General features: G+C 71.8%; 48 protein-coding genes (1 of these 48 cut by a window edge). 19 read left to right on the top strand and 29 right to left on the bottom strand.

Annotated elements, in window-relative coordinates; translation table 11 throughout:
- On the top strand, positions 1-59 hold the 3' portion of the coding sequence (locus tag AB0K02_RS08890) for a COX15/CtaA family protein (RefSeq protein WP_365991650.1). It extends 931 nt beyond the left edge of the window; the window shows 59 of its 990 coding nt (coding positions 932-990); the start codon falls outside the window, past its left edge; the stop codon is at positions 57-59.
- 22 nt (positions 60-81) lie between these two features.
- Here the strand turns inward: AB0K02_RS08890 and AB0K02_RS08885 are convergent, their stop codons facing one another.
- From AB0K02_RS08885 to AB0K02_RS08875, 3 genes are all read right to left on the bottom strand, one after another.
- The gene (locus AB0K02_RS08885) at positions 82-1,170 is read right to left on the bottom strand and encodes an amidohydrolase family protein (RefSeq protein ID WP_365991649.1); all 1,089 of its coding nucleotides are present in this window, start codon (positions 1,168-1,170) and stop codon (positions 82-84) included.
- A gap of 66 nt (positions 1,171-1,236) precedes the next feature.
- On the bottom strand, positions 1,237-1,593 hold the full coding sequence (locus AB0K02_RS08880) for a hypothetical protein (protein ID WP_365991648.1): 357 nt from the start codon (positions 1,591-1,593) through the stop codon (positions 1,237-1,239).
- A 74-nt stretch (positions 1,594-1,667) separates the two neighbouring features.
- Complete coding sequence (locus tag AB0K02_RS08875; protein WP_365991647.1) at positions 1,668-2,615, bottom strand: heme o synthase; 948 nt, start codon at positions 2,613-2,615, stop codon at positions 1,668-1,670.
- A gap of 351 nt (positions 2,616-2,966) precedes the next feature.
- On the opposite strand from AB0K02_RS08875, the gene tkt reads away from it, so the two are divergent.
- The 5 genes from tkt to pgl are packed head-to-tail and all read left to right on the top strand — an operon-like array spanning position 2,967 to position 9,565.
- Complete coding sequence (tkt, locus tag AB0K02_RS08870) at positions 2,967-5,054, top strand: transketolase (RefSeq protein ID WP_365991646.1); 2,088 nt, start codon at positions 2,967-2,969, stop codon at positions 5,052-5,054.
- Positions 5,055-5,088: 34 nt separating this feature from the next.
- On the top strand, positions 5,089-6,207 hold the full coding sequence (gene tal, locus AB0K02_RS08865) for a transaldolase (RefSeq protein ID WP_365991645.1): 1,119 nt from the start codon (positions 5,089-5,091) through the stop codon (positions 6,205-6,207).
- A 6-nt stretch (positions 6,208-6,213) separates the two neighbouring features.
- The gene (gene zwf, locus AB0K02_RS08860; protein WP_365991644.1) at positions 6,214-7,746 is read left to right on the top strand and encodes a glucose-6-phosphate dehydrogenase; all 1,533 of its coding nucleotides are present in this window, start codon (positions 6,214-6,216) and stop codon (positions 7,744-7,746) included.
- Positions 7,743-8,786, top strand: a complete 1,044-nt coding sequence (gene opcA / locus AB0K02_RS08855) for a glucose-6-phosphate dehydrogenase assembly protein OpcA (RefSeq protein ID WP_365991643.1) — start codon at positions 7,743-7,745, stop codon at positions 8,784-8,786. The genes zwf and opcA overlap by 4 nt, the downstream gene beginning before the upstream one ends.
- Positions 8,783-9,565, top strand: a complete 783-nt coding sequence (gene pgl, locus AB0K02_RS08850; protein ID WP_365991642.1) for a 6-phosphogluconolactonase — start codon at positions 8,783-8,785, stop codon at positions 9,563-9,565. The genes opcA and pgl overlap by 4 nt, the downstream gene beginning before the upstream one ends.
- 567 nt (positions 9,566-10,132) lie before the next feature.
- Here pgl and AB0K02_RS08845 read toward each other — a convergent pair.
- The 13 genes from AB0K02_RS08845 to uvrC all read right to left on the bottom strand — a co-directional run bounded on the left by AB0K02_RS08845 (position 10,133) and on the right by uvrC (position 26,494).
- Positions 10,133-11,653 carry a PH domain-containing protein gene (locus AB0K02_RS08845; RefSeq protein WP_365991641.1) on the bottom strand — a complete coding sequence of 507 codons (1,521 nt, stop codon included), beginning with the start codon at positions 11,651-11,653 and terminating at the stop codon, positions 10,133-10,135.
- Entirely contained in the window at positions 11,650-12,150 is a 501-nt protein-coding gene (locus AB0K02_RS08840; protein WP_365991640.1) for a PH domain-containing protein, read from the bottom strand. The genes AB0K02_RS08845 and AB0K02_RS08840 overlap by 4 nt, the downstream gene beginning before the upstream one ends.
- Positions 12,151-12,154: 4 nt before the next feature.
- Positions 12,155-13,807: a glucose-6-phosphate isomerase gene (gene pgi / locus AB0K02_RS08835; RefSeq protein WP_365991760.1), complete on the bottom strand. Its 1,653-nt coding sequence runs from the start codon at positions 13,805-13,807 to the stop codon at positions 12,155-12,157.
- 178 nt (positions 13,808-13,985) lie between these two features.
- Positions 13,986-14,321, bottom strand: coding sequence for an RNA polymerase-binding protein RbpA (locus AB0K02_RS08830; protein WP_003957010.1), 336 nt, complete (start codon positions 14,319-14,321; stop codon positions 13,986-13,988).
- 135 nt (positions 14,322-14,456) lie between these two features.
- Positions 14,457-14,687 (bottom strand): preprotein translocase subunit SecG, encoded by a 231-nt coding sequence (gene secG / locus AB0K02_RS08825; protein WP_177148920.1) that lies wholly within the window; start codon positions 14,685-14,687, stop codon positions 14,457-14,459.
- A gap of 166 nt (positions 14,688-14,853) precedes the next feature.
- Positions 14,854-15,630, bottom strand: a complete 777-nt coding sequence (tpiA, locus tag AB0K02_RS08820; protein ID WP_365991639.1) for a triose-phosphate isomerase — start codon at positions 15,628-15,630, stop codon at positions 14,854-14,856.
- 126 nt (positions 15,631-15,756) lie between these two features.
- Positions 15,757-16,968: a phosphoglycerate kinase gene (locus AB0K02_RS08815; protein ID WP_365991638.1), complete on the bottom strand. Its 1,212-nt coding sequence runs from the start codon at positions 16,966-16,968 to the stop codon at positions 15,757-15,759.
- Positions 16,969-17,092: 124 nt separating this feature from the next.
- Complete coding sequence (gap, locus tag AB0K02_RS08810; RefSeq protein ID WP_365991637.1) at positions 17,093-18,097, bottom strand: type I glyceraldehyde-3-phosphate dehydrogenase; 1,005 nt, start codon at positions 18,095-18,097, stop codon at positions 17,093-17,095.
- 316 nt (positions 18,098-18,413) lie between these two features.
- A complete protein-coding gene (locus AB0K02_RS08805) occupies positions 18,414-21,362 on the bottom strand; it encodes a M14 family zinc carboxypeptidase (RefSeq protein ID WP_365991636.1) in 2,949 nt (982 codons plus the stop codon).
- A 170-nt stretch (positions 21,363-21,532) separates the two neighbouring features.
- The gene (whiA, locus tag AB0K02_RS08800; RefSeq protein WP_365991635.1) at positions 21,533-22,522 is read right to left on the bottom strand and encodes a DNA-binding protein WhiA; all 990 of its coding nucleotides are present in this window, start codon (positions 22,520-22,522) and stop codon (positions 21,533-21,535) included.
- Positions 22,513-23,577 (bottom strand): uridine diphosphate-N-acetylglucosamine-binding protein YvcK, encoded by a 1,065-nt coding sequence (yvcK, locus tag AB0K02_RS08795; RefSeq protein ID WP_365991634.1) that lies wholly within the window; start codon positions 23,575-23,577, stop codon positions 22,513-22,515. Before yvcK ends, whiA begins: the two co-directional genes overlap by 10 nt.
- Positions 23,574-24,515 (bottom strand): RNase adapter RapZ, encoded by a 942-nt coding sequence (rapZ, locus tag AB0K02_RS08790; RefSeq protein ID WP_177148837.1) that lies wholly within the window; start codon positions 24,513-24,515, stop codon positions 23,574-23,576. The genes yvcK and rapZ overlap by 4 nt, the downstream gene beginning before the upstream one ends.
- Complete coding sequence (gene uvrC, locus AB0K02_RS08785; RefSeq protein ID WP_365991633.1) at positions 24,512-26,494, bottom strand: excinuclease ABC subunit UvrC; 1,983 nt, start codon at positions 26,492-26,494, stop codon at positions 24,512-24,514. The genes rapZ and uvrC overlap by 4 nt, the downstream gene beginning before the upstream one ends.
- Before the next feature lie 334 nt (positions 26,495-26,828).
- On the opposite strand from uvrC, the gene AB0K02_RS08780 reads away from it, so the two are divergent.
- Positions 26,829-27,761, top strand: coding sequence for a hypothetical protein (locus tag AB0K02_RS08780; RefSeq protein ID WP_365991632.1), 933 nt, complete (start codon positions 26,829-26,831; stop codon positions 27,759-27,761).
- A 108-nt stretch (positions 27,762-27,869) separates the two neighbouring features.
- Here AB0K02_RS08780 and AB0K02_RS08775 read toward each other — a convergent pair whose 3' ends face one another.
- Positions 27,870-28,298: a Rieske (2Fe-2S) protein gene (locus AB0K02_RS08775; RefSeq protein ID WP_365991631.1), complete on the bottom strand. Its 429-nt coding sequence runs from the start codon at positions 28,296-28,298 to the stop codon at positions 27,870-27,872.
- 136 nt (positions 28,299-28,434) lie between these two features.
- Here AB0K02_RS08775 and AB0K02_RS08770 point away from each other — a divergent pair, with 136 nt between their 5' ends.
- Entirely contained in the window at positions 28,435-29,379 is a 945-nt protein-coding gene (locus AB0K02_RS08770) for a carbohydrate kinase (RefSeq protein ID WP_365991630.1), read from the top strand.
- 213 nt (positions 29,380-29,592) lie between these two features.
- Here the strand turns inward: AB0K02_RS08770 and uvrA are convergent, their stop codons facing one another.
- Positions 29,593-32,535: an excinuclease ABC subunit UvrA gene (gene uvrA, locus AB0K02_RS08765; protein WP_365991629.1), complete on the bottom strand. Its 2,943-nt coding sequence runs from the start codon at positions 32,533-32,535 to the stop codon at positions 29,593-29,595.
- A gap of 196 nt (positions 32,536-32,731) precedes the next feature.
- Here uvrA and AB0K02_RS08760 point away from each other — a divergent pair, with 196 nt between their 5' ends.
- Together AB0K02_RS08760 and AB0K02_RS08755 are read left to right on the top strand one after the other, a co-directional pair.
- Positions 32,732-33,415, top strand: a complete 684-nt coding sequence (locus AB0K02_RS08760) for a maleylpyruvate isomerase family mycothiol-dependent enzyme (protein ID WP_365991628.1) — start codon at positions 32,732-32,734, stop codon at positions 33,413-33,415.
- A 10-nt stretch (positions 33,416-33,425) separates the two neighbouring features.
- Positions 33,426-34,082, top strand: coding sequence for an MBL fold metallo-hydrolase (locus AB0K02_RS08755; RefSeq protein ID WP_365991627.1), 657 nt, complete (start codon positions 33,426-33,428; stop codon positions 34,080-34,082).
- 132 nt (positions 34,083-34,214) lie between these two features.
- Here AB0K02_RS08755 and AB0K02_RS08750 read toward each other — a convergent pair whose 3' ends face one another.
- The 5 genes from AB0K02_RS08750 to AB0K02_RS08730 all read right to left on the bottom strand — a co-directional run bounded on the left by AB0K02_RS08750 (position 34,215) and on the right by AB0K02_RS08730 (position 41,464).
- Positions 34,215-35,228: a TerC family protein gene (locus AB0K02_RS08750; protein ID WP_365991626.1), complete on the bottom strand. Its 1,014-nt coding sequence runs from the start codon at positions 35,226-35,228 to the stop codon at positions 34,215-34,217.
- Between the two features lie 231 nt (positions 35,229-35,459).
- On the bottom strand, positions 35,460-37,433 hold the full coding sequence (locus AB0K02_RS08745; protein ID WP_365991625.1) for a TerD family protein: 1,974 nt from the start codon (positions 37,431-37,433) through the stop codon (positions 35,460-35,462).
- Between the two features lie 173 nt (positions 37,434-37,606).
- Positions 37,607-38,185, bottom strand: coding sequence for a TerD family protein (locus AB0K02_RS08740; RefSeq protein WP_124277026.1), 579 nt, complete (start codon positions 38,183-38,185; stop codon positions 37,607-37,609).
- Positions 38,186-38,317: 132 nt separating this feature from the next.
- Complete coding sequence (gene uvrB, locus AB0K02_RS08735) at positions 38,318-40,438, bottom strand: excinuclease ABC subunit UvrB (protein ID WP_365991624.1); 2,121 nt, start codon at positions 40,436-40,438, stop codon at positions 38,318-38,320.
- Positions 40,439-40,585: 147 nt separating this feature from the next.
- Positions 40,586-41,464 carry an MHYT domain-containing protein gene (locus AB0K02_RS08730; RefSeq protein WP_365991623.1) on the bottom strand — a complete coding sequence of 293 codons (879 nt, stop codon included), beginning with the start codon at positions 41,462-41,464 and terminating at the stop codon, positions 40,586-40,588.
- Positions 41,465-41,753: 289 nt separating this feature from the next.
- Between AB0K02_RS08730 and AB0K02_RS08725 the strand changes: the two genes are divergently transcribed.
- From AB0K02_RS08725 to AB0K02_RS08705, 5 genes are all read left to right on the top strand, one after another.
- The gene (locus AB0K02_RS08725) at positions 41,754-42,632 is read left to right on the top strand and encodes a glycerophosphodiester phosphodiesterase family protein (RefSeq protein WP_365991622.1); all 879 of its coding nucleotides are present in this window, start codon (positions 41,754-41,756) and stop codon (positions 42,630-42,632) included.
- Between the two features lie 47 nt (positions 42,633-42,679).
- Complete coding sequence (locus AB0K02_RS08720; protein WP_365991621.1) at positions 42,680-43,225, top strand: methylated-DNA--[protein]-cysteine S-methyltransferase; 546 nt, start codon at positions 42,680-42,682, stop codon at positions 43,223-43,225.
- A gap of 78 nt (positions 43,226-43,303) precedes the next feature.
- The gene (locus AB0K02_RS08715) at positions 43,304-44,551 is read left to right on the top strand and encodes an MFS transporter (protein ID WP_365991759.1); all 1,248 of its coding nucleotides are present in this window, start codon (positions 43,304-43,306) and stop codon (positions 44,549-44,551) included.
- Between the two features lie 350 nt (positions 44,552-44,901).
- On the top strand, positions 44,902-45,813 hold the full coding sequence (locus tag AB0K02_RS08710; RefSeq protein WP_365991620.1) for a pseudouridine-5'-phosphate glycosidase: 912 nt from the start codon (positions 44,902-44,904) through the stop codon (positions 45,811-45,813).
- On the top strand, positions 45,810-46,757 hold the full coding sequence (locus AB0K02_RS08705; protein WP_365991619.1) for a PfkB family carbohydrate kinase: 948 nt from the start codon (positions 45,810-45,812) through the stop codon (positions 46,755-46,757). Before AB0K02_RS08710 ends, AB0K02_RS08705 begins: the two co-directional genes overlap by 4 nt.
- 10 nt (positions 46,758-46,767) lie before the next feature.
- Here the strand turns inward: AB0K02_RS08705 and AB0K02_RS08700 are convergent, their stop codons facing one another.
- Positions 46,768-47,406, bottom strand: a complete 639-nt coding sequence (locus AB0K02_RS08700) for a uridine kinase (RefSeq protein WP_365991618.1) — start codon at positions 47,404-47,406, stop codon at positions 46,768-46,770.
- Between the two features lie 88 nt (positions 47,407-47,494).
- The gene (locus tag AB0K02_RS08695; protein WP_365991617.1) at positions 47,495-48,151 is read right to left on the bottom strand and encodes a winged helix-turn-helix transcriptional regulator; all 657 of its coding nucleotides are present in this window, start codon (positions 48,149-48,151) and stop codon (positions 47,495-47,497) included.
- 66 nt (positions 48,152-48,217) lie between these two features.
- Between AB0K02_RS08695 and AB0K02_RS08690 the strand changes: the two genes are divergently transcribed.
- Both AB0K02_RS08690 and AB0K02_RS08685 read left to right on the top strand, forming a co-directional pair.
- Positions 48,218-49,429, top strand: a complete 1,212-nt coding sequence (locus tag AB0K02_RS08690; protein WP_365991616.1) for a pyridoxal phosphate-dependent aminotransferase — start codon at positions 48,218-48,220, stop codon at positions 49,427-49,429.
- 149 nt (positions 49,430-49,578) lie between these two features.
- A complete protein-coding gene (locus tag AB0K02_RS08685) occupies positions 49,579-50,037 on the top strand; it encodes a hypothetical protein (protein ID WP_365991615.1) in 459 nt (152 codons plus the stop codon).
- Positions 50,038-50,089: 52 nt separating this feature from the next.
- Here AB0K02_RS08685 and AB0K02_RS08680 read toward each other — a convergent pair whose 3' ends face one another.
- Positions 50,090-51,067 (bottom strand): D-2-hydroxyacid dehydrogenase family protein, encoded by a 978-nt coding sequence (locus AB0K02_RS08680; protein ID WP_365991614.1) that lies wholly within the window; start codon positions 51,065-51,067, stop codon positions 50,090-50,092.
- Positions 51,068-51,102: 35 nt separating this feature from the next.
- On the opposite strand from AB0K02_RS08680, the gene AB0K02_RS08675 reads away from it, so the two are divergent.
- A complete protein-coding gene (locus tag AB0K02_RS08675) occupies positions 51,103-51,822 on the top strand; it encodes a DUF2293 domain-containing protein (protein ID WP_365991613.1) in 720 nt (239 codons plus the stop codon).
- Here the strand turns inward: AB0K02_RS08675 and AB0K02_RS08670 are convergent.
- Entirely contained in the window at positions 51,792-52,460 is a 669-nt protein-coding gene (locus tag AB0K02_RS08670) for a chaplin (protein ID WP_365991612.1), read from the bottom strand. The genes AB0K02_RS08675 and AB0K02_RS08670 overlap by 31 nt on opposite strands.
- A gap of 492 nt (positions 52,461-52,952) precedes the next feature.
- On the opposite strand from AB0K02_RS08670, the gene AB0K02_RS08665 reads away from it, so the two are divergent.
- Positions 52,953-53,423, top strand: coding sequence for a DUF3574 domain-containing protein (locus tag AB0K02_RS08665; protein WP_365991611.1), 471 nt, complete (start codon positions 52,953-52,955; stop codon positions 53,421-53,423).
- A gap of 30 nt (positions 53,424-53,453) precedes the next feature.
- Here the strand turns inward: AB0K02_RS08665 and AB0K02_RS08660 are convergent, their stop codons facing one another.
- The gene (locus tag AB0K02_RS08660) at positions 53,454-54,737 is read right to left on the bottom strand and encodes an SWIM zinc finger family protein (RefSeq protein ID WP_365991610.1); all 1,284 of its coding nucleotides are present in this window, start codon (positions 54,735-54,737) and stop codon (positions 53,454-53,456) included.
- Complete coding sequence (locus AB0K02_RS08655; RefSeq protein WP_365991609.1) at positions 54,734-57,634, bottom strand: DEAD/DEAH box helicase; 2,901 nt, start codon at positions 57,632-57,634, stop codon at positions 54,734-54,736. The genes AB0K02_RS08660 and AB0K02_RS08655 overlap by 4 nt, the downstream gene beginning before the upstream one ends.
- Positions 57,635-57,671: the final 37 nt, after the last annotated feature.

Raw genomic sequence — 57,671 nt, 5'->3', positions numbered from 1 at the left:
GCGAGGTCTCGGGCACGGCGGTCCCGTCCCGGCCGGACGGCGCGCTGTCCACCGTGTGACGGGCTGGGCCCCGCGGGAGCGTCACACGGCGGTGAGCCCGTAGACCCGCCGTGCGTTTCCCGCCGCGAGCATCCCCGCCACGCGCTCCGCGTCGGACCGCGCCCACGCGCCCTCCCGCACCCAGCCTCCGAGCACCCGGCTCATGGCGTCGTGGAAGATGCGGGCGCCCACCACGTGCAGTTCCGGCAGCCCCCGCGCCCCGCTCGAGAACAGCAGTTTCCCGAAGGGGGCGAGCTCCAGGATCTCCGCGAGCACCCCGGCGGCCCGCGCTCCGGTGCGGGTCAGGGCGGGCCCCAGGTCGGCGTACACGTGCGGGTACTCGCTCGCCAGGCGGGCGGCGCTGCGGTGGTGCGGGTAGCCGTGCAGCAGCACCAGATCGGTGCCGAGACCGGCAGTCGCCGCCGCGAACCCCGCGAGCCGCACCGGGTCGCCGACGCCCAGGTGCATCTGCACCGGCAGGCCGGACGCGATCGCGGTCCACAGGAGATGGCGCAGCAGCACCGGGTCGGTCAGCGGGCCGCCCGCCTGACGGGCGGCGATCCAGCGGTCCGCGGCCCCCCGCACCTCCCTCGGCCCCGGTGGCTCCGGATCGCCTGCGGCGCCGCCCGACGCGGCGGCGACGGTGGTGAAGGCGACGGCGGAACCGGCCGCCCCGTGCACCGCCTCGGCGAGGTTGGCGAGGAAGGACTCGACCGTGCCCGAGGTGTCGGCGACCTGCTCGGCGAGCAGTTCGAGGCGGACGATCTCACGGGCGTGCGCCGCGCCCGCCTCGGCGACCTCACCCGGCCCGGCGAGGTCCCCGGCAGGTCCGGTGTCGACCAGGTAGGTGTCGATGCCGGTGCCCCGGAGCAGCCGTCTGCCCGCCTCGGCCACCCCCAGCTCGCGTCGGCGGGCCAGGTAGTGGGCGGGCGGGCAGTGGGGTTCGAGGCCGAGCAGGGGCGGGCACCAGCGCCGTACGGCGAAGCCGGTCTGGGTGTCGAAGAACGTGGTGCCCGTGGCCGGCGCCCCGGCCCCGAGCAGTGCCTCGAAGGTGCCGAGGCCCAGTTCCGTACGGAGCACCCCGTGGCAGTACTGGTCGACCAGACGCACCGAGGACGCGACGTCGATCATCGGGAGCTCCCTGTCTAGGACCGCGCTTCCACAGTCCTAACGGGTGAGCCCCGTGCGAGGTGTTGCTCAGCGGTCGGACGGGCCGCCGACCTGGATGCCCGCCATGCGGGTCCACTCGTACGGGCCGGTGCGGACCTTCGCCGCGAAGTCGCCGTCGAAGGACTCGTGGAGCGTGATCCCGGACTTCTCGGCCGCGCTCACGGCGACGGCGTGACTCGGCGCGACGAGGTCGCCCCAGCCGCCGTCCTCGCCGACGAGCACGATGCGGGTGCCCATCTGACCGATGTACGCGAGCTGGCCCTCGGCGCCGCCGTGCGCCTGGGAGAACGACCGGATCTGCTTGGCGAGCTTCGCCGCCTTGCGCTCGGCCTTCGCGGCCTGCTTGGCGTCCTGCGCGCTCTCGTCAACCTGGGTGTCTGCCATGGCCAGGATGCTACCCGCGGGTAGATCGCTTGGCGACGGCTGGGCGACGTGGTCTGCCCCACGCCGTTCCTGCGCTAGCGCAGGAAGGGGTCCACCGCCACGGCCACGAACAGCAGCGACACATAGGTGATCGACCAGTGGAACAGCCGCATCTCCTTGAGCTTGCCGCCCGTCGCCCCGTTCTTCGCGCGGTTCTGCAGGGCGTGGGCCTCCCACAGCCACCAGCCGCCGGTCGCCAGCGCCACGGCGGTGTAGAACCAGCCGGTGTAGCCGAGCGGGGTCAGCAGCAGCGAGACGGCGACCATCACCCAGCTGTAGACGACGATCTGCCGGGCGACGGCCTTGTTCCCGGCGACGACCGGGAGCATCGGGACACCGACGCGGGCGTAGTCCTCCTTCACCTTCATCGACAGCGGCCAGTAGTGCGGCGGCGTCCAGAAGAAGATGACGAGGAAGAGGATGACGGCGGCCCACGACACCGAGCCGGTCACGGAGGACCAGCCGATCAGCACGGGCATGCAGCCGGCGATGCCGCCCCAGACGATGTTCTGCGCGGTGCGGCGCTTGAGGAGCATCGTGTAGACGACGACGTAGAAGAGCAGCGCACCGAGCGACAGCGCGGCGGACAGCCAGTTGACCAGGAGCCCGAACCAGAGCGTGGAGATCACGGCGAGGGCGAGGCCGAAGACCAGTCCCTCGCGCGGCGACACCATGCCGGTGACCAGCGGGCGCTGGGACGTGCGGTCCATCAGGGCGTCGATGTCGCGGTCGATGTACATGTTGAGCGCGTTGGCGCCACCGGCGGAGAGGTAACCGCCGAGGCAGGTCGCGAGCACCAGCCACAGGTCCGGCACACCCTGCTCGGCCAGGAACATCACCGGCACGGTGGTGATCAGCAGCAGCTCGATGATCCGCGGCTTGGTCAGCGCCACGAATGCCTTGACGCGGGCACCGAACGGCCGATGGCCCCCCGGGCTGGGAGTCAAGACGACCCCTGCGGGTCGGGACTCGACGGCCGTCACGCACACCCCTGACAGAGAAAAATCCCAGCAAGCCTCCGGGAGCGACTCCCATGTCCGAAGGGCGATGGGGGCGTGAAGACCCGTGAAGACTTGCGCGTACCACGCCACTCTAGACGTTGCCCATACGCCGATCTTCGCCGGGGTGGGCACGTGTTGAGACCGCCCCCGGCAGCTCGCGTATACATGCCCGACAGGCGAACGGCACGCCGGACCCGCACTCTGACAATGTCCGACCCATCTCGTGAGACGCGCACTCGCAGAAGGCCGCATTGCTGCGAAGGTAGGCTCGACAGCGCCCGGTGCACCCCTCGTCACCGGGATTCGACATGTGGAGAGGAGCCCTGACCCAGGGTGAGCACCAAGCCGACCACCACAGACCTCGAGTGGACCGCAGTGGACCAGCGGGCAGTCGACACCGTCCGCGTCCTGGCCATGGATTCCGTACAGAAGGTCGGCAACGGCCATCCGGGTACGGCCATGAGCCTGGCGCCGGCCGCGTACACCCTCTTCCAGAAGGTGATGCGGCACGACCCGGCGGATGCCGACTGGACCGGGCGCGACCGGTTCGTGCTGTCCGCGGGCCACTCGTCCCTGACCCTCTACATCCAGCTTTACCTGGCCGGTTTCGGCCTGGAGCTGGAGGACCTGAAGGCGTTCCGGACCTGGGGCAGCAAGACCCCGGGTCACCCGGAGTACGGGCACACCACGGGTGTGGAGACGACGACCGGCCCGCTCGGGCAGGGTGTCGCGAACGCCGTGGGCATGGCGATGGCCGCCCGTTACGAGCGTGGCCTGTTCGACCCGGAGGCCGCGCCGGGCACGTCGCCGTTCGACCACTTCGTGTACGTGATCGCCGGTGACGGCTGCCTGCAGGAGGGCATCTCCGCAGAGGCGTCCTCGCTCGCGGGCCACCAGAGGCTCGGCAACCTGATCATGCTGTGGGACGACAACCACATCTCGATCGAGGGCGACACCGAGACCGCGATCTCCGAAGACACGATGAAGCGGTACGAGGCCTACGGCTGGCACGTGCAGCGCGTGGAGCCGAAGGAGAACGGGGACCTGGACCCGGCCGCCCTGTACGCGGCGATCGAGGCGGCCAAGGCCGTCACGGACCGGCCGTCGTTCATCGCGATGCGCTCGATCATCGCCTGGCCCGCCCCCAACGCGCAGAACACCGAGGCCGCGCACGGCTCGGCGCTGGGCGAGGAGGAGATCGCGGCCACCAAGCGCGTCATGGGCTTCGACCCCGAGCAGCACTTCGAGGTCGCGGACGAGGTCATCGCGCACACCCGGGGCGCGCTGGACCGGGGCCGTGAGGCGCGCGGCGAGTGGGAGAAGGCGTTCGCCGCGTGGCGCACGGCCAACCCGCAGCGCGCAGCGGAGTTCGACCGGATCCGGGCCGGTGAGCTGCCCGAGGGCTGGGAGGACAGGCTGCCCGAGTTCGAGACGGGCAAGGGTGTCGCCACCCGCGCCGCCTCGGGCAAGATCCTCCAGGCGCTCGGTGCGGTCGTGCCGGAGCTGTGGGGCGGCTCGGCCGACCTGGCCGGCTCCAACAACACGACGATCGACAAGACGTCGTCGTTCCTGCCGGCGGACAACCCGCTGCCGGAGGCCGACCCGTACGGCCGCACCGTGCACTTCGGCATCCGCGAGCACGCCATGGCCGCGGTGATGAACGGCATCGCCCTGCACGGCAACACCCGCATCTACGGCGGCACCTTCCTGGTGTTCTCCGACTACATGCGCAACGCGGTGCGGCTGTCGGCGCTGATGCACCTGCCGGTCACCTACGTGTGGACGCACGACTCCATCGGCCTCGGCGAGGACGGCCCCACCCACCAGCCGGTCGAGCACCTGGCCTCGCTGCGCGCCATCCCGGGCCTGAACATCGTGCGCCCGGCCGACGCCAACGAGACCGCGATCGCCTGGCGCGAGATCCTCAAGCGCTGGACGAAGGAGTTCGGCGTGGGCGCCCCGCACGGCCTCGCGCTGACCCGCCAGGGCGTGCCCACCTACGAGCGCAACGAGGACGCCGCCAAGGGCGGGTACGTCCTGTTCGACGCCGAAGGGGGCGAACCGCAGGTCGTGCTGATCGGTACGGGCTCCGAGGTGCAGCTGGCCGTGGAGGCCCGCGAGCAGCTCCAGGCCGCCGGCGTGCCGACCCGGGTGGTCTCGATGCCGTCCGTCGAGTGGTTCGAGGAGCAGGACCAGGGGTACCGGGACGCGGTGCTTCCCCCGTCGGTCAAGGCGCGTGTCGCGGTCGAGGCCGGTATCGGCCTGACCTGGCACCGCTACGTCGGCGACGCAGGACGCATCGTCTCGCTGGAGCACTTCGGTGCCTCCGCGGACGGCAAGGTCCTCTTCCGCGAGTTCGGTTTCACCGCCGACGCGGTCGCCGCCGCCGCGCGGGAATCGATCGAAGCCGCCGCGCGCTGACGCCGGTATACGACAAGTAGGAGATGCAATTCTCATGACAGACGCACTCAAGCGCCTCTCCGACGAAGGCGTGGCGATCTGGCTGGACGACCTGTCCCGCACCCGGATCACCTCCGGCAACCTCGCCGAGCTGATCGACCAGCAGCACGTCGTCGGTGTCACCACCAACCCGTCGATCTTCCAGAAGGCGATCTCGGAGGGTCACGGCTACGACCAGCAGCTGGAGGACCTCGCCGCCCGCAAGGTGACGGTCGAGGAAGCCATCCGCATGATCACCACGGCGGACGTGCGTGACGCGGCGGACATCCTGCGCCCGGTCTACGACGCCACCGACGGCCAGGACGGCCGGGTCTCCATCGAGGTCGACCCGCGCCTGGCCCACGACACCAAGGCGACGGTGGCCGAGGCCAAGCAGCTGGCCTGGCTGGTGGACCGCCCCAACACCCTCATCAAGATCCCGGCCACCAGGGCGGGCCTGCCGGCGATCACCGAGGTCATCGGCCTCGGCATCAGCGTCAACGTCACGCTGATCTTCTCCCTGGAGCGCTACCGCGAGGTCATGGACGCCTACCTGGCCGGCCTGGAGAAGGCCAGGGAGCGCGGCCTGGACCTGTCCAAGATCCACTCGGTGGCGTCCTTCTTCGTGTCCCGCGTGGACACCGAGATCGACAAGCGCCTGGACGCCCTGGGCACCCCCGAGGCCAAGGAAGCCCGCGGCAAGGCCGCCCTGGCCAACGCCCGCCTCGCCTACCAGGCCTACGAGGAGGTCTTCGGCTCCGACCGCTGGGCCGCGCTCGACAAGGCGCAGGCCAACAAGCAGCGCCCGCTGTGGGCCTCCACCGGCGTCAAGGACAAGGCGTACAAGGACACGCTGTACGTCGACGAGCTGGTCGCCCCCGGCACCGTCAACACCATGCCCGAGGCCACGCTCGACGCGACGGCCGACCACGGCCAGATCACCGGCGACACCGTCCGCGGCACCTACGAGCAGGCCCGCGCCGACCTCGACGCGGTCGAGAAGCTGGGCATCAGCTACGACGACGTCGTCCAGCTCCTCGAGGACGAGGGCGTCGACAAGTTCGAGGCCTCCTGGAACGACCTGCTCAAGTCGACCGAGGCCGAGCTCAAGCGCCTCGCACCCTCGGAGGGCTGACCTACCTTGTCCGGTATTGGCGGAGCCAACCCGCTCCGTGATGCTGCAGACCGACGGCTCCCGCGTATCGCGGGGCCGTCGGGCCTGGTCATCTTCGGCGTCACCGGGGACCTGTCCCGCAAGAAGCTGATGCCCGCCGTCTACGACCTCGCCAACCGGGGGCTGCTGCCGCCGGGCTTCTCTCTCATCGGCTTCGCCCGTCGCGAGTGGGCCGACGAGGACTTCGCGCAGGAGGTCCACGACGCGGTCAAGCAGCACGCGCGCACGCCGTTCCGTGAGGAGGTCTGGCAGCAGCTGAGCCAGGGCATGCGCTTCGTGCAGGGCACCTTCGACGACGACGACGCCTTCGAGCAGCTGAGGTCGACCGTCGAGGACCTGGACAAGGTCCAGGGCACCGGCGGCAACTTCGCGTTCTACCTGTCCGTGCCGCCGAAGTTCTTCCCCATGGTCGTGCAGCAGCTGAAGAAGCACGGCCTCGCGGACCAGAAGGAAGGCTCCTGGCGCCGCGCGGTCATCGAGAAGCCGTTCGGTCACGACCTGGCCTCCGCCAAGGAGCTCAACCAGGTCGTCCACGAGGTCTTCCCGCCCAACGAGGTCTTCCGGATCGACCACTACCTGGGCAAGGAGACCGTCCAGAACATCCTGGCGCTGCGGTTCGCGAACACGCTGTTCGAGCCGATATGGAACCGGTCCTACGTGGACCACGTGCAGATCACGATGGCCGAGGACATCGGCATCGGCGGCCGCGCCGGCTACTACGACGGCATCGGCGCCGCCCGTGATGTCATTCAGAACCACCTCCTCCAGCTGCTCGCGCTGACCGCGATGGAGGAGCCCGCCTCCTTCGACGCGGACGCGCTCGCGGCCGAGAAGACCAAGGTGCTGGGCGCCGTGAAGCTGCCCAAGGACCTGGGCGCCGCCACGGTCCGGGCGCAGTACGCGGCCGGCTGGCAGGGCGGCGAGAAGGCCGTCGGCTACCTCCAGGAAGACGGCATCGACCCCGCGTCGAAGACCGACACCTACGCCGCGATCAAGCTGGAGATCGACAACCGCCGCTGGGCGGGCGTTCCGTTCTACCTGCGCACCGGAAAGCGGCTGGGCCGCCGGGTCACCGAGATCGCGGTCGTCTTCCAGCGCGCCCCGCACTCGCCGTTCGACTCCACGGCCACGGAGGAACTGGGCCAGAACGCCCTGGTCATCCGCGTGCAGCCGGACGAGGGCGTGACCCTGCGCTTCGGCTCCAAGGTCCCCGGCACGTCCATGGAGGTACGGGACGTCTCGATGGACTTCGCCTACGGCGAGTCGTTCACCGAGTCCAGCCCGGAGGCGTACGAGCGGCTGATCCTCGACGTCCTCCTCGGCGACTCCAACCTCTTCCCGAGGGTGGAGGAGGTCGAGCTGTCCTGGAAGATCCTCGACCCGATCGAGCGGTTCTGGGACACCAACGGCAAGCCCGCGCAGTACCCCGCGGGCACCTGGGGACCCACCGAGGCGGACGAGATGCTCGCACGAGACGGACGGAGCTGGCGCCGGCCATGAAGATCGACCTCACGGACACCACGGCCAGCAAGATCAACAAGGCGTTGGTGCAGGGTCGTCGCGCCATCGGCACCCCCGCCGTCGGCATGGTGCTCACCCTCGTCATCGTCACCGACGAGGAGAACGCCTACGACGCGCTCAAGGCCGCCAACGAGGCGTCGCGCGAGCACCCCTCGCGCACCCTCGTCGTGATCAAGCGCGTCTCGCGCTCCCCGCGCGACCGCGCCAAGGCACGGCTCGACGCGGAGGTCCGCGTCGGCGCCGACGCGGGCACCGGCGAGACGGTGATCCTCCGTCTGTACGGAGAGGTCACCGACCACGCGCAGTCCGTGGTGCTGCCGCTGCTGCTGCCCGACGCGCCCGTCGTCGTCTGGTGGCCGGTGAACGCGCCGACCGACCCCGCGTCCGACCCGCTGGGCGCGCTGGCGCAGCGTCGGGTGACCGACACCTACGCGGCCGAGCACCCGGTGCACGAACTCTCCGCCCGCGCCGCGGCGTACAGCCCCGGCGACACCGACCTGTCCTGGACCCGGATCACGCCGTGGCGCTCGATGCTCGCGGCCGCTCTGGACCAGGTCACCTGCAAGGTCACGTCGGTCGAGGTGGAGGGCGAGGAGTTCAACCCGAGCTGCGAACTGCTGGCCATGTGGCTCGCGGACCGGCTGGACGTCCCGGTGAAGCGGTCGCTGTCTGCGGGGCCCGGTCTCACCTCGGTCCGGATGGACTCCACGTGCGGGCCGATCGTGCTGGACCGGCCGGACGGATCGCTCGCGACCCTGTCCATCCAGGGCCAGCCCGACCGCGCGGTGGCGCTCAAGCGGCGTGAGACGGCCGAGCTGATCGCGGAGGAACTGCGGCGGCTCGACCCGGACGACACGTACGCGTCCGCGCTGCGGTACGGGGTTCACCGGCTGAGCGATCCGGTGGCGGAGGTGGCTCCTGCGGCCGAATCCGCGCCGGCCGAGCAGGCCGCTCCGGCGGAGAAGAAGGCGGCGCCCGCGAAGAAGGCCGCTCCGGCGAAGAAGGCGGCGTCGAAGTGATCGCGCCGCAGCTGGTCGTGCATCGCGACAAGGAGCTGATGGCGCAGGCCGCGGCGGCCCGGCTGATCACGAGGATCGTGGACGCCCAGGCCGCCCGCGGTTCCGCGTCGGTGGTCCTGACGGGCGGCCGTAACGGCAACGGGCTGCTGGCCGCGCTGAGTTCGGCCCCCGCGCGGGACGCGATCGACTGGTCGCGGCTCGACCTGTGGTGGGGCGACGAGCGCTTCCTGCCGGACGGCGACCCCGAGCGCAATGTCACGCAGGCCCGCGGGGCCCTGCTGGACCAGGTGCCGGTGGACCCGGCGCGGGTGCACGCCATGCCGGCGTCGGACGGGCCGTACGGCTCGGACGTGGACGCCGCGGCCGCGGCCTACGCGGCCGAACTGGCCGCGGCGGCCGGGCCGGAAGACCATGGACCGGTGCCGACGTTCGACGTGCTGATGCTGGGGGTGGGTCCCGACACGCACGTGGCGTCGCTGTTCCCGGAACTCCCGGCGGTCCGCGAGACGGAGCGCACGGTGGTCGGCGTCCACGGGGCGCCGAAGCCGCCGCCGACGCGTGTCTCGCTCACGCTGCCCGCGATCCGCGCGGCGCGCGAGGTGTGGCTGCTCGCGGCGGGCGAGGACAAGGCGAAGGCGGTCCAGATCGCGCTGTCGGGCGCGGGCGAGATCCAGGCGCCGGCGGCGGGAGCGTACGGGAGGGCCCGCACGCTGTGGCTGCTGGACGCGGCGGCGGCGTCGCAGCTCCCGCGCGGGCTGTACCCCCCGGCCTCGGCGTAGCCCCCGCCCCGCCCCTTCCCCGAAACCCGGTCAGGCCCCGGGCCCCGTACCGCGGTTCGCGCGGTGTCCTTACGGCCCGGCGGCCCGTGGGAGCTCCCCAGACGTGCTGGACTGCTGTTGACACGGCAGTCCAGCCGTCGGCACACCTGCTCCCCACCGAGCCCGCCGAACGCTCGATTCGGGGCCCCGCCGACCGTCCGCGCGACCGGGACCGCACCCAGGCCCGCCGGCGATTGAGGCGCGGGGCCCGGGCAAAGCCCAGCGAACGGGTCGCCATGCCCTCAACACCCCGCCCACAAGCGCCCACCGACGACGTTCGAGACACGTCCCCCGCACGCGAGGGCACGGAGCGCACCCACCTCGCCCGCGGCGACATCCAGCCCGTCGGTGATTGAGGCACGGGGCCCGGGCCAGAGCCCCGCAAGCGCGCCACGCCCTCAACGCCCCGCGCACAAGCAGCCCACCGACGTTCGAGGCACGCGGACCACCCCCAGCCCCGCCGGCGATTGAGGCGCGGGGCCCGGGGGCCGCGGCCCGGAACAAGCCCCCAGGGACACGGCTCTCCCGTCAGTCGGGCCCAGCGCGCAGGAACGGTTCCAGCACACCCGGCACCGCCTCCGCCGCGAACACCAGGCCCTCCGCCTCCTCCACGTCCCGGACGTCGTAAGCCCCCGAGCCCGCCGCCGTCGTCGCCGTCAGCGTGATCAGGCCTGCGCGGCGCTGGAAGACGGACTGCCGGACCGTCCAGCCGATGACGCCGGACCTCTGCAGCGCCACCGTGCTGCGCCGTACCGTGCCCGAGCGAGTCAGCAGGTACGCCCCCGCGATGCCGTGGCCCAGGCTCCGGTACGCGTCGAGGGCGAGCAGCAGCGACACCGGGACCGCCACAGCCGTCCAGCCCGCCGCGATCCACACCAGCACCTGCGTCAGCCACCACCCGAGCAGCGCCAGAGCGACGGCCGGAAGCAGCGCCCCGGCCAGAGCCCAGCGCAGCCGCCTGCCGCGGGCGGCGCGGGGATGCGGTGTCAGCGGCGACGCGGCGGTCGGGGCGACGGGCACGCGCAGCACGCGCGCCGCCACGTCGTCGGCGAGCGCCCGTGGCACCGCCGGCAGCAGGGTCCTGCGGTCGGCGTGCTCGTCCTCGCCGTCCTTGACGAGCCCGGTGGCCACCGCGTCGAGGCGGGCCGCTCCGACCAGCCGCACGCCCAGCGGCTCGACGAGGTCGACGCCGCGCAGGCGCCGTTCCTCGATCGACGTCGAGCGGGCGGTGAACAGGCCCCGCCGTACGCGCAGGGTCCCGCCGGGTTCGCGCTCCAGGCGGTAGTGCCACCACATCTCGGTCCACAGGCCGAGCGCGCCCATGACGCCCGTGGCGATCGCCGCACCGGCGAGCACCACGACCGTCCAGACCAGCGGGGTGTCCCTGAAGCGTCCCCATATCCAGTGGACGACCTCGGCCCGGGCGCCGAACCACTCGCTGACCTGCATCACGGCACCGACGGCCGCCCCGCCGAGCAGCGGCGCGACGAAGGAGAGCGGCGCGTACCGGATCCAGGCGGGGTCGAGGGCTGCGAGGACGCCGTCGGCCCCGGCTTCCGCTCCCGGCCGGGCGGTGCGGGCCGGCAGGTGCGTGCGCAGCCGTTCGGCCTCCGCCCGGGAGACGGCGTCGAGTTCCAGCGTGGACTCGCCGCCGCCGGCCTGTTCGCCCGTGCCGATCCGTACCCGGACGAGGCCGAGGACGCGCAGCAGGACGTTGGCGGTGAGGTCGACGCTGCGGATGCGCTCGCGGGCCAGGGAGCGTCGTTTGACGAGCAGCAGGCCGGTGTGGAGCTCGGCGCGTTCGGGTCCGATGCGGTAGCGGGTCCGGCGCCACCGGACGTAGTCGGCGCCGGTGGCGGCGGCGACGAGCAGGACGGCGCCGGCGAGCACCCAGGCCAGGGCCTGCCACAGCGGCATGCCGCCCAGCAGGCCGAACAGGGCGGGCAGTCCCGCTCCGCCGGCGACGCCCGCCATCATCACGGCGTTGACGAGGACCGTACGCCCGTCCAGTCGGCGCCACTCGCCGTCCGGCCCGCCGGACGCGCTCATGTCGCGTCCCCGGGCGTCGCCCGGGTGATCCGGGTCAGCCGCTCGGCGAGGTCCGCGGCGAGCTCGTGGTCGAGCCCCTCGATCCTGATCGCCCCTTTGGAGGAGGCGGTCGTGACGGTCACCGTGGCCAGCCGGAACGCCTGCTCCAGCGGCCCGCGGACCGTGTCCACGGTCTGGATGCGGGACATCGGGGCGATCCGCCATTCCTGCCACAGGGCGCCCGTGCGCACGTACACCGCCTCGTCGGTGACCTCCCAGCGATGCACCCGGTACCACCAGGCGGGGAGGAACGCGGTGCCGGTGAGGCCGACGACCGCCACCGCGGCGGCCGGCCCCCACAGCCAGGCTCGTGCCGGCTCGACGAGCGTGCCGAGGACGGCCAGGACCGCCACGGGCACGCCCGTCGTCAGCAGGCACTGCGTACGCCACCAGCCGACGACGCGTTCGTTCAGCCGGTTCCGCGGCGGCCGCAGCCGCACCGCGTTCTCCCCCCGCATCGGCTCAGCGGCCGCGCAGCGCCCGGTACCGGGCGGCCAGCGTGGCGGTCGAACTGTCGAGCTGCTCGCCGCCCCTGCCCTCGGTCAGGACGGGCTCGATCTTCTTGGCGAGGACCTTGCCGAGCTCGACGCCCCACTGGTCGAAGGAGTCGATGTTCCAGACGGCACCCTGGACGAAGACCTTGTGCTCGTACAGCGCGATGAGCTGGCCCAGCACGGAGGGGGTCAGCTCGTCCGCGAGGATCGTGGTGGTGGGATGGTTGCCGCGGAAGGTCTTGTGCGGCACCAGCTCCTCTGGGACGCCCTCGGCCCGCACCTCCTCGGGCGTCTTGCCGAAGGCCAGGGCCTGGGTCTGCGCGAAGAAGTTGGCCATGAGCAGGTCGTGCTGCGCGACCAGACCGGGCCGCAGGTCGCCGACGGGCCGGGCGAAGCCGATGAAGTCCGCCGGGATGACCTTCGTGCCCTGGTGGATCAACTGGTAGTAGGCGTGCTGGCCGTTGGTGCCGGGCGTGCCCCACACGACGGGGCCGGTCTGCCAGTCGACGGGGTTGCCGTCGCGGTCGACGGACTTGCCGTTGGACTCCATGTCCAGCTGCTGGAGGTACGCGGTGAACTTGGACAGGTAGTGCGAGTACGGCAGGACGGCGTGCGACTGGGCGTCGAAGAACGCCCCGTACCAGACGCCCAACAGGCCGAGCAGCAACGGCGCGTTGGTCTCGGCGGGGGCGGTGCGGAAGTGCTCGTCGACGAGGCGGAAGCCGTCCAGCATCTCCCGGAAGCGGTCCGGGCCGATGGCGATCATGAGCGAGAGGCCGATGGCGGAGTCGTACGAGTAGCGGCCGCCGACCCAGTCCCAGAACTCGAACATGTTCGCCGTGTCGATGCCGAAGTCGGCCACCTTCTCCGCGTTCGTCGAAAGGGCGACGAAGTGCTTGGCGACGGCCTCCTGGCCGGCTCCCAGCCCGGTGAGCAGCCAGTCGCGCGCCGAGGTGGCGTTGGTGATGGTCTCGATCGTGGTGAAGGTCTTGGACGCGATGACGAACAGCGTCTCGGCCGGGTCGAGGTCGCGCACGGCCTCGTGCAGATCCGCCCCGTCGACGTTGGAGACGAAACGGAACGTCAGGTCGCGTGCCGTGTAGGAGCGGAGCGCCTCGTACGCCATCGCGGGACCGAGGTCGGAGCCGCCGATGCCGACGTTGACCACGTTCCGGATGGGCCTTCCGGTGTGGCCGGTCCACTCACCGGAGCGGATCCGGTCGGAGAAGGCGGCCATCTTGTCGAGCACGGCGTGCACGGCGGGGACCACGTTCTCGCCGTCGACCTCGACGACGGCGTCGCGCGGGGCGCGCAGCGCGGTGTGCAGGACCGCGCGGTCCTCAGTGGTGTTGATCTTCTCGCCGCGGAACATGGCGTCGCGCAGCTCGAACACTCCGGTCGCCCCGGCCAGCTCGCGCAGCAGCGCGAGCGTCTCGTCGGTCACGAGGTGCTTGGAGTAGTCGAGGTACAGATCACCGACCTGGAGGGTGTACCCGCTGCCGCGCCCGGCGTCGGCGGCGAAGAGCTCCCGCAGGTGGGTGTCGCCCAGCTGCTCGCGGTGCTTGCCGAGAGCGACCCATGGCGACATCTGGTTGAGCCTCGTAGGACGTTCTGCGTTCATCTCGGACATCAGCCCACTTCTTCTCGTACCTGCCTGCATGCCCCGCTGCGTCTCCAACCTAATTGATCAGGCGGGCGGATGACGCGTCAGCGGCCGCGGGACGGCGAGAAGCAACCGGGCCGGACTGCGAACGACGAAGTCCGGCCGGCACCCCTTGGGTGCCGGCCGGACTCAACGTCTAGATCTCGCCCCGCAGTTTGGCGAGCGCCTCCGCGAGGATCGCCTCGCCGTCCGCGTCGCTGCGCCGCTCGCGCACATAGGCGAGGTGCGTCTTGTACGGCTCGGTGCGCGGCGGGTCCGGCGGGTTGTCCCGGTCCTGGCCTGCCGGGAACCCGCACCGCGGGCAGTCCCAGGTGTCGGGGACCTGTGCGTCACTGGCGAAGCTCGGCTGCGTCTCGTGCCCGTTGGAGCACCAGAAGGAGATGCGGAGGCGCGGTGCGGACTCGCCCCGCTCTGCCTCGCCCATCGGCCCCGCTCCGACCCGGCTTCCCCGGATCGCGTTGCCACTTGCCACGGTCGTAACTCCCTGCGTGATGGTGCTGCACAGCGTCTCACAGCGGCTGCGCCGCGAGTGCCCCAGTCTACGTAAGGCCCAACGCTCGTCCAGTGTTTGGAGTTACACCCCAGGCCGGGACGGGAAAGAGACGGGTCAGCTGTCCAGCTTCACCAGCAGACCAAGTACGACAATGCACGCGAACCACAGCAGACCGACCACGACGGTGATGCGGTCGAGGTTGCGCTCGGCGACCGACGAGCCGCCGACGGACGACTGCATGCCGCCACCGAACATGTCGGAGAGGCCGCCGCCCTTCCCCTTGTGCATCAGCACCAGCAGCATCAGCAGCAGGCTGAAGACGATCAGGGCGATCGAGAACCCCATAACCACGGCTGGACCAACTTCCTCGGACTGAACTGACACCGATATGTACTGCGGGGGCCGGGGCTCGCCACGCGGCGGAGCCGCGTATCGGCACTGTGAGCCTCGGCCCCCGCAAGGGTACGCCGGATCCGCGCTAGCGCATACTCACCGGTCACTCACCCGTGGCTCACTGGTCGCGGAAGCGGACGATCTTGACGAACTCCTCCGCGTCCAGCGCCGCGCCGCCCACCAGGGCGCCGTCGACGTCGGGCTGAGCCATGATCGCCGCGACGTTCCCGGCCTTGACCGAGCCGCCGTACTGGATGCGGACCTTGTCGGCCAGCTCCTGGCTGTACAGCTCCGCGAGACGGCCGCGAATGGCTCCGCAGACCTCCTGCGCGTCCTCGGGCGTGGCGACCTCGCCGGTGCCGATCGCCCACACCGGCTCGTACGCGATCACGATGGTCTCGGCCTGCTCGGCCGGGATGTCCTTCAGACCGCCGTCGAGCTGGTTCAGGGTGTACTGGACCTGCTGACCGGCCTTGCGGATGTCCAGGCCCTCGCCGACGCACAGGATCGGGGTCAGCCCGTGCCTGTACGCGGCCTTCGCCTTGGCGTTGCAGATCTCGTCGGTCTCGGCGTGGTACTGGCGGCGCTCGGAGTGGCCCACGGCGACGTAGGAGCACTTCAGCTTGGCCAGCATGGGGCCCGAGATCTCGCCCGTGTAGGCGCCGGAGTCGTGCGCGGAGATGTCCTGGGCGCCGTACTTGATCTTGAGCTTGTCGCCGTCGACCAGCGTCTGCACGGACCGCAGGTCGGTGAAGGGCGCCAGGACGGCGACCTCCACGGCGTCGTAGTCCTTGTCGTTGAGCGCGAAGGCGAGCTTCTGGACGTGGGCGATGGCCTCGAGGTGGTTGAGGTTCATCTTCCAGTTGCCCGCCATCAGCGGGGTGCGGGTGCTCATGCCCCTCCTTCGTTCGCTTCTCCGCCCGCGCGGCGCAGAAGTGTGTGGTTCGTGGTTGTCCGCGGCCCGGCGGCCGCGCGTGCTCCCCCAGCTACCGCTGGGAGGTGCCTCCAGCTCACGGAGGTTTCAGTCCTCCAGTGCGGCGAGGCCCGGAAGCGTCTTGCCCTCGAGGTATTCGAGGCTTGCGCCGCCGCCCGTCGAAATGTGGCCGAATGCGTTCTCGTCGAAGCCGAGCGTGCGCACGGCGGCGGCCGAGTCGCCGCCGCCGACGACGGTGAAGGCGGAGCTGTCGACGAGGGCCTGGGCGACCGCGCGGGTGCCGCCCGCGTAGTCGGGGTGCTCGAAGACGCCCACCGGACCGTTCCAGAAGACGGTCTCGGCGTCGGCGATCTTGGCGGCGTAGAGCTCGCGGGTCTTCGGGCCGATGTCGAGGCCCTCCTGGTCGGAGGGGATCTTGTCCGCGTCGACCGTGGTGAAGTCGGCCGGGGCCTTGGTCTTCAGGTCGGGGAACTCCGAGGCGGCGAGGACGTCGACCGGGAGCACGAGCTCGACGCCGTTCTTCTCGGCCCGCTCCATGTACTCGGTGACGGTCGGGATCTGGTCCTCCTGGAGGAGGGAGATGCCGACCTCGTAGCCCTTGGCCTTGAGGAAGGTGTAGGCCATGCCGCCGCCGATGAGCAGGCGGTCGGCCTTGCCGAGGAGCTCGTCGATGACGGCGAGCTTGTCGGAGACCTTGGCGCCGCCGAGGACGACCACGTACGGCCGCTTCACCTCGTCGGTGAGCTTCTTCAGGACGCCGACCTCGGTGGCGATGAGGTAGCCGGCGGCGTGCGGCAGCCGGGCCGGGAGGTCGTAGACGGAGGCGTGCTTGCGGTGCACGGCGCCGAAGCCGTCACCGACGTAGACGTCCGCGAGGGCCGCGAGCCGGTCGGCGAAGGCGCCGCGCTCGGCGTCGTCCTTGGCGGTCTCGCCGGCGTTGAAGCGGAGGTTCTCGAGGACCGCGACCTGGCCGTCGGCCAGGCCGGCCACGACCGCCTGGGCGGATTCGCCGACCGTGTCGGTCGCGAAGGCGACGTCCGTCCCGAGCAGTTCCCCGAGCCGCGCCGCGGCGGGCGCGAGCGAGAAGGCGGGGTCCGGGGCGCCCTTGGGGCGGCCGAGGTGGGAGGCCACGACGACACGCGCGCCGGCCTCGGCGAGTTTGGCGATCGTCGGCTGGACGGCGCGGATGCGGCCGTCGTCGGTGATGGTGGTGCCGTCGAGCGGGACATTGAGGTCGGCGCGGACGAATACCCGCTTGCCCGTGACCCCCTCGGCCAGCAGCTGGTCGATGGTCTTCATGTTCTGCGACTCCTCGAAGGGCTCTGCACGCGCGGCAGGGCTCGAACGGCGCCGCGTCGCGCTGCCCGAGCCCTGCCACTCACATCTTGGTGCTCTCGTTGCAGTTCGGATCAGAGAGTACTGATCAGAGCTGGTTGCCGACGAAGACCGTCAGGTCGACGAGGCGGTTGGAGTAGCCCCACTCGTTGTCGTACCAGCCGACGACCTTGACCTGCTTGCCCTGGACCATGGTCAGGGAGGAGTCGAAGGTGCAGGAGGCCGGCCAGTTCACGATGTCCGAGGAGACGATCGGGTCCTCGGTGTACTCCAGGACGCCCTGCAGCTGGCCCTCGGCGGCCTTCTGGAAGGCGGTGTTGATCTCGTCCTTGGTGACCTCGCGGTCCAGCTCGAGGACGAGGTCGGTGACGGAGCCCGTGGGGACCGGCACGCGCATGGCGATGCCGTCCAGCTTGCCCTTGAGCTGCGGGAGGACCAGGGCGGTGGCCTTGGCGGCACCCGTCGAGGTCGGGATGATGTTCTCCGCGGCGGCACGGGCGCGGCGCAGGTCCTTGTGCGGGAAGTCCAGGATGCGCTGGTCGTTCGTGTACGCGTGGACCGTCGTCATCATGCCCTTGACGATGCCGAAGTTCTCGTCCAGAACCTTGGCCATCGGCGCCACACAGTTGGTGGTGCAGGAGGCGTTGGAGATGACGTGGTGGTTGGCCGCGTCGTACTTGTCCTGGTTGACGCCCATCACGATGGTGATGTCCTCGCCGCTGGCGGGCGCCGAGATCAGGACCTTCTTGGCGCCACCGGCGATGTGCTTCTCGGCGTCGGCCTTCTTGGTGAAGATGCCGGTCGACTCGATGACGATGTCGACGCCCAGCTCACCCCACGGGATGTCGGCGGGGTTGCGCTCGGAGAGCACCTTGATGGTGTGGCCGTCGACGGTGATCGTGTCGGCGGTGTGGGACACGTCGGCCTTGAGGCGGCCCAGGATGGTGTCGTACTTCAGCAGGTGGGCCGTGGTCGCAGTGTCACCCAGGTCGTTGACAGCCACGATCTCGATGTCTGCACCCTGCTCCAGCAGCGCGCGGAAGTAGTTACGACCGATGCGGCCGAAGCCGTTGATGCCTACGCGGATCGTCACGAAACCGATCTCCTCGTTGGTACGCCGGGTTTCGACGCCGGCGAGCTTTGTTTGGGATGTCCCCGACCGCCTACGACCCTACCCCTCTGGAGTGCCGCTGGTGACATCGAGAGCGGTCGGTTTGCGGCATGGCGGCTCGTACCCGCCGGTACGGGTACGGACCGCCATCACATGGGCGGACAGCCGCACATTTGTCGCCGTTTTGTCGTCGCGTTCGAGGCGAAATGTCCGGCCACCACGGCCGGGCCGCTCCCCTCCCTCAGTGCCCGGCGCCGGGCGGACGATCCTCCCGGCGCCGGCTCGTTCCTGCCCCCGGTCAGCGCCGCAGCGCGGCCAGTGCCCGGCTCACGATGCGTGCCCGGTCGGCCGCGGAGGGCACGTGCTCCAGGCCGAAGCCGATCAGCACGCTGTCACGCGTGGTGACCGCGGCGGCGGACGGGTGCAGGTCCTGGCTGCGTGTCCAGTTCCCACGCAGGGCGGGGCTGCCCTGCGGGGGTCCCGCGACGGTCCAGGGTCCGAGCGACGTCTCGAAGCCCTCGGCGTCCCGCTCGCCGCCCGCCGTCACCAGCCGGGTGTCGTCGACGAAGACGCCCCTGCCGCCGTCGCCGGGGTCGGTGATGTACGAGACGGCGACCTCGATCCGCTTGCCCGCGTAGGCGCTCAGATCGAACGAGGCGGCCCGCCAGCCGTCGGACGCACCGGTGAAGGAGTTCCAGCCGCCGGTGGTGCCACGCGCCGTGCATCCACCGGAACCCACGGTGAGGTAGTGGCGCAGGAAGGGGTGCATGGCGACGTAGAAGCCGCCGTCGCACTGGGTGGGGACGGCGGTGGAGGTGGCGCCGTTCGCGTCGGGCAGCGTCGTCCAGTCGTCCTGTCCGACGGTGTGGACCTCGAAGACGGCGTTGTCGTAGCCGGGCTCGGTGTTGTAGCTCAGGCGCAGGTTCAGCGCGGGCGCCTCGGCCGCGCTGGTGCCGCTCAGGTCGAGCGTGCGCGTGAGCCGCATCCAGGAGGCGTTGCGGTGGCTCGCCGCCGCGTACCAGTCGCCCTCGTACGGCGAGAAGGGCATCTTCACACCCGGGTAGTCGCCCGCGGCCGCGCTGCTGAACTGCGGGAACCGGTCGGGCGGCAGGGTGTCCGAGGTGACCGTGTACGCACCGGCCGCGTCCAGCGGGTTGCCGGGCGCCGCGGCGAGCGCTCCCGAGGCACCCCCGAGGCGGCCCGCGCCGAGGAAACTGCCTGCCCCGGCGAGCGAGGCACGGCCCGAGGCGCCGAGGTAGTACTGGGAGAAGTCGTCGCTCAGCGCGCCGCCGAGGTCGGCGGCGCCGCCGGCCCGCTCGCCGGTGGTGACGAGCTTGCCGCCCTCGTTGAGGTAGGCCCGCACGGCCTGCGTGGTGGCCCAGGAGGGCGCCTTCGCCCCGGTGTACCAGACGACCGTGTCGAAGTGGCCGAGCACCGCGAGCGGGTGCGGGGTGCCCTGCGTGGCGACGTCCCAGACCGCGCTGCCCCGCTTGTTGTCGGCGAGCGCACCGGTGTAGACGGCGGTGTGCTGCGCGGGTGCGCTGCCGCCCTCCTCGGCGACCACGAGGGTCGAGGCGCGCGGCCGATCGGCGATCCGGTAGGTGAAGTGCTCGCTGGAGGTGTGCTTGCCCTCCCTCGTACGGCCGGTGAACCAGACTTCGACGGTGTCGCCGACGTCGCCGTCCCGCACGCGGGCGCGGTACTCGTCGAAGCGGATGTTGTCCTCGCCGCCGAAGGTCTCGCCGCCCTTCCAGGGCAGCAGCGCCTGGCCGTGCGCACGGCCGCCGTTGACGCGGTAGTTGAGCTTCTTGTCCCGCAGCGACTTGCGGGCGACGACGGACACCTCCTGGTCCCCGCCGCGGGCGTAGGAGGTGGTGAAGGTGTCGGGGGTGAAGTCCGCCGCCTCGAGCCCGAGCGAGGAGGACGGCCGGTCGGGGTGGGCGGCGGTCTCGGCGACGGAGAGTGCGAACGGGATGTTCTTGGCGAACTCCTGCTGGATCAGCTTCTCGTCGTCGGGGAAGGTGAAGACGGAGGCGCAGTCGGCCGCGTTCCAGGGATCGTTCGGGTCGATGCGGGACGCGGTGGCGCAGGTCGACATCTCCGGGGTGTACATCATCATCCCGTTGACGTTGGCCGCGTGGCCGTCGGCCTCGCCGTTGGTGGTGTACAGCTCCGAGGAGACCTGGGGGCGGTAGCCGGGAACGGCCGGGTTCTCCGGGGTGCCGGCGAGCGACTTGTAGAGCACGTCGTCGGGTGTGGGTGTGGCGACCTGCCAGCCGACTCCGTAGAGGATGAGCTCCGCGGCGGAGTGGTAGTTGATGCCGTACTCGAAGCCGATGCGCTTTTGGAAGGCGTCGATGGCCCGGGTCTCGGGCTCGGACGCCGGACCGGTGCCGCGGTAGGTCTCGTCGAACGGGTCGGGGGACGAACCCTCGTTGTCGTAGCCCCACTTGTAGGCGAAGTTCCGGTTGAGGTCGACGCCGTCGCCGGGCGCGATCTTCCCGTCGCCGTTGTTGTCGCGCATGTTCTTGCGCCACTGGCGCTCGGCGGTGCCGGTGAAGGTGTAGTCGTAGCCGTCCGGGTTGGCGGAGAGCACGAACCACAGCTCGGTGGAGTCCACGATCTTCGTGATCCGCGGGTCCTTGCCGTAGTTCTCGAGGTAGTGGTGCATCAGCCGCCGGGTCATCTCCGGCGTGATCCATTCCCGGGCGTGCTGGTTCGACATGTAGAGCGTGGCCGGCTTGCTGCCGTCCCGGTGCTTCGCGGCACCTTTGGAGATCTTGAGCGCGAGGATGTCCTGGCCCTTGACCGTCTTGCCGATGCTGACGGCCTTGGTGAGACCGGGATGGGCGGCGGCGGTCGCCAGGATCTCGCTCTTGAGGCCGCCCTCGCCGCTGTAGGGCCGGTACACGCCGTCGCCCGCCTTGGCGGCGCGCCGCTCGGCCCCGGCGGGGACGGTGTGCTCGGTGATGCCGACGCCCTGCGCGCGCAGTTCGTCCGCCTGCCGCCCGGTGAGGTACAGCTCGACGGTGGCGGATCCCTTCGTGGGCACCTGCTCGGTCAGTTCGTGTCCGTCGGCGCCCGCCGCGAGGATCAGCGGCACCTGCGCCCGGGTGACCTCCGCGTGCCACACGCGGAGTTCGTCACCGTCGCCTCCCCCCGGTTCGGCCTGCGCGATCGGCGCCGCCGACAGTCCCGCGACGAGCAGTGAAGCCGCTGCGAGGATCGATCTCGCCCTGCGTCTCATACGCCCCCCTTGCTGTTGTCTGCCCGATGAGTGAACACGCGCCAGGCTCATGACTCTCCATGATCATGTCAATAGGGCAACGGGGTGCCCAGGACGGTTCCGGAAACGCCGCTGCCGACGCCCGAACGGGCGTCGGCAGCAAAGCTCTTGAGCTGCATGCCGGGGAGGGCTCAGCCGACGAGCCCGTCGGCCATCTCCTCGGTCAGATTGGACTCCGTACCCGGAATGCCGAGGTCCTGAGCCCGCTTGTCGGCCATCGCCAGCAGCCGCCGGATGCGGCCGGCGACCGCGTCCTTCGTCAGCGGCGGGTCGGCGAGGGCGCCCAACTCCTCCAGGGACGCCTGCTTGTGCTCCATGCGCAGCCGGCCGGCGGCGGCGAGGTGCTCGGGCACCTCCTCGCCGAGGATCTCCAGCGCGCGCTGCACCCGGGCCCCGGCCGCGACGGCGGCGCGTGCCGACCGGCGCAGGTTGGCGTCGTCGAAGTTCGCCAGGCGGTTGGCGGTGGCCCGCACCTCACGGCGCATCCGCCGCTCCTCCCAGGCCAGCACCGATTCGTGCGCCCCGAGGCGAGTCAACAGCGCGCCGATCGCGTCACCGTCCCGGACGACCACCCGGTCCACGCCCCGCACCTCGCGGGCCTTGGCGGCGATCGAGAGCCGGCGGGCGGCGCCGACCAGTGCCAGGGCGGCCTCCGGGCCGGGGCAGGTGACCTCCAGCGAGGAGGACCGGCCGGGCTCCGTCAGGGAGCCGTGCGCGAGGAAAGCGCCACGCCAGGCGGCCTCGGCGTCGCATGTGGCACCGGAGACGACCTGGGGCGGCAGGCCGCGGATCGGGCGGCCGCGGCCGTCGACCAGGCCGGTCTGGCGTGCGAGCTGGTCGCCGCCCGCCACCACCCGTACGACGAAACGGGAGCCGCGGCGCAGCCCGCCGGGGGCCATCACCATCAGCTCCGAGCTGTGCCCGAAGATCTCCAGGATGTCGCGCTTGAGGCGGCGCGCCGCGATTCCGGTGTCGAGCTCCGCCTCGATCACGATGCGGCCACTGACCAGGTGCAGACCGCCCGCGAACCGCAGGATCGACGAGACCTCCGCCTTTCTGCAGCAGGTCCGGGTGACGGGAAGCCGGGAGATCTCGTCCTTCACCGCTGCCGTCATCGCCATGGGCCGATCCTTCCATGCATCCGAAAAATACGGTCGTACGCGGCGGCCAACAGCTCCGGGTCGTGCTTCGAAGCGCCTCCCCCAGAGGCTTCGCCCTGGGAGGGGCCCCCGACCGAGGCCACGGGCGCCAGCTCGACCGCGGCGCCGAGCCGCCTGGCGGCGTCGGCGAGGGACTCGCGGTCGGGCACGGCGGCCTCGTCGGCCAGCACCACGTCCAGGGCGAGTTTAGGCGCGTGTCGTCCCAAAACCTCCAAATGACGCTGCGGGGAGAAGCCTTCTGTTTCGCCCGGCTGCGGCGCGAGATTGAGGGAGAGGACCCGCCGCGCCTTGGTCTCGACCAGGGCGTCGAGCAGCTCGGGCACGAGCAGGTGCGGTATGACCGAGGAGAACCAGGAGCCGGGCCCGAGAACCACCCAGTCGGCGTCCAGGACGGCCTCGACGGCCTCCGGGACCGCGGGCGGGTCGTTCGGCACGAGATGCACCGACTGCACCTCGCCCGGTGTGAGCGCGACGGTCGCCTGGCCGCGGACCGTGGACAACTCGTCGGGGCGCGCGGGGTCGTGCCCGCGCACGAGCGCCTGGAGCTCCAGCGGGACGGCCGACATGGGCAGTACCCGGCCGTGGGCGCCCAGCAGCTTGCCCACCAGGTCGAGGGCCTGCACATGGTCGCCGAACTGCTCCCACAGCGCCACGATCAGCAGATTGCCCACCGCGTGCTCGTGCAGGTCGCCCTTGGACTGGAAGCGGTGCTGGATGACGCGGGCCCAGGTCTGGCCCCAGTCGTCGTCGCCGCACAGGGCCGCGAGCGCCTTGCGGAGGTCGCCCGGCGGCAGCACGCCGAGCTCCTCGCGGAGCCGGCCGCTGGAGCCGCCGTCGTCGGCGACGGTGACGACCGCCGTCAGGTCCCCGGTGATGCGGCGCAGGGCCGCGAGCGACGCGGACAGGCCCATGCCGCCGCCGAGGGCGACGACCTTGGGCTGCGCGCCGCGCTTCCGTGTCGACGGGGTGCGCGTGGACCTGCGCAGCCGCCGCAGACGGAGGTTCCGTCCGGTCACTCGCGCCCCATGTCCCGGTGCACGACGACCGTCTCGACCCCGGCGGAGGACAGCCGGGCCGCGAGCTTCTCGGAGGTGGCGACCGAGCGGTGCTTGCCCCCCGTGCAGCCCACCGCGATGGTCACGTACCGCTTGCCCTCGCGGCGGTAGCCGGAGGCGATCAGCTGGAGCAGCTCGGTGTAGCGGTCCAGGAACTCCTTGGCCCCGGGCTGGTTGAAGACGTAGTTCGACACCTCTTCGTTCAGGCCGGTGAAGGGGCGCAGCTCGGGGACCCAGTGCGGGTTGGGCAGGAAGCGCATGTCGACGACGAGGTCGGCGTCGACGGGCAGCCCGTACTTGAACCCGAACGACATCACCGTCGCCCGCAGCTCAGGCTCCTCCTCGCCCGCGAACTGGGCGTCCATCTTGGCGCGCAGTTCGTGCACGTTGAGGCTGGAGGTGTCGATCACCAGGTCGGCGTCACCGCGCAGCTCGCGCAGCAGGTCGCGCTCGGCCGCGATGCCGTCGACGATCCGGCCGTCGCCCTGGAGCGGGTGCGGACGTCGCACCGACTCGAAGCGGCGCACGAGGGCGTCGTCGGAGGACTCCAGGAAGACCGTCCGGCGGGTGACCTGCTTGGCGTCGAGGTCGGCGAGGGACTCACGGAGATTGTCGAAGAAGCGCCGGCCGCGCACGTCCACGACGACGGCGATGCGGGCGACGTTGCCCTGCGAGCGGGCGCCGAGCTCCACCATCGTGGGGATCAGCGCGGGCGGCAGGTTGTCCACGACGAACCAGCCCAGGTCCTCCAGACACTTCGCCGCAGTGCTGCGACCGGCTCCGGACATGCCGGAGATGATCACCAGCTCCGGGATGGCCACGTCCGCCGCGGCGTCGGCGGGCTCGGCCGTATTGCCCGTACTCACGTCTGCTGCTCCGTCTCCGTCGTGCTCGGTCATGTCGTTGTGCCCCCGTCGTTCTCTTCCATGATCTCTCCTGTCGCCGTGTTCACGGCGGGTGCGGCCGGAGCCGCCTGCGCAAGGGCCACGACGACCGACTCGGCCGTCTTGCGGCCCATGCCGGGGACCTCGCAGATCTGCTCGATTGTCGCCTGCCGCAGGCGCTTCACCGAGCCGAAATGCTTGATCAGAGCCTGTTTCCGGGTGTCCCCGAGGCCGGGCACGGCGTCCAGCGGGCTGGTCCTGATCCGCTTCGTCCGCTTGGAGCGCTGATAGCGGATGGCGAAATCGTGAGCCGTGTCACGGACGCGCTGGAGGAGGTAGAGGCCCTCGCTGGACCGGGGCAGCACGACCGGGTCGTCGTCGTGCGGCAGCCACACCTCTTCGAGGCGCTTGGCGAGGCCGCAGACGGCGACGTCGTCGATGCCCAGCTCGTCCAGGGCGCGCTGAGCGGCCGCCACCTGCGGCTTGCCGCCGTCGACGACGACGAGCTGGGGCGGGTAGGCGAACTTCCTGGGGCGGCCGTCGTCCTCGGGAGCCCGCTCGGGGTCGTCGCCGCCGATCCACTCCCCCGTCCTGTCCTTCTCGGCGAGATACCGCCGGAACCGCCGGGTGATCACCTCGTGCATGGACCGGACGTCGTCCTGGCCCTCGAAACCCTTGATCTGGAAGCGGCGGTACTCGCTCTTGCGCGCGAGGCCGTCCTCGAAGACCACCATCGACGCCACCACGTCCTCGCCCTGGAGGTGGGAGACGTCGAAGCACTCGATGCGCAGGGGGGCCGAGTCGAGACCGAGGGCCTCCGCGATCTCCTCCAGGGCCCGCGAGCGCGTGGTCAGATCGCTGGCGCGCTTGGTCTTGTGGAGGCCGAGGGCCTGCAGGGCGTTGCGCTGCACGGTCTCCATGAGGGCCTTCTTGTCGCCGCGCTGCGGGACGCGCAGCGACACCTGCGACCCGCGGCGGCCGCTCAGCCACTGCGTGACGGCGCTGTCGTCCTCGGGCAGCGCGGGGACGAGGACCTCCTTGGGCACGGCGTCGCCGCTCTCCTCGCCGTACAGCTGCTGGAGGGCGTGCTCGACCAGGCCCGCGGTGTCGACGTTCTCCACCTTGTCGGTGACCCAGCCGCGCTGACCGCGCACCCGGCCGCCGCGGACGTGGAAGATCTGCACGGCGGCTTCCAGCTCGTCCTCGGCGAGGGCGATCAGGTCGGCGTCGGTCGCGTCGGCGAGCACGACGGCGTTCTTCTCCAGGGCGCGCCTGAGCGCCTCTATGTCGTCGCGCAGCCGGGCCGCCTTCTCGTACTCCATCTCCTCGGCGGCCGCCGTCATCTGCTTCTCCAGGCGGCGGATGTACGTGCCGGTCCGCCCGGCCATGAAGTCGCAGAACTCCTCGGCCAGTTCGCGGTGCTCCTCGGGGGTGACCCGGCCGACGCACGGCGCGGAGCACTTGCCGATGTAGCCGAGCAGGCAGGGGCGGCCCTTCTGCACGTGGTTCCTGAACACGCCCGCGGAGCAGGTGCGCACGGGAAAGACGCGGAGCATCAGGTCGACGGTCTCGCGGATCGCCCACGCATGCCCGTACGGACCGAAGTAGCGCACGCCTTTCCGCTTGGCGCCGCGCATGACCTGGACCCGCGGGAAGTCCTCGTTCAGCGTGACCGCGAGATACGGGTAGCTCTTGTCGTCGCGGTACTTGACGTTGAACCGGGGGTCGAACTCCTTGATCCAGGAGTATTCCAGCTGGAGCGCCTCGACCTCGGTGGAGACCACCGTCCACTCGACGGAGGCGGCGGTGGTGACCATGGTGCGGGTGCGCGGATGCAGATTGGCCAGGTCCTGGAAGTAGCTGGCAAGGCGCTGGCGCAGGCTTTTCGCCTTGCCGACGTAGATCACGCGGCGGTGCTCGTCGCGGAACCTGTAGACCCCCGGCGAGTCGGGGATCTGTCCCGGCTTGGGGCGGTAGCTGGAGGGGTCTGCCATGCCGACCACCCTACTGGCGGGCGGTGACAGCGTGGTCATCTCCCGGCAGGGACATGACCAGCCCTTCCCGGGCGCGCGGACGGGATCAGCGCGGGCGCGGAGGCCGGCCGCGACGGCAGCCGGGGCCTCGGTTCCGGCCACGAGCCCTGTATCCATCCTTGTCGCGGGAAGATCGACACGCTTCAATGCGGAGTGACGCGGCGCTGTGATCGGTACGGCCCGGATGTGAAGACCTCCGTCCCTCCCCGCCCGGAAGGCCCGCCGCCCACCCCCAGCGGCAGCCACCGCTCCGTGATCGTTCACCCCCGAACGCCATGAGCCCCCGGAGGAGTCCATGGGCCACACCGAGGCAGACCTGGCACAGGTGCTGACCACCGGCCCGTTCCACCTGGCCCTGCGCGCCGCTCTCGCGACGCGCGGTCTGCCGCTCCAGCGCGTCCAGCACCACCTCGCCCATCGGGGGATCAAGGTCGGGGTGACCAGCCTCAGTTACTGGCAGCAGGGCGCGCGCCGCCCCCAGCGCCCCGAGTCGCTGCGGGCCGTGCGCGCGCTGGAGGAGGTGCTGGAGCTGCCCGCGCAGTCGCTCGTCCGGCTGCTCGGGCCGGGGACGGACAGCGCCCCCGCGGGGGCGGACCGTCCCCGGACGCGCTCCTACCGCTCGCTCGCGGAGGCAGCCGGCACGGCGGAACGGCTGTTCGCCGGTCTGACGCCGCCTGGGGACGGCGGACTGCACACGGTCGGGCACCAGGACCGGGTGCGCATCGACGCCGACCGCCGCCTCGCGGGACGCGACTCCCACCACGTCGTCCGCGCGCAGCGCGACGGCGTCGACCGCTATCTCGCCGTCCACCACGGCGATCCCGGCTGCGACCCGGCACGCGTGCGGGTGAGCGCGCTGGAGAACTGCCGCACGGGCCGGGTGCGGTGGGACACCGACAACCGCGTGGTGGTCGCCGAGCTCCTCTTCGACACCCGGCTGCGCGCCGGAGAGACGTACGTCTTCGGTTACGGCTTCGAGGACGGCACCGGCGGCCCGAGCGGCGAGTACGTGCGCGGCTTCGGCCTCGCGGGCGGGCAGTACCTGCTCCAGGTGCGGTTCGACGAAGGCGCGCAGCCGGCGCACTGCCACCGGTTCGCCCACGCGACGACGGGTGCGCCGCGGGGAGCGCGGACACGTCTCGCGCTCAGCGGGCGGCACCGCACGGTGCACCTGGTGGAGCAGGGGATACGGCCCGGAATCCTCGGGATCGACTGGGACTGGGACTGACGGCGCCGGGCCCGTCCGGGGCGGGAGCCAGGGCCGCTCCTCCGGCCGACCGCGCGTCGGGCCGGGCGGGCGATGCGTACGGTTCGGGTTCGGCAGTCGGGGCCGGCGTCAGGCGTCGGGGCCGGCGACGAGCCTGCCGCCCTCCGCCTTGACCGGGACCTCCGGCAGCGGCACGGTGGCCGGGCCCACGAGTGCCTTGCCGGTCGTCACGTCGAAGCGGCTGCCGTGGCAGGGACAGTTGCCCTCCGTGCCCTCCAGCTTGTCGAGTACGCAGCCCGCGTGCGTGCACTGGGCGCTGAACGCCTTGTACTGCCCCTTCGCCGGGCAGTGCACGACCAGTCGCTGCTCCCGGTAGAGCTTGGCCCCGCCGACGGGGACGGCATCGGCGTCGCCGAGGTCGACGGGCGCGGTGGGGGTCGGGATCTCCGCGTGGCCGACCTTGGACTCGGTGGAGCAGGCGGTGACGCCCAGCCCGGCGGCCCCGGCGAGGGCCGCGCCCTTCAGGACGGTACGGCGGGCGGTCGGCTGGCCGGGCATGGGAACTCCACTGGTCAAGGCGTCGGTGCGTCCGAGGGCGCGTGTCGGTGACAGAAACGACGATACCGGCGGAGATCGGCGGCCCCCGGGGCGGGATCCCTGGTCGGCCGCGCGGGCATCGGCTACGTTCTGGCCCGTGATCGTCGTCGCCGGTGAGTCCCTGATCGACCTGGTCCCGCAGGGGGCCGCCACTCCCCTGCCCGCGCTGCTGCCCCGCCTCGGCGGCGGGCCCTACAACACAGCGGTGGCGCTCGGCCGGCTGGGCTCCCCGGTGGCGTTCTGCTCCCGGGTGTCGACGGACGCCTTCGGCGAGGCACTGCTGGGCGGGCTGCGCGCGGCAGGCGTCGACGTCTCCCTGGTCCAGCGGGGCCCGGAGCCGACGACGCTGGCGGTGGCCGCGATCGGCTCGGACGGTTCGGCCGGGTACGGCTTCTACGCGCAGGGCAGCGCGGACCGCCTCTTCGAGCTGCCCGGCCCTCTGCCCGAGGCCGTGCGGGCGCTGGCGCTGGGCACGTGCTCGCTGGTGCTGGAGCCGGGCGCGACCGCGTACGAGGCGCTGCTGCGGCGGGAAGCGGGGCGCGGCGTCTTCACACTGCTCGACCCGAACATCCGGGCCGGTCTGATCCCTGACGCGGACGCCTACCGGGCCCGGTTCACGGGGTGGCTGCCGTTCGTGTCGCTGCTGAAGCTCTCCGAGGACGACGCCGAGTGGCTGGGCGGCGTGCCCGAAGGGCCGGAAGCGGTGGTGCTGACCCGGGGCGGCTCGGGGCTGACGGTGCGGACCCGGGCCGGTACCGAGGTCTCGGTCCCGGCCGCTCCGGTGACCGTCGCGGACACCATCGGGGCGGGCGACACGGTGAACGCGGCGCTGCTTCACGGGCTCGCGGCCCGGGACGCGCTGTCCCCCGCCGCGCTGTCCGCGCTGGACGCGGCTGCCTGGACCGAGGTGCTGACGTTCGCGGCGCGCGCGGCGGCGGTGACGTGCTCCCGGACGGGTGCGGAGCCCCCGTACGCCTGGGAGCTGGCCCGAGGAGCAGCCGCAGATCCCGAGCCGGACCACTCGAGCCCCGCCGGCGCCTGAGGCGCCGGCCGAGATCGGACAGACCGGGCGCACCGGGGTCGAGGCCGTCGGTGAGGCCGCCGACCTCGACCAGGCGCCGACGTCGACCAGGCGTCCGAGCCCGCCGGGTGCCTGGGACGCGCCCAGCCTCGCCCGGCGCACCGCCGGCATCTGAGGCGTGGTCCTCCGGGGCCAGAACCCCGGAAGACCGCACCCGACGGCGGGGCCGTCCCGTCAGGCGCGACGCGCTCGCGCCGCCGTCGTCGCCTTCTTGGCCGTCGCCTTCCGCACGGGCTTGCGTGCCGCCGGCACCGACACCGCGTCGCTGATGCGCTCCGCGTCCAGGATGTCCCGCAGGAACTTGCCGGTGTGGCTCGCCGGGACGCCCGCGACCTGCTCCGGGGTGCCCTCGGCGATGACGAGTCCGCCGCCGCTGCCGCCCTCGGGGCCCATGTCGACGACCCAGTCGGCCGTCTTGATGACGTCCAGGTTGTGCTCGATGACGATCACCGAGTTGCCCTTGTCGACGAGGTTGGACAGCACGTTGATCAGCTTGCTGATGTCCTCGAAGTGCAGACCGGTCGTCGGCTCGTCCAGCACGTAGACCGTGCGCCCGGTGGAACGCTTCTGGAGCTCGGAGGCCAGCTTCACGCGCTGCGCCTCACCGCCGGAGAGCGTCGGAGCGGACTGGCCGAGCCGGACGTACCCGAGGCCGACCTCGTTGAGCGTGCGCAGGTGGCGGGAGATCGTCGGGACGGCCTCGAAGAAGTGCAGCGCCTCCTCGATCGGCATGTCCAGCACCTCGGCGATGGACTTGCCCTTGTAGTGGACCTCCAGCGTCTCGCGGTTGTACCGCGCCCCGTGGCAGACCTCGCACGGGACGTAGACGTCCGGCAGGAAGTTCATCTCGATCTTGATGGTGCCGTCACCGGAGCAGTTCTCGCAGCGGCCGCCCTTGACGTTGAAGGAGAAGCGGCCGGGCAGGTAGCCCCGGACCTTCGCCTCCATCGTCTCGGCGAAGAGCTTGCGGACATGGTCGAAGACGCCGGTGTACGTCGCCGGGTTGGACCTCGGGGTGCGGCCGATCGGCGACTGGTCCACGTGCACCACCTTGTCGACGAGGTCGTCGCCGTCGACCCGGGTGTGCCGTCCCGGCACCGACTTGGCGCCGTTCAGCTCGCGGGCCAGGTGGGTGTAGAGGATGTCGTTGACCAGGGTCGACTTTCCGGAGCCGGAGACACCGGTGACCGCGGTGAGGACGCCGAGCGGGAAGGACACGTCGATGTCCCGCAGGTTGTTCTCCCGGGCGCCGTGCACCGTGAGCCGGCGCGTCGGGTCCACCGGGCGGCGCAGCTCGGGCGTCGGGATGGACCGCTTGCCGGAGAGGTACTGCCCGGTCATGGACTCCTTGTTGACCAGGAGCTCCTTCAACGGGCCGGAGTGGACGACCTTGCCGCCGTGCTCACCCGCGCCGGGGCCGATGTCGACGACCCAGTCCGCGACCTTGATCGTGTCCTCGTCGTGCTCGACGACGATCAGGGTGTTGCCCATGTCGCGCAGGCGCACCAGCGTCTCGATGAGCCGGTGGTTGTCCCGCTGGTGCAGGCCGATGGACGGCTCGTCCAGCACGTACAGCACGCCGACCAGCCCGGAGCCGATCTGGGTGGCGAGCCGGATGCGCTGCGCCTCGCCGCCGGAGAGGGTGCCCGCCGCACGGTTGAGGGAGAGGTAGTCGAGGCCGACGTCGACGAGGAAGCGGAGCCGCTCGTTGACCTCCTTGAGGACGCGCTCGGCGATCTTCTTGTCGCGGGCGCCCAGCTTGAGGCGGCCGAGGAAGTCGGCGCACTCGCTGATCGACATCGCGGAGACCTCGGCGATGGACTTCTCCATCACGGTGACCGCGAGGACGATCGGCTTGAGGCGGGTGCCCTCGCAGGTGGGGCACGGGACCTCGCGCATGTAGCCCTCGAAGCGCTCCCTGCTGGAGTCGCTCTCGGCCTCGGAGTGCCGCCTCTTCACGAACTGGACGGCGCCCTCGAAGGCGGGGGTCGTGTACGCGCGCTCCCGGCCGTACCGGTTGCGGTAGCGGACCTCGACCTGGGTCTTGTGGCCGAACAGCAGGGCCTTCTTGGCGCGCTGCGGCAGCCCGGCCCAGGGCATGTCGGTGGAGAACCCGAGCGCCTGGGCGAGCCCGCCGATCAGGCGCCCGAAGTACTCCTTGGTGTGGCCGTGCGACCAGGGGTGGATCGCGCCGTCGTCGAGGGACCTCTCCTCGTCGGGGACGATCAGCTCGGGGTCGACCTCCATGCGCGTGCCGATGCCGGTGCAGTCGGGGCAGGCGCCGAACGGCGAGTTGAACGAGAAGGAGCGGGGCTCGAGCTCCTCGAAGGACAGGTCGTCGTAGGGGCAGTACAGGTGCTCCGAGTACATCCGTTCCCGGTCGGGGTCGTCCTCGGGGAGGTCGACGAAGTCGAGCACGACCATGCCGCCGGAGAGGCCGAGCGCGGTCTCGACGGAGTCGGTCAGCCGGCGCTTGGCGCTGTCCTTGACGGTGAGGCGGTCCACGACCACCTCGATGGTGTGCTTCTCCTGCTTCTTCAGCGTGGGCGGCTCGGCGAGCTGGATCGTCGTGCCGTCGACCCTGGCGCGGCTGTAGCCCTTGGTCTGCAGGTCGGAGAAGAGGTCGACGAACTCACCCTTGCGCTCGCGCACCAGCGGCGAGAGCACCTGGAAGCGGCTGCCCTCGGGCAGCTCCAGGACCTTGTCGACGATCGCCTGTGGCGACTGGCGCGAGATGGGGCGGCCGCACTCGGGGCAGTGCGGCTTGCCGATGCGGGCGAACAGCAGACGGAGGTAGTCGTAGACCTCGGTGATCGTGCCGACCGTGGAGCGCGGGTTGCGCGAGGTCGACTTCTGGTCGATCGAGACGGCCGGCGACAGGCCCTCGATGAAGTCGACGTCCGGCTTGTCCATCTGACCGAGGAACTGCCGGGCGTACGAGGAGAGGGACTCGACGTAGCGGCGCTGGCCCTCGGCGAAGATCGTGTCGAACGCGAGGGACGACTTGCCCGACCCCGAGAGCCCGGTGAAGACGATGAGGGAGTCACGCGGGAGGTCGAGCGAGACGTTCTTCAGATTGTGCTCGCGCGCGCCACGGACGATGAGACGGTCGGCCACGCCGGTCCGCACCTTTCTTGAGAGAAGCGGGGGCACGGCCCCCGTCCCAGACTGTTCCAAGCCTAGGGGGGCCGCCAGATGGATGAATGCCTGACTTTCAAGGATGCCTCCACCGAGCGTATAGCACGCGCATTCGATTTACGGACGCCTGTGGATTCCTTCACCCGAACGAGTGCCGAGGGCTAGGGTCTGCCTCGTGATCGATCCTCTGAGCGACCTGCGCCTCGTACGTGAAGCGACCGACCGGCTCCTCACCGCCGTCGCCGCACTGGACAACGCCGCCGTGACACGGTCGTCACGGCTGCCGGGCTGGACCCGCGGCCACGTGCTGGCCCACCTCTCCCGTAACGCCGACGCACTCGTGAATGTTCTCCGGGGACGCCCGATGTACGTCAGCGCCGATGCGCGTGCCGCCGACATCGAGCGCGACGCTCCCCGACCCCTCGCAGGGCAGCTCGATGACCTGCGGGAGAGTGCCGCACGCTTCCAGGACGCCGGCTCCGTGCCCGCCGACTGGGACCGCACGGTCGAGCTGCGCAACGGCATCACCGACCGGGCGGCGCGGGTGCCGTTCCGGCGTCTGATCGAGGTGGAGCTGCACCACGTCGACCTGGGCATCGGCTACGAGCTGGAGGACCTGTCGAAGGAGTTCACCCAGCGGGAGACCGACTTCCTCGCCCAGCGCTTCCGCGGTGCCTCGAACGTCCCGCCGACCCGGGTCCTCACCCCCGCGGGCGAGTGGCGCACGGGCGGCGACGAAGGACCCGAGGTGACGGTGTCCGGGCCGCCTGCGGAGGTGCTGGGCTGGCTCACGGGGCGGCGGGAGGGCGCCGCGCTGGAGGTCGCGGGAGGACCGCTGCCCGTACTGCCCCCGCTATAGGCTGAGACCTATGACGTACAGCGGAGTGGTGAAGGTCGGCGGGCCCGCGGACGTGCACGAACTGACGGACCTGATGATCTCCAAGGTCGCGGTCGGCCCGATGGACAACAACGCCTATCTGCTGCGCTGCCGGGCCACCGGCGAGCAGCTGCTGATCGACGCCGCCGCCGAGCCCGACACCCTGATCCGGCTCATCGGCGACGACTCGATCGCGTCGGTCGTCACCACGCACCGCCACGGTGACCACTGGCAGGCGCTCGCCGAGGTGGTCGCGGCGACGGGCGCCCGGACGTACGCGGGCCGCCACGACGCCGAGGGGATCCCGGTGCCCACCGATGTACTGGTGGACGACGGGGACACGATCCGGGTGGGCCGCGTCGAGCTGACCGCCCGTCACCTTGTGGGCCACACCCCTGGATCGATCGTGCTCGTCTACGACGATCCGCACGGCCATCCCCACGTGTTCACCGGTGACTGCCTCTTCCCGGGGGGTGTGGGCAACACCCATGACGATCCGAAGGCGTTCGCCGATCTGCTGAACGGTGTCGAGGAGAAGCTCTTCGGCCGGCTCCCCGACGAGACATGGGTCTACCCGGGCCACGGCAAGGACACGACGCTGGGCGACGAGCGCCCGAAGCTCCCGGAGTGGCGCGAACGCGGCTGGTAGTCCCCGGCCTTCAGGATCGGACCGCCGACTCGGATGCGGCGGTTCCGGGGGCCGGACACGCCGTCGGCCGGGGCGAGGGCTTTCGCCCACGCCCCGGCCGGGCTGTCGTCTCGGATCACCGGACCCGGTGGGTCAGGCGTCGACGCTGTCCTTCTCGGCACGGTCCTCGCCGGCGGCCGGCCCGGCCTCGGCCGCTTCCCGCTCGGCCTGCTTCCTGGAGGCGATCAGGCTGGTGATCGTCGTGACGACCAGCACGCCGCAGATGACGGCCAGGGAGAACGGGATCGAGATCTCGGGCACGTGCACCCCGCTCTCGTGCAGCGCGTGCAGCACCAGCTTGACGCCGATGAAGCCGAGGATCACCGACAGGCCGTAGCTGAGGTGGACCAGCTTCTTCAGCAGTCCGCCGATGAGGAAGTACAGCTGGCGCAGACCCATCAGCGCGAACGCGTTGGCCGTGAACACGATGTACGGGTCCTGGGTCAGACCGAAGATCGCGGGGATGGAGTCCAGCGCGAAGAGCACATCGGTGGTGCCGATGGCGAGCATGACCACCATCAGCGGGGTCAGGACGCGCTTGCCGTTGTTCCGGATGAACAGCTTCGTGCCGTGGTACTTGTCGGCGACGCCGAACTTCTTCTCGATGGACTTGAGGAGCCTGTTCTCCTCGAACTCCTCCTCTTCCTCGTCCGAGCGCGCCTCCTGGATGAGCTTCCAGGCGGTGTAGATGAGGAAGGCGCCGAAGAGGTAGAACACCCACGAGAAGCTGGCGATGATGGCGGCGCCGGCGGCGATGAAGATCGCCCGCAGCACCAGGGCTATCAGCACACCGATCAGCAGCACCCGCTGCTGGAGGTGGGAGGGCACCGAGAACTTCGCCATGATCAGGACGAAGACGAAGAGGTTGTCGACGCTCAGCGACTTCTCGGTGATGAAGCCCGCGAAGAACTCGCCGGACGCCTGGCTCTCGCCGAACACGAGCAGGCCGACGCCGAAGAGCGCCGCCAGCACGATCCAGACGACGGTCCAGATACCGGCTTCCTTGATCGACACGTCATGGGGCTTCCGCCCGATGAAGAAGTCGACCGCGATCAGGGCGCTGAGACCGAGAATGGTCAGCACCCAAAGGGTCATGGAAACGTCCACTGTGCCTCCGGCTTCGTACGGCTAACTGATCAGCGTCGTCGCTGCCGGAGGTCTCCTCCACCCCAGGGCGGTGTCGTGCCGCACCACGGGCCGGCGCCCCGGGACCTTCTCTGTCGGTCCGTACTGACGGGCACGCCGCGAGTCGGGAGTACTCCCCTCCGCCCAAGGAACAGTACAGGAAAGACCAAGGAAAGGTAAAGCGAAGGGTAAAGTCGGTCCCAAATACCCAGGTCAGCGGCCCCAGGAGCGGCGGGCGTCGGTCACCTGGTCCAGCACCTGGCGCAGTACGGCACTGCCCGGCGGCACGGTCAGCGGCTCGTACGTCCACGCGTGCCGCACCCAGGGGTCGGCGAGGTGGTCGTCGGGCACGGGCGTGATCCGCAGGAGCGAGCGCCACAGGGGATCGAGCACCGGGCCGTAGGCGGAGGCGTCCTCGCGGTCGGCGACCATCAGCAGGTGGACCCCGACGGCCGGTCCCTCGTCGGCGAGGTACCGGAGTTGGGTGACCGCCCGGTCGTCGAAACCGTGCGGGAAGTCGTTGACGATCAGAAGCTGCTCGGCCCGGTCGAGATCCGGCGGCAGGGAGTCGGCCGCGTCACCGCGCAGCGCCATCGTCACCAGGTCGACCCGCTGCGTCAGCCCGGCGAGGACGGAACGCACACCCTCGGCTCCTGACGCCGGCGGCCCGGCGAGCACGCCCGAGGCCACCAGCGGGGCGAGGGACCCGGCCGCCGCCCCCGCGGGGTCGATGACATGCACCGAGAACTCGCCGGGCGGGTACACCGCGACGAGCCGGGCCGCGAGCGCGACCGCCGTGTCGGCGGCCTGCCGTCGCAGCACCCCTTCGTCCAGCGCCATGGCCGCGTCCGAGCTCGACCTTCCGCTGTCCACCCACAACCCGCGCTCCAGCGGCAGCCGTACGAGCAGCGGGAGGCGCAGTTCGGGACTCTCGGGCAGATGGATGTCCCCGATGCGCAGCGCCATGGGGATCTCCATCGGAACGCGGTAGGCGTGCCAGACCGGGTTGTCCCAGCGTGCGAAGGCCGGGGGCAGCGCGGGCTCGACGACCTCCGCCTCGGCGGTGAGCTGGGCCAGATCGCGGTCGAGGACCTGCCGGGCCTGGTCGGTCAGCTGCTCGTACTTGGCGCGGGCCGCGGCCCGCGCCGCGTCCCCGCCGCTGCCGATGCGGCTGCGCGGGTCGGACAGGACCTGGTCGAGCTCCCTCTCCATGCGGTTCTCGGCGAATTCGACCGCACTGCGGTAGGCGGCGACGGTCCGGGCCAGGTCCTCGAACATGCCCCAGATCTGGTTGTAGAGGCGCTCCTCCATCGACCAGCCGGTGGCGTCGCCCGCGACGGGCGCGGAGGGGCGGCCGGGCTCCGCCGGCGGTACGGCCGGAGGCGGCGGCGGGGCCGCCGACTGACGCCGCGGGTGCGTGTAGTTGATGGGGCCGCTCGGGACCTGCGGCGCGTCCGGCCCCGGGGTGTGCTGCGGGACCGCGGAGGCCGCTGCGGCCTGGGCCGCGGGCACGGACAGCCCGTCGGAGAGCGAACGGCCGCCGGATGGCGTCGCGTCGGGGGCGGAGGACTGGTCGGGTGCGGCGGGCCCGGCCGGCCCCGCGTCGGCACTCGTGCCCAGCCGCGCCGGTTCGGAGCGGGGGGCCAGGGGGGCGACGGTCGCCTGTATGCCGGCGGCGATCTCCCGGGCACGGGTGAGGCCCTGGTCGGCCAGGAGATCCGCGAGGCCGCCCTCGTAGCCCTGGCCCACCGCGCGGATCTTCCAGGCACCCTGACGCCGGTAGACCTCGACGGCGACGAGCGCGGTCTCGGTGTCGAGGCCGGTGACGGTGAAACTGGCGATCTCCTCGCCGCCGTCGCCGACGACGGCGACGAAGGGCGCCGCGGTGGCGCCGAAGCGGTCGGGACCGCCCCCGTCCGCGAGCGCGAGGAGCAGGTTGATCTGCTGCGCCGCCTCGGGCACGGCGTCCAGTTGGAGCGTGAAGCGGGGCGTACGGTCGGCCTGTCCGGGCACCTCGACGCCGGGCACCGCGGGGACGCCCGGATGGGCGAGCCACTCCTCGCGCCCTGCGCCGTGGTCGTCCACATAGCTGGAGCAGGCCACGACCGGATGACCGGCCGACACCCGTACCTCCACGCGGGTGTGCGGCAGGGGGTGGTTCTGCCCCCGGACCAGCTCGGCCGTCATCGCTCTGTCCCCTCGGTGCTCTGCGGTACGCGTGTGTGTGCGTCGGATGTCGTGCGGCGCCGCCGTGCGCGGGCGGGCGGCGGTCGCCTCGTGCGGTGCAAGCGGTGCAGCTCCCGGCGGCGATGCCTCCGGGAGCTGCGTCCGTCGATACGGTCCTGGCCTGCGGTGAACGCCTACAGGTGCGGCAGGATCGCCGGCATCAGGTCCTGGAACGTACGGCCGTTGGCCGGGTTGCCCAGGGCGGTCATCTGCCAGCCGCCGCCGGCGCGGTGCACCTTGGCCATGATCTGCGCCGTGTACTGGCCGCCGCCGTCGAGCGTGTAGCGGGCGAGCTCCTGGCCGTTGGTCTCGTCGACGATGCGGCAGAAGGCGTTCTGCACCTCCTGGAACGTCTGGCCGGTGAAGGAGTTCACCGTGAAGACGATCTGGTCGATGTGGACCGGGACCCGCTGCAGGTCGACGAGGATCGCCTCGTCGTCGCCCCCGGAACCGGCGCCGCCCACCAGGTTGTCACCGGTGTGCTTGACGGAGCCGTCGTCGCTGACGAGGTGGCGGAAGAAGACCACGTCCACCGGCTGCTTGTCGGCGAACAGCACGGCCGACGCGTCGAGGTCGATCTCGCGGGTGCGCGAGCCGAACAGACCGCGGCGCGGGGCCGCCTGCCAGCCGAGCCCCATCCGCACAGCCGTGAGGGTGCCCCCGTCGCTCTTCTGCAGGCTGATGGCCTGGCCCTTGGTCATGTTGACCGTCACGCGCTGTCCCCTTCTTGAGAATTGCCACCGCCCAAATGTGCGGTTGACCTGCACCCTACGCAGTCGGAACGGCGGAACAGGACCGTCCGCCCGATTTTGTGTCGGTCTTGCAACACAGGGTCCGCCGCCGTCTCAGGCGAGGCCCGCCTCCTTCATCTGGCGGAGCTCCTTCTTCAACTCGCTCACCTCGTCGCGCAGTCGCGCGGCCACCTCGAACTGCAGCTCCGCAGCGGCCGCGCGCATACGCTCGGTCATCTCCTCGATGATTCCGGCCAGTTCGGTCGCGGGGCGGTCGGTGACCACCTCGCCCTTCCTGGCGCCCGACGTGCCGAGCGCGGGCACGGGGGCCTTGACTGCCTTGCCTGCCTTGTCGGCCTTCGCCTGCCGGTAGCCCGTGCCGAGCAGTTGCTCGGTGTCGACCTCCTCGCGCGCGATCGTCGCGACGATGTCGTTGATCTTCTTGCGGAGCGGCTGCGGGTCGATGCCGTTCTCCGTGTTGTACGCGATCTGCTTCTCGCGGCGGCGGTTGGTCTCCTCGATGGCCTTCTCCATCGCGGGCGTGATCTTGTCCGCGTACATATGGACCTGCCCGGAGACGTTGCGCGCCGCGCGGCCGATGGTCTGGATCAGGGAGGTGCCCGAGCGCAGGAAGCCCTCCTTGTCCGCGTCCAGAATGGCCACCAGCGAGACCTCGGGGAGGTCGAGGCCCTCGCGCAGGAGGTTGATGCCGACCAGGACGTCGTACTCGCCGGCGCGCAGTTCACGCAGCAGCTCGACGCGGCGCAGGGTGTCGACGTCGCTGTGGAGGTAGCGGACCTGGATGCCCAGTTCGAGGAAGTAGTCGGTGAGGTCCTCGGCCATCTTCTTGGTGAGCGTGGTGACGAGGACCCTCTCGTCCTTCTCCGTGCGCAGCCGGATCTCGTGGACCAGGTCGTCGATCTGGCCCTCGGTGGGCTTGACGACGACCTCGGGGTCGACGAGACCCGTGGGGCGGATGATCTGCTCGACGAAACCGTCACCGCGCGAGAGCTCGTAGGTGCCGGGGGTGGCGGACAGGTAGACGGTCTGGCCGATCCGCTCCTGGAACTCCTCCCACTTCAACGGGCGGTTGTCGAGTGCGGACGGCAGCCGGAAGCCGTGCTCGACGAGCGTGCGCTTGCGGGAGGCGTCGCCCTCGTACATCGCGCCGATCTGCGGGACCGTCACATGGGACTCGTCGATGACGAGCAGGAAGTCCTCGGGGAAGTAGTCGAGGAGGGTGTTGGGCGGGGAGCCGGGCTCGCGGTCGTCGAAGTGCATCGAGTAGTTCTCGATGCCCGAGCAGGAGCCGATCTGGCGCATCATCTCGATGTCGTACGTCGTGCGCATGCGAAGCCGCTGGGACTCCAGCAGCTTGCCCTGCTTGTCGAGCTCCGCGAGGCGCTGCTCCAGCTCGGCCTCGATGCCGTTGACCGCCTTCTCCATGCGCTCGGGGCCGGCCACGTAGTGACTGGCGGGGAAGACGTACAGCGACTGGTCCTCGCTGAGGATCTCGCCGGTGAGCGGGTGGAGGGTGGACAGTGCCTCGATCTCGTCGCCGAACATCTCGATGCGGACGGCGAGCTCCTCGTAGACCGGGAAGATCTCGATGGTGTCGCCGCGAACGCGGAAGGTGCCGCGCTGGAACGCCATGTCGTTGCGCGTGTACTGGATGTCGACGAAGCGGCGCAGCAGCTGGTCGCGGTCGATCTCGTCGCCGACCTTGAGCTGGACCATGCGGTCCACGTACTCCTGCGGGGTGCCGAGGCCGTAGATGCAGGAGACGGAGGCGACCACGACGACGTCGCGGCGGGTCAGCAGCGAGTTCGTCGCGGAGTGGCGCAGGCGCTCGACCTCCTCGTTGATCGAGGAGTCCTTCTCGATGTAGGTGTCCGACTGGGGGACGTACGCCTCGGGCTGGTAGTAGTCGTAGTACGAGACGAAGTACTCCACCGCGTTGTTCGGGAGGAGCTCGCGGAACTCGTTCGCCAGCTGGGCGGCCAGGGTCTTGTTGGGCGCCATCACCAGGGTGGGGCGCTGAAGCCTCTCGATCATCCACGCGGTGGTCGCCGACTTGCCGGTGCCGGTCGCGCCGAGCAGGACGACGTCCTTCTCGCCCGCGCGGATACGCCGCTCCAGGTCGGCGATGGCCGTCGGCTGGTCGCCGCTGGGCTGGTAGGGGCTGACGACCTCGAAAGGCGCCACCGTACGTTCGATCTTGGAAACGGGCCGCATGGAATCCACCGTACGACCCGCCACTGACAGCCGGGAGCGAACCGCTTCGGACGCCGGGCTCCGGCAGGGTTCCGGCCACCGGCCTGATCCGGCCCGACCAGCGGCTTTGCCCACGGCGTGAGGCCGGCAGGCCCCGCGGGACCGCGCTCAGCGGCTGTCGTGGTCCGCCAGGCGCCGGCGGCGGCCGCGGTCGGCGGCCCAGGACGCCGGGCGACGCGCCGCCGGCGCCCCTGCCCGGGCCGGGACTCCCGGGCGCCGGCCCTCGTCGCGGGCGGGCCACCCGTGTTCCGGCTCGCCCAGCACGAGGAGCGGGTCGAACATCACCACGACGGCGGCGAGCAGCAGGAAGACCGCCGGTCCCACGAGGACGGGTGCGAGCACGCCGACCGGGGAGTCGCCGGCGGCGGCAATGTCCGTCGTGTGGTGCAGGCGGACGCTCACCGCCGCCATCCCGACGTAGTGCATCCCGCTCACCGCGACGCCCATCACGAGGGCGGCGCCGAGACTCGCCAGGAAGCCGTGCACGGACACCGCCGCCCACAGCGCGGCGGTCGCCGCGACGACGGCGATCACCACGGAGAGCGCGACGGTGAGGGTGTCGTACTCCAGGACGCCCCGCAGTCGCATTCCGGCCATGCCGAGGTAGTGCATGGACGCGATGCCGAGTCCGGTGAGCGTCCCGCCGGTGACCAGCGCCATCACGGTCGCGCCGCGGTAGCCCACGATGAAGATCCCGACACCGACCATCACGACGGCCACGGCCAGGCTCGCGAAGGTGGTCGGCCTGTCGTAGCCGATGGGGGCCTCCTCGACGGTGAATCCCATCATCGCGATGAAGTGCATCGTCCAGATCCCCGAGCCGATGGCCGTGGCACCGAGCGCCAGCCACCCCGCCTTGAAGCCGCGGCCGTGGCGCACGGACCGCGTGGTGCAGCGCAGGCCCAGGGCCCCGCCCAGACAAGCCATGAGATAGGCCGCCACCGGGGTGACGAGGCCGTAGCCGAAACCGTCCACCGTGCCCTGCATCCCCTGCGCCCTTCGCCCCGTGTGGTCCCCTGCGCCCGGTGCCCCCTGGCTGATCCGGGATCCCCGCGACCCCCGCGAATCCGGGAGCGAACGTCCGGTTGTGGGCGAGAGTACGGCCCGGGGAACGGGATGGAAACGCCGGGTCGGCGATTTGTCGACATACGAGACACAGGGGGTGGTTCCCCGCGCGCGGTCCGTTCACGTCGTGGCCATACTTCGCCTGTCCCGCGTTGACCGACGACTGTCACTCTCGGCCCGTCCGTGAACCGACGACGTGAGGAAATCCCCTGTGCACGCACGCCCCGTCGCAGCCCTGACAGCCACTGCCCTCGGAATCGCCGTGCTCCTGGCGCCCGGCTCGGCCTCCGCCGTCCCGGAGGCCGCCGCGCAGCAGGACGAACCGCTCGTGATCGCCCATCGAGGCGCCTCCGCGTACGCGCCCGAGAACACCCTCGCCGCGGTGGACCTCGCGGACCGGATGGGCTTCGTCTGGGTCGAGAACGACGTCCAGCGCACCAAGGACGGCGAGCTCGTCGTCGTCCATGACGACTCACTCGCCCGGACCACCGACGTGGAACAGGTCTTCCCCGACCGCGCGCCCTGGAAGGTCAGGGACTTCACCGCCGCCGAGATCGCCCGCCTCGACGCGGGCAGCTGGCGCGGCGCCGAGTGGGCCGGCGCGCGCGTGCCCACGCTCAAGCAGTACCTGCACCGCGTCGACGAGAACAACCAGAAGCTCCTTCTGGAGATCAAGAAGCCCGAGCTGTATCCGGGCATCGAGAAGGACACTCTCCGGGTGCTCGGCGAGGAGGGCTGGCTGGACCGCCGGCACGTGGCGGGCCGGCTCGTCATCCAGAGCTTCGGCGCGGACACCGTGAAGGCCGTGCACCAGCAGCGGCCGGACCTCACCACCGGCTTCCTCGGTACGCCGGCGGTCACCGACCTGCCGGCGTACGCGGCGTTCACCGACCAGATCAACCCCACGCACACCTCGCTGACCGCCGAGTACGTGGCCGCCGTCCACGCGCTCAAGGGCGCGCACGGCAAGCCGCTGCGGGTCAACACCTGGACGGTGAACGACGCGGCGGGCGCCGCGCGCGTGGACTCCTTCGGGGTGGACGGGATCATCACCAACAACCCGGACGTCGTGCGGGACGCGGTGAGCTGACGCCCGCTCCGGACGGACTGTCAGTGCCCGGTCGTACCGTGGTCCGCATGAACACCACCGGCAGGAACACCCTGGAGTGGAGCGTCGTCGCCACGGACATCGGGCCGCTGCTGCTCGCCGCGACCGGCGACGGCCTGGTGAGCGTGGTGTTCCACGCGCGGCCCGCGATACGGGACCGGGCGCTGAAGCAGCTCGCGGACCGGCTCGGTGCGGCGCCAGCCGAGACGGCGACCGGGCGCCTCGCCGAGCCGATACGCCAGCTGCACGCGTACTTCAGGGGCACGCTGCGGGATTTCGACCTTCCGCTGGACTGGTCGCTCTCGACGGGTTTCAACCGCCAGGTGCTGCGAGACCTGCCGGCCGCCGCGCCCTTCGGGACGGTCGTCGGTTACGGCGATCTCGCGGAACGGCTCGGCCGGCCGGGCGCGGGCCAGGCTGTCGGTGCGGCGATGGGCTCCAATCCGCTGCCGGTCGTCGTGCCGTGCCATCGGGTGGTGGAGAGCGACGGGGGGCTGGGCGGCTTCGGCGGGGGGCTGGAGACCAAGCGCAGGCTGCTGGCGCTGGAGGGCGTGCTGCCGGAGCCGCTGTTCTGACCGGCCGCCGGTGCGGTTTCGGACCGGCGCGGTCACTGGCACACTGCGTCGGTGACCACCAGCCCTGACGCTCCTGACATATCAAAGACCCCGGCGATCGGGGCGGCCGAACTCCCGGCGCTGCGGCGCCGCATCAACGCAGTGCTGATCGCCAGCCAGATCCTCGGCGGCCTGGGGGTCGCCACCGGGATCGCGCTCGCCGCGGTCCTGGCGCAGGAAGTCAGCGGCACGGAAGCCCTCTCCGGACTCGCCCCGACCGCGACCGTGGCCGGGACCGCGCTGCTCTCGGTGCCGCTGGCCGCCCTGATGACCGCCCGAGGGCGGCGGCCGGGCCTGGTCCTCGCGTACCTCATCGGGGCGCTCGGAGCGGGCGTGGTCGTGCTGGCCGCCGTCGTCGGCAGCTTCCCGCTCCTGCTGCTCGGCATGGCGGGCTTCGGCGCGGCCTCCTCGGCCAACCTGCAGGCCCGGTTCGCGGCCGCCGACCTGGCCGAGCCGGAGCGGCGCGGACGGGCCATCTCCACCGTGGTGTGGGCGACGACGATCGGGGCGGTGCTGGGGCCGAACATCGCCTCGCCCGCCGGACGCAGTGTGTCCGGCATCGGCATACCGGCGGCCGCGGGCCCCTTCCTGTGGGCGGCGGGCGTCTTCCTCGTCTCGGCAGTGCTGGTCCTCGTCCTGCTGCGCCCCGACCCGCTGCTGACCGCCCGCGCGCTGTCCCCCGCCGACCGCTCTCCCGCGGGGCGTTCGCTGCGTGCGGGGGTGCGGGCCGTGCGGGAGTCCCCCATGGCGCAGCTGGCGCTGGTCACGGTCGCGGTCTCGCACACGGCGATGGTGTCGATCATGTCGATGACCCCGGTCGCGCTGAGCCACCACGGTGCGGGGATCCAGCTGATCGGCCTGGTCATCAGCGGGCACATCGCGGGCATGTACGCGTTCTCGCCGCTGATGGGCTGGCTGGCGGACCGCATCGGGCGGCTGGCCGTGATCGGACTGGCGGCCGGCCTCCTCAGCACGGCCGCGCTGCTGGCCGGAACGGCGGGGCCGAGTCACGGCCGGACGGCGTTCGGCCTGTTCCTGCTGGGCCTGGGCTGGTCGGCGGGTCTCGTCTCGGGCTCCACGCTGCTGACGGACTCCGTGCCGCAGCCGGCGCGGGCGGCGGTCCAGGGCCTGTCCGACCTGACGATGAACACGGCGGCCGGTCTGGGCGGGGCGGCGGCAGGTCTCGTGGTCGCGCAGGCGGGGTACGGGTGGCTGAACGCGATCGGGGCGGCTCTGCTGCTGCCGATGGCCGCCCTGGCGGTACGGCGGGCCATGACACGGGCGTGAGCGGGTGCGGGACCGCTGCACGGGGCCCTTCCCTCCACCCGTCACCGGGGCTCCGCCCCCGCGGGCGAGGGACCAAGCGGGGCGGCGAGCGGCACGGCGACACCCAGGGGTGTCGCGGACGGTGCCGGCGCGGTCCGGGCGACGACGAGCGCGCCCCCTGACCAGCAGGACGGCGGCGAGGGCGATTGCTGTGCTTCGGCGCGGTGGGGCGGAGACGGTCGGACGCATACCTGGCGCCGTGCGCGGGGACTGCGAAAGACGGACCGCGGGAGCATTCGTCGCGCGGCCGGGCACCTGTGCGCCCCGCGGCCCACGTTTGGGCGGCCCGCCGCCGTGCCAGGGATGGGGACATGCTGAAGACCGCGATAACGGTGTCCGAAGAGGTACGGGAGGCGCTCGACGCCGGCGCGCCCGTCGTCGCCCTGGAGTCGACGATCATCGCGCACGGACTGCCGCGCCCCCGCAACCTGGCCGTGGCCGAAGAACTGGAAGCGCTGGTACGGGCCGAGGGAGCCGTGCCCGCCACGATCGCCGTGCTCGACGGGCGGGCGCACATCGGCCTGGGAAAGGCGGATCTGGAGCGCGTCGCCGGTGATCCGCGCATGCGCAAGCTGGGCCACCGCGACCTGGCCCCCGCCCTCGCGACCGGTGCGAGCGGGGCAACGACGGTCTCCGCCACGGCGTTCCTCGCCGACCGGGCGGGCATCCCCGTCTTCGCGACCGGCGGGCTGGGCGGTGTGCACCGCGGCTGGACCGAGACGCAGGACGAGTCGGCCGACCTGCGACTGCTCGCGCAGGTCGGCCTCACCGTGGTCTGCGCGGGGGTCAAGTCGATCCTGGACGTCCCGGCCACCCTCCAGCGGCTGGAGACGCTCGGGGTGGGCGTCGTCGGCTACGGGACCGACCGGTTCCCCGGCTTCTACCTGACGTCGTCGGGCGAACCGGTCGACTGGACCCTCCGCACGCCCGAGGAGGTCGCCGCGGTGATGCACGCCAAGGACCTGCTGGCCGAGCCGTACTCCGCCCTGGTCGTGGCCAATCCCGTATCCGTGGAGGACCAGTTGGATCCTGCCCTGCACGACCGGGTGCTCGCACGGGCGCTCGGCGAGGCACAGGAGGAGGGCGTCACCGGACAGGCCGTCACCCCCTTCCTGCTGGAACGGCTGATGCGCTACACCGAGGGCGCCTCGCTGGAGGCCAACCTGGCGGCGGTGCGGGGCAATGTGCGGCTCGCCGCACGCATCGCAGCGGCGTACGCATGACGGGCACTTCGAGGACGCCCGGCCGGACGGGAGGGGCTGACGGGACCCCGCCGGGGGACGGCTCGCCGGGGCTGCTCGTCGTCGGCGACGTCGTCACCGACGTCGTGGCACGTCATCGGACGCCGCTCGCGCGGGGCACGGACACAGCCGCCTGCATCCGCATCCTGCCGGGTGGCGCAGGGGCCAACGTCTGCTGCTGGGCCGCCCTTTGGGGCTGCGCCGACGTGCGGCTGCTCGCCCGCGCGGGCGAGGCCGACGTGGCGTGGCACGCCGAGCGGCTGACGGCGGCGGGCGTGCGTCCGCTTCTGGTGCCCGACGCCGAGGCGCCGACCGCCACCGTCGTGGCCCTCGTCGACGAGGCCGCCGAGCGCACCTTCCTCACGGACAGCGGCGCGGTGCTGCGGCTGGGCCCCGAGGACTGGGCGCCGTCCTTGCTCGACGGGGTCGGGCACCTGCACCTGTCGGGCTACCTCCTGTTCTCCGGCACGAGCAGGGAGGCCGCCGGCCTGGCGATGCGCTCGGCACGGGAACGGGGCATCCCGGTGAGCGTGGACCCGGCGTCGGCGGGCTTCATCTCCGAACTGGGCGTCGAGCACGTGCTGTCCGCCCTCGACGGCACAGACGCCCTGTTCCCCAACGCGGACGAGGCCCGCCTCCTCACCGGCCTGCCCGACGCCGCGGACGCGGCAGCGAAGCTCAGCCGGATCGTGCCGCTCACCGTGGTGACGCTGGGCGGACGGGGCGCCCTGGTCGCCGAGTCGGGCCGGGTCACGGCACACGTCCCGGCCGAACCGGCCGAGGCGGTGGACACGACAGGGGCCGGGGACGCGTTCACGGGCGCGTTCCTCGCCGCGCGCCTCATGGGGGCGGACGCCGCCGCGGCGGCGGTGGAGGGCTGCCGGGCCGGTTCCAGGGCGGTGACGCTGATCGGCGGCCGCCCGTGACGCAGCGGCCTCAGGGCAGTCCGCCCCAGGCGGGGTGGCGCGGATCGTCGGCGCGTACGACGACGTCGGCCGTTTCGGCGGGACGGACCTCGTCCTCGTACCGCGCGTACGCCGGCAGCGTCCAGCGCTCCCGCTCGTCGGTGCGGCGCTCCAACGCGCCCGGCGAGAGCCGCAGATGCGCGGTGAGGTCGAACGGGAACCAGTGGCCGAGCAGGAACGGCCCGTGCAGCATCAGTACACCACCCGCGGGCAGTGGGACAGGCGCCGACCGGGTCGCGCGGTCAGTCGCCGGGTCCCACAGGTCCGGCAGCACCCGCCCGCTGCCGCCCGGCTCCAGCGGCCCGAAGACCTCGCGCCACAGCGCGCCCGTGTCGAACCAGGACCCGTAGTACGCGTCGGGGTCCTCGCGACCGTACTCGTAGCGCAGCGACGCCGGCCGCAGAAACCCGCCCGTGCCGACGACGAGCACGCCGCGCCCGCGCAGCCGGAGCGCGTCGCCGATGCGCTCCGCCAGTTCACCGGGCCGGGCGGCGGGTGGGCCGTCGACGCCGACCCGCAACCAGGGGCTGCCGTCCTGAGCGGTGGTCGTCAGCACCCGCTCGGCCACGGCCTCCGCGAGCCGCTCCCAGGTGATCGCTTCCAGTCGCACGGCCCCATCATCACCCGAGCGAGGCCGGGACGGTCGGCGCGCGGGCGGCACCGTGCGACGCGGCAGCGGCACGGCCCGCTTCATCCCCTCAGGTCCCCGGCACCCCGACGAGCGCGGCGTCGCCCTCCGCCTTGATCCTGCCGGTCCGTACGCCCTCCTCGACCGTCAGGTCCCCGCTGCCGATCGCGACACAGGCCTCGGCGTCGAGGGTCAGGCACACGTCGGGCGCGTCGGCGGGCCCGTCACCGTACGGGGAGGCTTCGGCCTCCCCCAGCCGCAGGTGGAACACGCCCTCGTCCAGCCTGACTTCGACCACCCCTGACCTTCCCCGCGCCTGGAGGGCACGCAGCAGCGGAATGGCGAACCAGTGCGCGCGGACGGCGTCGGTGGGTCTGCGCTCGGCGAGGGCCGGCGCGCCCCATCGGGCCAGCGCGGTCAGGACGGGCAGCAGTTCCCGTCCCCGTTCGGTCAGCTCGTAGACGTACGCGGCCGACGGCGGCGGGAGCCGGCGACGGGTCGCCAGGCCGTCGCGCTCCATGTCCTTCAGCCGGGACGCCAGGACGTCGGTGCTGACACCCGGCAGGTCGGCGTGCAGGTCGGTGTAGCGGCGGGGACCGGCCAGCAACTCCCGGACGACGAGCAGCGTCCAGCGGTCGCCGACCGCGTCCAGGGCGCGGGCTGCGGCGCAGTACTGGTCATAGCTCCGGCGGCGCGTCTCACGTGGCATGCGACGCAGTCTAGACATGTTGTTGGACTTTCCAAGCTCGAACTTGGTAAAACCAAGTACACCATTGAGCCCGGGAGGCACGGCATGGAGTTCCGGCAGTCGAGCAAGCTCAGCGAGGTCTGCTACGAGATCCGCGGTCCGGTGATAGAACACGCCAACGCGCTGGAGGAAGCCGGCCACAGCGTCCTGCGGCTGAACACCGGCAACCCGGCCCTCTTCGGGTTCGAGGCGCCGGAGGAGATCGTCCAGGACATGATCCGGATGCTGCCCCAGGCCCACGGGTACACCGACTCCCGCGGCATCCTCTCGGCCCGCCGCGCGGTCGCCCAGCGCTACCAGGCCATGGGGCTCGCCGATGTCGACGTCGACGACGTCTTCCTCGGCAACGGCGTCTCCGAACTGGTCTCGATGGCCGTCCAGGCGCTCCTGGAGGACGGCGACGAAGTGCTGATCCCGGCGCCGGACTTCCCGCTGTGGACCGCCGTGACCACGCTTGCCGGCGGCACAGCGGTGCACTACCTGTGCGACGAGGAGTCCGACTGGTACCCGGACCTCGACGACATGGCGTCCAAGATCACCGATCGCACTCGGGCCGTCGTCATCATCAACCCGAACAACCCGACCGGCGCGGTCTATCCGCGTGAGGTCGTGGAGGGCATCCTCGATCTGGCCCGCCGCCACCAGCTGATGGTGTTCGCCGACGAGATCTACGACCGGATCGTGTACGACGACGCCGTGCACCACCCCGCCGCCGCGCTCGCCCCCGACCTCGTCGTCCTCACCTTCGGCGGCCTGTCCAAGACGTACCGCGTCGCAGGATTCCGCTCCGGCTGGCTCGTCGTCTCCGGCCCGCGGCAGCACGCCCGCAACTACCTCGAGGGCCTGACGATGCTGGCCTCGATGCGGCTGTGCGCCAACGCGCCCGCCCAGTACGCCATCCAGGCCGCACTCGGTGGCCGGCAGTCCATCCAGGAGCTGGTGGCGCCCGGCGGCAGGCTCCACGAGCAGCGCGACCGGGCGTGGGAGAAGCTGAACGAGATCCCGGGCGTCTCCTGCGTCAAACCCAAGGGCGCGCTCTACGCCTTCCCCCGGCTGGACCCGAAGGTCCACCCGATCCACGACGACGAGAAGTTCGTCCTCGACCTGCTGCTGCGCGAGAAGATCCAGGTCGTCCAGGGGACGGGTTTCAACTGGCCCCGCCCCGACCACTTCCGGATCCTCACCCTGCCGCACGCCGACGACCTGGACGCCGCGATCAGCCGCATCGGCCGCTTCCTGAGCGGCTACCGCCAGTAGGCCGAGGGGGACGGCTGCTGCGGCGGACCGGACCTCGCTCTTGACGCCGTTCTCCACTGCGATGATCTGATGGGTTCCGCCACCGGGTGAAGCCGGCCGCCACGGCCCGCGCCCGCCCCCACGATTCACCGCAGCTCTGGAGCGCGCACATGTGGACAGCCGTCATCGCCGTCATCGGCACTCTGCTCGGATCGGTGGCGACGCACCTGTTCCAGCGCCAGACGGCCGAGCGCAGCGCCGCCCTCACCCGCGCGGAGCAGCTGCGTCAGGAGCGGATCACGGCGTACAGCGCCTTCGCCGGCGCGCTCGTCGACTACCGTCGCGGCCAGAACGACCGCTGGCACCGGGCGAAGGAGGCCCCGGGCAGCGCCACCGCCGAGGAGGCGCGCATCGACTCGTACCGGCTGCGTTCCAGCGCCCACCAGGCGCTGATCCGGGTGCAGTTGGTGTGCGAGGACCCGCAGGCCCTGGATCTGGCCGCCGCGGCCTTCGAGGTCACGAACTGCATGCACGAGGCGCCGGACGAGGCGGACCGCGCGCGGCGTTCCGAGCAGGCGCGCGAGACGCTGTCCGAGTTCATCGGGGCCGCGGCGCCCGGCGTGCGCTAGAGGACGCGGCGGCCTGGACGGCGGGCGGCGACACCGCCCGCCGGGTCGCCTCTCAGTCCCCCGCCGCCGGTTGCGCGAGCGTACGCACGGGGCTGCCGGCGAGGTAGGCGGCGATGTCCTCGACCGCCTGCCGGAAGTACCCCTCGTAGTTGTGCCGTGTGACGTATCCGAGATGCGGCAGGCCCAGGAAGTTCGGCGCCGTGCGCAGCGGGTCGTCGGCCGGCAGCGGCTCCCGGGCGAAGACGTCGGAGCCGGCGCCCGCGATCCACCCCTCACGCAGCGCCTGCAGCAGGGCCGCCTGGTCGACGATCGCGGCCCGCGAGGTGTTGACCAGGTAGGCGGTGCGGCGCATCCGCCTGAGCTCAGGGGCGCCGATCAGCCCGCGTGTGCGGTCGGACAGTTGCAGGTGCACCGAGACGAAGTCCCCCGCCTCGAGGAGCCCTTCCAGCGACGCCGCCCGCTCCACACCGTGTTCCGCTGCCCGCTCGTCGGTGAGATTGCGGCTCCACGCCATGACGTCCATGCCGAAGGCCTGCCCGACCCGGGCGACCTTGGTGCCGATCTTGCCGAGACCGACCAGGGCGAGCCGGCTGCCGTGCAGATCCGTGCCGAGGGTGGACTGCCACGGTCCGCCGTTCCGCAGCGCCGTGCTCTCCGCCGTCACATGCCGGGCGAGCCCCAGAATGAGCGCCCAGGTCAGCTCGGCGGGCGGCTCGGAGCTGCTGGCGGTTCCGCAGACGGTGACGCCGTGGCGCGCCGCGGCTTCGAGGTCGATGGACGCGTTGCGCATGCCCGAGGTGATCAGGAGCTTCAGCCGCGGCAGCCGTGCGAGCAGTGACGCGGTGACAGGTGTCCGCTCGCGCATCACGACGAGGATCTCGCAGTCGCCCACTTCGGCGGCGAGAGCCTCTTCCGAGGTGAAGTGGTCCCGGAGGGAGCGTACTTCGACGGAACCGGCGAGTGAGGACCAGTCGGCCAGGGTGAGCGCGACGTCCTGGTAGTCGTCGAGCACGGCACAGTGAAGCGTCATGGGAGCGGAGCGTACCTGCTGGGTACGCTGCCGATATGGACCTGGTGGTCGTCCAGCCGCTCAAGGGCAGGCACTGCGGGGAGTGCCACCGAGGGCCGCTGGAGATGCATGTGCTGGAGTCCGGTGTCCCCGTCTGCCTGGACTGCGCCGATCTCGGACACCTGGTGTATCTGCCGCGGGGCAGCGCGGCCCTCACCCGCCGGGCGCGCGAAGGCAGTTCGCTGTTCGCGGTCGTGGTCCGCCTCAACCGCCGCCACAGCCGTTACGAGCGCCAAGGACTCCTGGTCGAGGAGGCGGCGCTCGCCCGGGCGGAGTCGGCCTGTCTGGCCGACGCGGAGGCGCGGGCCCGTCGGCGTGCCCGGGACGCCGAGCGCCGGGCGGCTGAGGACGTGCGGTTCACCGCGGCCCTGACGGCCGAGATCCTGCGGCTGTTCCCCCGGTGTCCGCCCGAGCGGGCCGCCGGCATAGCGGCGCACGCGTCGGTGCGTGGCAGCGGCCGGGTGGGGAGGACCGCGGCCGGCCGGTCTCTGGACGAAGGAGCGGTCACGGCCGCGGTGAGGGCGTCGGTACGGCACCTCGACACCGAGTACGACGCCCTGCTCGCGGCCGGGGTCGACCGCCACCAGGCGCGGGCCCGGCTGGCGGCGGACATCGATGCCGTCCTGGAGTCGTGGCGGCCCTCATCGGGAGAGCCGCCACCGACTGCGGACGGTCGTGCGGAGCGTCAGAACTGGGCGGGGCGGAAGCGGCGGTAGAGCACCGCACCACCGAGCACCATGGCCATGCCCGTCGGCACGGCGAACGCCAGTGTGGGGGCGCCGGTCTCGGCGAGCGACCCGCCGGCCGGCTTCGGGGCGAAGGCCCGGTCGGACGGCTTCTGCCCCTTGGCCGCCTTCGGCGGCGTCGCGGGCCTCACCTTGGCGGGCGGCTTGCCGGGCACGTTCGTCGAGACGTTGCCGACGGCCGGGTTGCCGATGCCGACGACGTTCACGGAGTTGCCGCTGACGTTGACCGGGACATGGACGGGCAGTTGCACGACGTTGCCCGACAGGACGCCCGGCGAGTCTGCGGCGTCGCCGTCGGCGACGGCGCCACCGCCGGAGCTGTTCGAGGCGCCGCTCTGCGAACCGGACTGCCCGCCGCCCGAGGACGATACGTCGGCACAGGAGTTGCCCGCCGCCGGGTTGAGCAGCCCGACGACGTTGACGGTGTTGCCGCACACGTTGACCGGAACGTGGACGGGCAGTTGCACCGCGTTTCCGGACAGTACGCCGGGTGATCCGACGGCAGCGCCGTCCGCGTTCGAGCCGGCGTGCGCATAGCCGCTGGCCATGGCCAGCGCGCCACCCGTGAGCATCACGGTGGCCAGGCCCTTTCGGTGAACCTGCCTCATGAGTTTCCCTGCCTTCAGGAAAGTATCGCGGGGCACTCGCCCGCACCGGAACTAACGCCAAGAGGCCGCATCGGTTCTGCCGATCGAGGCATTCACTCATTCGGGCGTGTGAGGCTTCGAACGCACGATGCCCCTCATGGCCTGCCGCTGGGTCGGGTGGCGTACTGCTGGACACTCCGTCTTCCTTGCGTCACGTCGCCCCGGCAGGAGCGTGGCGCATTGGGCAACGACGGTGGGGTGCCGTCCCAGTCCGGTCACCGCCCGCCGTCGAGGGGCCCTTGCGCTCATGCGGGTGGATTCGGGAACGACGTCGGTGATCCACCCGCCTCGGCGCCCGGCGCGCTTGCCACAGTGAGCCGTCCGCCGCAGGGCCGTGCGGTGCCGCGCCCGCGGCTCCGGGCCACCGCGCGGCGGCCCGGCAGCCGCAGTCCGACCGAACGAAGGGATCGTCCGTTGTCCTCCCCCCACCCGTTGCGCCCTCACACCCGCTCCGTGAAGCACCGGACGCTGCTCACCGCCCTGGGCGCCGCCATCGCCGCACTCGCGGTCGCCGCGCCCACCGCCCAGGCCGGACTCGACGGCGAGCGGACCGTGTCCATCACCTCCTCGGCCACCACCCAGGTGCAACGCGGCGAACGCTACGTCGAGACACGGCTGTTCTTCGGCACCGAGCGCCCCGACGGCGGCAGGGCCGTGACGGACGCGCAGTTCATGTCCTTCGTCGACCGCCATGTGACACCGGGCTTCCCCGACGGTCTCACGATCCAGGAGGGGAGCGGGCAGTGGCGCGACTCCCACGGCAGGATCGAGCGCGAGCGTTCGTACGAACTGATCCTGCTCTACCCGGCCACCGAGGCGCGTCAGCGTGATCCGTTCATCGAGGCTGTTCGCGAGGCGTACGTGAAGACGTACGCGCAGGATTCGGTGGCGCGGCTGGACGAACCGACGCTCGCGGACTTCTGATGGAGGGTCGGGGTGACGGCGGGAGGGCAATCAGCCGCCCACCAGTGTCGTGAGAGCGCCGACGGGGTCCGTGTCGGGGGTGCCGCGGGGCCACCAGTCCTCGCGGTCGGGGTCCGACTCATAGCCGTACCAGAGTCCGTCGCGCCCGAGCCGGAGCTGGAGGGAGCGCGAGGAGAGGCGGTTGCGCCAGGGGCGGAAGTGCGGGAAGTCGGCCGCGGCGAGGGCGGGCCTCGCCCGGTCGAAGGGCCCGGCGGGCGGGTCCCAGGGCTCTTCGAGGACGCGCAGCGCGGCCAGTCCTCCCTGACGCCAGGCGGCCACGGCCCGGGCCAGGTCGGTGGGGGTGCGGTCGGCCGCCGCGGCGAGGTCGCGGTAGAGAGCGCGGGTGGAGGCGGTCAGTCCGGAGCCGGGGTGCGCGGCGGCGAGGCGGACCGCGTCCTGCCAGGGTGTCAGCCGGGCGACGGGGTCCTTGCCGGTGGCAAGGAGGGTGTGGGCTCGTGCCGCCGCCTCACCCGCCAGGAGGTCGAGAGCGAGTGGGTCGGGGGCGCCGGGGGCGTGCGGATAGGCGGGCGGACGGCCGGGCCGGGCGGGAAGCGGGAACGGGGCCGGCAGCGGTGGCCGTGCCCGCTCGGCGACCGCCTCGCGGGCGGGCACGGTGGTGACGGGGGCCGCGGCCTCCGCGGCGGCGCGCTCTGCCGCGGAACGGGTGGCGTTGCGGTGGGACAGGGCGGAGAGGATGTCCCGCTCGCCCCGGCCACGCATCAGGAACAGGACGAACGGGTCCTCGTCGAGCAGTCTGGCCGTCTGGTAGCACAGGGCGGCCGCGTGCTTGCAGGGGTAGCCGTTGTCGGGGCAGGAGCAGTCGGGGATCAGGTCGCCGGGTGTGGGCAGCAGGTCGGCGGCGTCGGCCAGGGCATGGGGGACGTCCTTGTCGAGCAGCGCGGCGATGTGGTCCGGGCGTGCCGAAGCGGCGGCGAGGAAGTCGTCCCAGTCCTCGTCGGCGAGAGTGCGCAGCCGGATCTCGGTGCGGTACGGGCGTGGTCTACTGCCGTGGACGTACGCCGTGACCCGGCCGGGGGTGACGGTGATCGACGCGACGTTGCCCCGGCCGGCGTAGGCGCGGCCGCGCTGCAGACGGGCGGGGTCGAGGGCCGTGTCCTCGAGTGCCTCCACCCAGGCGTTGCCCCACCAGGTGGAGGAGATCTCCTCGCCCTGGACGGGATCGAGCGCGGGGAACGTGCGGCGCAGGTCGTCGTGGCGGGGGTCGGGGCGGGCGGTGGACCTGCGGCCGGGGCGCGGCCGCACTCGCGGGCTCATGAGTGCCTCCTCAGCGAGACCAGGTCGGCGAGCTCGCGGTCGGTCAGCTCGGTCAGCGCGGCCTCGCCGGAACCGAGCACCGCGTCCGCCAGGGCCCGCTTGGAGGCGAGCATCTCGGCGATCCGGTCCTCGACGGTGCCCTCGGCGATGAGCCGGTGGACCTGCACGGGCTGTGTCTGGCCGATGCGATAGGCCCGGTCCGTCGCCTGCTCCTCGACCGCCGGATTCCACCAGCGGTCGAAGTGGACGACGTGCCCCGCTCTCGTGAGGTTGAGCCCCGTGCCCGCCGCTTTGAGGGACAGGATGAACACCGGCGCCTCGCCCGACTGGAATCGATCGACCATCCGCTCCCGCTCCGCCACCGGTGTGCCGCCGTGCAGCAGCTGGCTCGGGATCGCCAGGGACGTCAGGTGGTCCGAGAGCAGGCGGGCCATGGAGACGTACTGGGTGAAGACGAGGACGGAGCCGTCCTCCGACAGGATGGTCTCGATCAGCTCGTCCAGGAGGGCGAGCTTGCCCGAGCGGCCCGAGAGCCTGGGCGAGCCGGTGCCGTGCCCGTGCCCCGGCGTGTGCTCCTTGAGGAACTGGGCGGGGTGGTTGCAGATCTGCTTCAGCGCGGTCAGCAGCTTCATCACCAGGCCGCGGCGGGCCATGCCCTCCGCGCCCTCGATGGCCGCCATGGCCTCGCGCACCACCGCCTCGTACAGCGACGCCTGCTCGCGGGTGAGCGGGACGGGGTGGTCGGTTTCGGTCTTCGGCGGCAGCTCCGGAACGATGCCCGGGTCGGACTTCCTGCGGCGCAGGAGGAACGGCCGCACCAGGCGGGCGAGGCGCTCGGCCGCCTCCTCGTCCTCGCCGTTCTCCACGATGCGGGCGTGCCGGGCCCGGAACGCCTTGAGCGGCCCGAGCAGGCCGGGCGTCGTCCAGTCCAGCAACGCCCACAGCTCGGAGAGGTTGTTCTCCACGGGCGTGCCGGTGAGGGCGACCCGCGCGGGCGCGGGAATCGTGCGCAGCGCCTTGGCGGTTGCGGAGAAGGGGTTCTTCACGTGCTGGGCCTCGTCGGCGACGACCATGCCCCAGGGGTGACCGGCGAGCAGCTCCGCGCTGGTGCGCATCGTGCCGTACGTGGTGAGGACGAAGCCGCCGCCGGAGGCCGGCAGGGTGCGGTCGGAGCCGTGGAAGCGGCGTACGGGGACGCCGGGCGCGAACCGCGCGATCTCCCGCTGCCAGTTGCCGAGGAGAGATGCCGGGCAGACGACCAGGGTCGCCTCCCTGCGCGCTCTCCGCAGGTGCAGGGCGATGACGGTGACGGTCTTGCCGAGGCCCATGTCGTCGGCGAGGCAGCCGCCGAGGCCGAGCGAGGTCATCAGGTCCAGCCAGGCCAGGCCGCGCAGCTGGTAGTCGCGGAGGGTGGCGGCGAGGCCGTCGGGTGGGCTCACGGGGTCCGAGGCCGCGGTGAGCCGGTCCCGCAGGGCGGCGAGCGCCCCGGTCGGCACCGCCTCGACCGTCTCCCCCTCCACCTCTGCCGTACCCGTCAGCGCCACGGCCAGCGCGTCGACCGGCTCCAGCAGCCCCAACTCGCGCTTGCGCGCCTTGCGGACGAGGTCGGGGTCCACCACCACCCACCGGTCACGCAGACGCACGACGGGCCGGTGGGACTCGGCCAGCGCGTCCATCTCGCCCTCGGTCAGCGGGTCGCCGTCCAGGGCCAACTGCCAGTCGAATCTGAGCAGTTCCTCGCTGTCGAAGAACGGTGTGCCATCGGTCGCCGAGCCCGGCGCGGGGCGCACGACGGCGGCCGCGCTGAGCGACCGCGCGAGCTCCTTCGGCCAGTGCACTTCCACACCTGCCGCGTCCAGACGCGCGGCCCCGGGTCCCAGCAGCTCGTACAGCTCGTCCTCGGTGAGAGGAAGGACGTCCGGCACGTCCATCTCCAGCAGCCGGGTGAGCGGTGCCCAGACACGGGCCGCGCGGCGCAGGGCCAGCATCGCGTCGATCCGTGCCCGCGGCCCGAACAGCTCGTCCCCGCCATCGGCCCACAGCCGGGCCGCGTCCATGACGAGGGTCGGGTCGGCGAGGCTGTGCACCTGGACCAGGGCGGCCCCTGCGCTGCACTGGGCCCCGTCCTCCTCGGCCAGGTCGAAGAGCTCGAACGCGGAGAGGTCCAGGCGCAGCGACACCCGTACCCCGGCGTCCATCCCCGCGGCGGCCTCCGCCGCCCACTCACGCGCGCCGGGCAGGTGCTGCGCCGCGGCTGCGGCGAACGGCGCGCCCGCGGCATGCGCCGCGGCCGGTGTGCGCGGCAGCGTGTCGGCGACCGCGTCGAAGAACTGCCGCACCAGTGCCTCGGGCTCGGGCAGGGACAACGGCCGCACCCCCGGGACGGGGGTGGCATGCGCCTCGTACGGCATGGCGGCCGCGATGGCCCGCAGCTGGGCGATGTCGTCCGCGTCGAGCGGACCGGCCCGCCAGGCGTCGTGGTCGGTCGCGGTGAGGCCCGGCATGACACGGCCGCGCGCCACGAGGTGGAGCGCGTGCAGGGCGGCGGCACCCCAGCAGGCGGCGGCAGGGTGGGCGAGGGGGTCGTGGCGGGCCTGCATGAGCAACGGGGCCGCATCCGCGACGGAGAGCGTCCGCGCGGGGACGCTGCGGCTCCGGACCCCGTCGTCGGCCGCGTCGTTCGTGCCGCTGACGCGGCTGTCCACACCGTCCAGGCCCTCCACGCCGACGACGGTGAGCTCGCTGTCCGCGCCGGGGACTTCGGCGCCGTCCGGATCCCAGAAGGCGACCCGGCCGTCGCGGGGCAGGGCTCCCGGCACGAAGACTGCCGCGCAGCGCAGCAGCGGACGCGCCAGGTCAGGGGGCGTCTCGGTGGAGAGCGCAAGGTTCGGGGCCATGGGTCACCTCCTCCCGCAGGTCGGCAGCAACGTGCGA

The sequence above is a fragment of the Streptomyces sp. NPDC049597 genome (assembly GCF_040675505.1).
Lineage (GTDB): Bacteria > Actinomycetota > Actinomycetes > Streptomycetales > Streptomycetaceae > Streptomyces.
Note: the sequence above shows the minus strand (reverse complement) of the source record. Positions and strands in the feature narration are given on the sequence as shown.

What these genes read in the sequence shown, in the direction of transcription:
- AB0K02_RS08885 (WP_365991649.1), bottom strand. Translation starts at nt 1,170, where the DNA reads ATGATCGACGTCGCGTCCTCGGTGCGTCTGGTCGACCAGTACTGCCAC.
- AB0K02_RS08880 (WP_365991648.1), bottom strand. Translation starts at nt 1,593, where the DNA reads ATGGCAGACACCCAGGTTGACGAGAGCGCGCAGGACGCCAAGCAGGCC.
- tal (WP_365991645.1), top strand. Translation starts at nt 5,089, where the DNA reads ATGACAGACGCACTCAAGCGCCTCTCCGACGAAGGCGTGGCGATCTGG.
- opcA (WP_365991643.1), top strand. Translation starts at nt 7,743, where the DNA reads ATGAAGATCGACCTCACGGACACCACGGCCAGCAAGATCAACAAGGCG.
- AB0K02_RS08845 (WP_365991641.1), bottom strand. Translation starts at nt 11,653, where the DNA reads ATGAGCGCGTCCGGCGGGCCGGACGGCGAGTGGCGCCGACTGGACGGG.
- AB0K02_RS08840 (WP_365991640.1), bottom strand. Translation starts at nt 12,150, where the DNA reads ATGCGGGGGGAGAACGCGGTGCGGCTGCGGCCGCCGCGGAACCGGCTG.
- pgi (WP_365991760.1), bottom strand. Translation starts at nt 13,807, where the DNA reads ATGAACGCAGAACGTCCTACGAGGCTCAACCAGATGTCGCCATGGGTC.
- secG (WP_177148920.1), bottom strand. Translation starts at nt 14,687, where the DNA reads ATGGGGTTCTCGATCGCCCTGATCGTCTTCAGCCTGCTGCTGATGCTG.
- tpiA (WP_365991639.1), bottom strand. Translation starts at nt 15,630, where the DNA reads ATGAGCACCCGCACCCCGCTGATGGCGGGCAACTGGAAGATGAACCTC.
- AB0K02_RS08815 (WP_365991638.1), bottom strand. Translation starts at nt 16,968, where the DNA reads ATGAAGACCATCGACCAGCTGCTGGCCGAGGGGGTCACGGGCAAGCGG.
- AB0K02_RS08805 (WP_365991636.1), bottom strand. Translation starts at nt 21,362, where the DNA reads ATGAGACGCAGGGCGAGATCGATCCTCGCAGCGGCTTCACTGCTCGTC.
- whiA (WP_365991635.1), bottom strand. Translation starts at nt 22,522, where the DNA reads ATGGCGATGACGGCAGCGGTGAAGGACGAGATCTCCCGGCTTCCCGTC.
- rapZ (WP_177148837.1), bottom strand. Translation starts at nt 24,515, where the DNA reads ATGACCGAGCACGACGGAGACGGAGCAGCAGACGTGAGTACGGGCAAT.
- uvrC (WP_365991633.1), bottom strand. Translation starts at nt 26,494, where the DNA reads ATGGCAGACCCCTCCAGCTACCGCCCCAAGCCGGGACAGATCCCCGAC.
- AB0K02_RS08780 (WP_365991632.1), top strand. Translation starts at nt 26,829, where the DNA reads ATGGGCCACACCGAGGCAGACCTGGCACAGGTGCTGACCACCGGCCCG.
- AB0K02_RS08775 (WP_365991631.1), bottom strand. Translation starts at nt 28,298, where the DNA reads ATGCCCGGCCAGCCGACCGCCCGCCGTACCGTCCTGAAGGGCGCGGCC.
- AB0K02_RS08755 (WP_365991627.1), top strand. Translation starts at nt 33,426, where the DNA reads ATGACGTACAGCGGAGTGGTGAAGGTCGGCGGGCCCGCGGACGTGCAC.
- AB0K02_RS08745 (WP_365991625.1), bottom strand. Translation starts at nt 37,433, where the DNA reads ATGACGGCCGAGCTGGTCCGGGGGCAGAACCACCCCCTGCCGCACACC.
- uvrB (WP_365991624.1), bottom strand. Translation starts at nt 40,438, where the DNA reads ATGCGGCCCGTTTCCAAGATCGAACGTACGGTGGCGCCTTTCGAGGTC.
- AB0K02_RS08730 (WP_365991623.1), bottom strand. Translation starts at nt 41,464, where the DNA reads ATGCAGGGCACGGTGGACGGTTTCGGCTACGGCCTCGTCACCCCGGTG.
- AB0K02_RS08720 (WP_365991621.1), top strand. Translation starts at nt 42,680, where the DNA reads ATGAACACCACCGGCAGGAACACCCTGGAGTGGAGCGTCGTCGCCACG.
- AB0K02_RS08710 (WP_365991620.1), top strand. Translation starts at nt 44,902, where the DNA reads ATGCTGAAGACCGCGATAACGGTGTCCGAAGAGGTACGGGAGGCGCTC.
- AB0K02_RS08705 (WP_365991619.1), top strand. Translation starts at nt 45,810, where the DNA reads ATGACGGGCACTTCGAGGACGCCCGGCCGGACGGGAGGGGCTGACGGG.
- AB0K02_RS08695 (WP_365991617.1), bottom strand. Translation starts at nt 48,151, where the DNA reads ATGTCTAGACTGCGTCGCATGCCACGTGAGACGCGCCGCCGGAGCTAT.
- AB0K02_RS08690 (WP_365991616.1), top strand. Translation starts at nt 48,218, where the DNA reads ATGGAGTTCCGGCAGTCGAGCAAGCTCAGCGAGGTCTGCTACGAGATC.
- AB0K02_RS08685 (WP_365991615.1), top strand. Translation starts at nt 49,579, where the DNA reads ATGTGGACAGCCGTCATCGCCGTCATCGGCACTCTGCTCGGATCGGTG.
- AB0K02_RS08680 (WP_365991614.1), bottom strand. Translation starts at nt 51,067, where the DNA reads ATGACGCTTCACTGTGCCGTGCTCGACGACTACCAGGACGTCGCGCTC.
- AB0K02_RS08675 (WP_365991613.1), top strand. Translation starts at nt 51,103, where the DNA reads ATGGACCTGGTGGTCGTCCAGCCGCTCAAGGGCAGGCACTGCGGGGAG.
- AB0K02_RS08670 (WP_365991612.1), bottom strand. Translation starts at nt 52,460, where the DNA reads ATGAGGCAGGTTCACCGAAAGGGCCTGGCCACCGTGATGCTCACGGGT.
- AB0K02_RS08660 (WP_365991610.1), bottom strand. Translation starts at nt 54,737, where the DNA reads ATGAGCCCGCGAGTGCGGCCGCGCCCCGGCCGCAGGTCCACCGCCCGC.
- AB0K02_RS08655 (WP_365991609.1), bottom strand. Translation starts at nt 57,634, where the DNA reads ATGGCCCCGAACCTTGCGCTCTCCACCGAGACGCCCCCTGACCTGGCG.